Here is a 57,671-nt window from a genome sequence, read left to right as displayed (position 1 = left end):
GGCGCTCAAGCAGTAAGACCGTTCTCGCCCGCGAACCCGCTCACGCCCTATAAAACACGTTGTCGGCAAAGAAGTCGGTCGGCGGCTCCATGCAGGCGATCTCGCCATCAAACATCATGGAAATGTCATCGGCAACCTGCTCGGCAAAGTCCAGGTCGTGCGTCGCCATGACGACGGTGCCGCCAGCCTGCGCATGGTCGCGCAGGGCGCGGGCGATGATGCGGCGGCTGGCCAGGTCCAAACCCTTGGTGGGCTCATCGAGCAATAGCAGTTCGGGGCCGATCAACAGCAGCTTTGCCAACGCAAGCAGCTGACGCTGTCCGCCCGAAAGATCGTACGGATGGCGCCCATCCAGACCCGACAGCCCCAAGCTCGCCGCACGCTCCCGCGCCAAGTTCTCGTCATATCCGCAGGTCGAGGCCCATTCCATCAGCTCATCGCGAACCGTCTCGGCAACCAGCAATGCTTTGGGGTTCTGAGGCAGCAGCGCCGCCGAGGCCGCTCCGCGCACCATGCGACCGCGCTGCAGCTTGGCGGTCTTCGCCAGCACCGAGAGCATCGTCGACTTACCGCATCCGTTGCCGCCCACGATCGCATGCACCGCACCGGCCGAAAACGCCACGTCGAGCCCGCGCAGAACCCAACCGCCCGCGCGATCGTAGCGAAACCAGCTCCCTGCCAGGGTGGTAGCCGACCCGCCGTGCATTTTTTGGAGTATTCTGCTCCCATCCGTGCGCGGGAAGGCTTCCGAGCCGTTCTCGAGCGACGTTTGCGCCACAAATTCGGACGATTTGTCCAATTCCGAACTTTTTTTCGCGCTCGATACGTCCCCGGGCGGCTCCAGAGAGCCCAAATTGTCCTCACGCCTGCTGAATACTCCGTTTTTTGCACATCGGACGGCACCCCACCCCAACATGTCGTCGGAAAACAGCGATTCTCGACGCCCCAAAGAAGCCATATCCGCCACCTCGCGCACGCGACCGTCCTCAATCCGGTACGCACACGTCGCATACTCGAGCATTGGGCGCGGTTGATGCGTAGCCACAACAACCGTGCAGCCCAGCTCGCGATTCACACGAAACAGCGCGTGCAGAAAATTCTTCTCGGCAACGGGATCGAGCTGAGACGTGGGCTCGTCGAGTAGCAGCACACGCGGACACAGCGCCAGGACGGCGGCAAGCGACAGCAGCTGCTTGCGGCCGCCCGAAAGCGTATCGGTATCGCGATGAAGCCAGTCCTCCAGACCAAAGAAATAGCTGGTCTCAGCTACGCGACGGCGCATCTCATCACGTGCTAGCCCCAAGTTTTCCAGGCCAAACGCCATCTCGTGCCACACGGTTTCGCACACGATCTGGTTCTCGGGATCCTGGAACACATAGCTCACGCGCTCCGCCGATGCCCGCACGTCCATGTCGGCAACGTTCTCGCCCAGCACGCGCGCATCACCAGTGCGCTCGCCCGCCGGAGCGATCTCGGGCTTGAGCAGCGACAGCAGCGTCGACTTACCCGAACCGGTACCGCCAACAAGCAGCGCAAATGCACCTTGGGGAACACGCCAATCAAGCCCCTCGAGCACCGGTGCCTCGGCCCCGGGATAGGCAAAACTAAGGCCCTGCACCTCAATCGCCGGAATATCCGGGCCGCACGCCGCGCCCGACACCGGGCCCCTATCCAACCGAGCCATCAGCCAAACCTCTTCTCATCAATCGCATGAAACGCGCAAGGCAGCACCATCCAGGCAGCGTACACGACATAGCCCGGCCACGGCGCCGGCACCGAGAGCTGCGGATAAAACGAATACTGCGTCGTCGCGGTCCACGCCACCGCCACCGCGGCAGCACCAAGCAGCGCGAGCCCGACCAGCGCGGCAACGTCGCTGCACCCCAGTCGATACCGCGCATACGTCGTACGACGCGTCGCGGCACCCCACCCGCGCGAGCGCATCGCGTCCGCACGCTCCAGCGAATCTTCCATGCCCCAGCCCATCAACACGCTCGACGCCCGCAAGCGCGAGCGCACGGGGTCGGCCGGCGCGCGGCCCGGCACATCAATCGCATCCTGCACCGCCAACACCGTACGACCGCGGCGCAAAAACTGCGGGATAAGCCTCATGCACATCGAGATCATGAGCGCAATCACCGGTGCGGCATTGCCCAGCAGCGCGAGCACCTTGTCGTATTCGAGCATCGACGCCGCCGCCTCAAACCACAGCACGCTCGCCACAAACAGCCCGCCCATGCACAGGCCGTATACCATGCTCTCCAGATACACCGCGCGCATGCCAATACGGAACAGCTCCGTCGAGCCCGAGGCGCTAAACAGCGGATTGAGCACCGCGACGATCAAAATCACCGGCAGCTGCCAGCGGAGCGCGCCCAGCGTGCGGGCAGCCCCACGCGTCGCAAATCCATACGCCAGCCCGCCCGCAAGTGACAGCGCAATCAGTACCGGCTGCATCGAGAACATAGTGAGCCCCAGCGTCAGCACTATATAGAGTGCCGGCACAGCCGGATGCGACATCGAGAATGCCGCGACGGGCTCGCCGCCAAACTCCTCTCGTATGTTGTCCACGGGCACCCCCGTTCCCTCGCTCAAACAACAGCTCCGCAGCACCGCCAACGCCGCACGCACGCAGTGCAAACGCCACGCCGGCGGCGCAAGCCTCAACCGCCGCAAACCAATCGTTACGCGCTCGTCATATGCCTGCGGTATCATATTGCGCCGTGTATCGTTTCCAAACACACGTCTCTATAACGTAACAGGAGATCACATGGACGCAACCGCAATTATCCTCGCTGCCGGCGAGGGCACCCGCATGAAGTCGAACCACTGCAAGGTTTCGCACAAGATCCTGGGTAAGCCCATGGTCCAGTGGATCGTCGACGCTACCATCAAGGCCGGCTGCAGCCGCGTCGTGGTCGTCATCGGCAGCCACGCCGACGAGATGCGCGCCCTCATCGACGGCGCCTACGCCAACAGCGCCACCAAGGTCGAGTGCGTCGAGCAGACCGAGCGCCTGGGCACCGGCCACGCCGTAAAGGTCGCGCTCGAGGCCTGCGGCATCACGCAAGGCCCCGTCGTCGTGCTCAACGGCGACCTGCCGCTCATCACCGCCGACACCGTCGCCAAGTTCGCGCAAACCGTCGCCACCGGCGAGCTCGCCTGCACCGTCATGACCATGACCCCGCCCGATCCTTTCGGCTACGGCCGCATCAAGCTGGGCGCCGATGGTCAGATCGAGCGCATCATCGAGCAGAAGGACTGCACGCCCGAGCAGGCCGCCACGCTGCTGGAGTGCAACGCCGGCTGCTACGCATTTGACGGCACGCAGCTCGCCGCCCACATCAACGAGATCGGCAACGACAACGCGCAATCCGAGTACTACCTGCCCGACATGCTCGAGATCCTCAAAGGCCACGGCCAGGCTGTCTCCATCTTCCACTGCGACGACTACCGCGACGGCCTGGGCGTCAACAGCCGCATCCAGCTCGCACAGCTCACCGCCATCGCGCGCGACCGCATCAACGAGCACTGGATGGCCGAGGGCGTTACCTTCATCGACCCCACGCAGGCCTGGATCGGCCCCGATGCCGTTATCGGCCGCGATACCGTCGTGTGGCCGCAGACGCACCTGATCGGCCACGTCACCGTGGGCGAGGAGTGCCAGCTCGGTCCCAACAGCCGCCTCACCGACACCACCGTCGGCAGCGGCTGCGTCATCGACGAGACCATCGCCATCGAGGCCGTCATCGAGAACGGCGTCGATTGCGGCCCGCGCGCCTACCTGCGCCCGGGCACCCACATGCTCGACGGCTCCAAGGCCGGCACGCACGTGGAGATCAAGAAGTCCACGATCGGCGAGGGCTCAAAGGTACCGCACCTGTCCTACATCGGCGACACCACCATGGGCTCCGGCGTCAACGTGGGCGCGGGCTCCATCACCTGCAACTACGATGGCGTGCACAAGCACAAGACCGTCATCGGCAAGGACGCCTTCATTGGCTCCGACACCATGATGGTCGCGCCCGCCCAGATCGGCGACGGCGCGCTCGTGGCCGCTGGCTCCGTCATCACCGAGCCGGTCCCGGCAGACGCGCTCGGTCTGGGCCGCGCCCGTCAGGTAAATATTGAGGGCTGGGCCGCCGATTATCGCCGTCGTCTGCACGAGGACGACGAGGTATAACGTTTTACCAAGCACAAAAGGAGCTGCTCCATGGGGGCGGCTCCTTTTTCTATCGTGACCTGCGCAACCGGATGAGTGGTCGGTTCGTGTCCGTTGGCGGTAAAGACGTTATCAGGACCCGATAAACCCCGCCGCGCGGTTACAATGCAACAAGGCATCTATATGGCATTCGATGTATAAAGGAGAAGGGTAATGCCGATTAATGATCCCGAGAAGTCGGAGAATATGCGCAAGTCCATCCGCGTGTATTCCGGTTCCTCCAACCGTCCCCTCGCTCAGAAGATTGCTGAGTACCTTGGGGTCGAGCTTTCGGGCCTTACGCTAAAGCAGTTCGCCAATGGTGAGATTTACGCCCGCTACGACGAGACCGTCCGCGGCGCCGACGTCTTCCTGATTCAGTCCGTGGCCGGCGGCAACGTCAACGACATGCTCATGGAGCTGCTCATCGCCACCGACGCTGCCAAGCGCGCATCCGCCCGCTCCATCACCGCCGTTATCACCCACTACGGCTATGCCCGCCAGGACCGCAAGGCCGGCCCGCGCGAGCCCATCACCGCCCGCCTCGTCGCCAACCTGCTCGAGCGTGCCGGCGTCAACCGCATCATCACCCTCGACCTGCACCAGGGCCAGATCCAGGGCTTCTTCGATATCCCGGTTAACCACCTGTCCGCACTGCCGCTATTTGGCCAGTACTACAACGACATGCACTTCGACACCGACAACCTGGTTGTCGTCTCCCCCGACGTGGGTCGCGCCAAGGCCGCCAAGAAGCTGTCCGACATGCTCGGCTGCGACCTGGCCATCGCCCACAAGGGCCGTCCGCGCCACAACGCCGCCGAGGTCATGGGCATCATCGGTGACATCAAGGGCAAGACCTGCATCATCAACGACGACATGATCGACACTGCTGGCACCCTGTGCGCCAACGTCAAGGAGCTCAAGGCTATGGGCGCCGGCGACATCTACGTCTGCGCCACCCACGGCATCTTCTCCGGTCCGGCCATCGAGCGCCTGAACGATGCCCCCATCGTCGAGTGCGTCGTCACCGACGCCATCCCCGTCGAGGTCGGCGGCAAGATCAAGACTATCTCGGTCGCCGAGGAGTTCGCTCAGGCCATCTCCGCCGTTTACCACGAGGAGCCCGTCTCCACGCTCGTCGGCGGCGACTTCGCGCTGTAATCGCATCGTCCTTGCAACCCGGCGCATCACCGCCGGAACAGAAGAAACCCCCGCGCTCCCCCTTGCTTCGCAAAGGTCGCGCGGGGGTTTCTTCTGTTCCGGCGGCTCGCTCTGCCGCGGCCGTGCTTTTGTCTGGTGGGATTTCACTGAAACAAGGTCTCGGCTTCGGCGGGCGTGGTAGCCTTTGTCGTTGAACGAACTACTTATGTAACGAAAGGAAACCTATGGCAGCTGCACAGCCGCTTAAGATTCGCATGGTTGCCGGACTTGGCAACCCGGGTGAGGAATATGCCGAGACCCGCCACAACGCCGGCTTTAAGGCGATCGATGAGCTGGCCCGTCAGGCCGGTGTCACGTACTGGAAAAACCAGGCCGGCGCCGAGGTCGCACTCATCAACATCAACGATCCCGAGGAAGAGGGTGGCAAGCGCCAGATCGTGCTGGTCAAGCCGCAGTCGTACATGAACACCTCGGGCGGACCCATCTCCAAGCTCTGCCGCGAGTACAAGATCAAGGCCGAGGAGCTGCTCGTGATTCACGACGAGCTCGACATTCCCGCCGGCGACGTACGTGTCAAGGTGGGCGGCGGCCACGCCGGCCACAACGGCCTGCGCTCCATCATCGACAAGATGGGCAGCCGCGACTTTAGCCGTATCCGCACCGGCATCGGCAACCCTCCCGGCAAGATGGCCGTGGCAGACTATGTGCTCAAACAGCTGCGCGCCCGCGAGGCCGATGACTTCCAGGACACCTGCGCCCGCGCCGCCGACGCCGCCGGCCTGGCCATCGTGCACGGCGTGATCTATGCCCGCGACCACGTCAACGGCGCCGCCTCCGCCAACGGCAAGCACTAAAACCTACCGTTTAGGGATGTTTATTTTGGCAGGTTTTATCTACAGAAACGCCCCGGTGGCCGCATCGCAATAAACCCCGCGCTGCCATACACGCATAACACCCCAAAGGGGGCCGGCCTCATCACAACCCGAGGCCGGCCCCCTTTGCCGTTTTGCCTGATAAAACCGACCAAAATAAACCTATCCCTATTTGGTAGGTCGAAGTGGATAAACCCTTTTCCCAACCGCCGAAGACACACGTAAACAGCATGTCCATGAGGGTATAATTTGCACCGTATGTCTGCACAACGCCTGTGCGCGTACGGTTTTACTCGGGCTACCGTCCATTTCCGTGGAGGCACGGTTCGGCGGCCCTAACAAGAGAGGGGTTCTATGTATAAGATCCTGGAGAAGACGCAGTTCTCGGAGAAGGTGTTCAAGTTCCGCATCGAGGCGCCCGCAATCGCCAAACATGCGCACGCTGGACAGTTCCTCATGGTTCGCGCCAACGAGACGGGCGAGCGTGTCCCGTTTACCCTGGCCGGCTGGAACGGTGACGAGGGCTGGGTCGAGTTCATCTTCATGGTGATCGGCAAGACCACCGAGATGCTGTCCACCTACGAGGCCGGCGAGTCGCTGCGCGACGTCGTGGGCCCGTTGGGCGTTCCCACCGAGATGGCCGAGGGCCCCTGCGCCGTCATTGGCGGCGGCGTCGGCCTGGCAATTGCCTTCCCGGTCGCCAAGCACCTGGTCGAGACCGGCCACGAGGTGCACGCCATCATGGGCGCCCGCACCAAGGACCTCCTGCTCATGGAGGACCAGTTCCGCGAGCTCCTCGACGAGGACCACATCCACATCACCACCGACGACGGCTCCTACGGCGAGCAGGGCGTTGTCACCGCTCCGCTGGAGCGCCTGCTGCAGGACAAGGCCGTGAGCCAGGTCTTCTGCGTCGGCCCCGTTCCGATGATGAAGTTCTCGACCCTCACCGCCCAGAAGTACGACACCCCCATCACCGCGTCGCTCAACCCCATCATGGTTGACGGCACCGGTATGTGCGGCTGCTGCCGCGTCGAGGTGGGCGGCGTGACCAAGTTCGCTTGCGTCGACGGCCCCGACTTCGATGCCACCCTGGTCGACTGGGATGACCTTCGTGCCCGCCAGGCCGCTTACCGTTCCGAAGAGGGCGAGTCCCTCAAGGCCTATGAGGAAAAGAGCTGCGCATGCCACTAGTTAACGGTCGTTTCGTTGCCGATATGAAGTCGCCCCGCACCCCCGATAACGAGGAGCCGGCTGCCGAGCGCGCCTGCGACTTCCGCCCCGTCGACAAGGGCTTCACCGAGGAGATGGCGCTGGCTGAGGCCGAGCGCTGCCTCAACTGCAAGAAGCCGTTCTGTGTTGAGGGCTGCCCCGTCAACATCAACATCCCCCGCTTTATCGAGCAGATCCGCGAGAAGGACTTCGGCGGCGCTCTCGATACCATCCGCGAGGACTCCATGCTTCCCGCCATCTGCGGCCGCGTCTGCCCGCAGGAGAACCAGTGCGAGGGCAAGTGCATCCGTGGCAAGAAGTCCGAGCCCGTGGCCATCGGCCAGCTCGAGCGTTTCCTGGGTGATCGCCCCGAGCTCGCCTCCACGCCCAAGATGGCCCCCAAGAACGGCAAGAAGGTCGCCGTCGTCGGCTCCGGCCCGTCCGGCATCACCTGCGCCGGCGAGCTCGCCCGCAACGGCTTTGACGTCACCGTCTTTGAGGCCTTCTTCACCGGCGGCGGCGTGCTGGTCTACGGCATCCCCGAGTTCCGCCTGCCCAAGGCAGTCGTCAAGCGCGAGATCGACGGCCTGGAGGACATGGGCGTCAAGTTTGAGTACAACTCCGTCGTGGGCAACATGGCCACGGCCGAGGAGCTGTTCGAGCAGGGCTTCGACGCCATCTACGTGGCGACCGGCGCAGGCCTGCCCAAGTTCCTCAACGTCCCCGGCGAGAACCTGCCCAACGTCTTCTTCGCTAACGAGTACCTCACCCGCGTGAACCTGATGAAGGCCAACAAGTTCCCCGAGTACGACACCCCCACCAAGCACGGCAAGAACGTCGTCGTCTTTGGTGGCGGCAACGTGGCTATGGACGCCGTCCGTACCGCCAAGCGCCTGGGCGCCGAGCACGCCATTATCGCTTACCGCCGTACCGAGGATGAGATGCCTTGCCGTCGCGCCGAGCTGCACCATGCTAAGGCCGAGGGCGTCGAGGTCCTGCCACTCGTCTCCCCGCTCGAGTTTGTCGCTGGCGAGGACGGCTCCGTGTGCGCCGTCAAGGTCCAGAAGATGGAGCTCGGCGAGCCCGACGAGTCCGGCCGTCGTCGCCCGGTGCCCATCGAGGGCGCCATCGAGGAGATCCCCTGCGACGTCGCGATCTCGGCTATCGGCACCAACGCCAACCCCTTCGCAAAGAAGATCGGCGGCAAGATGGAGCTCAACAAGTGGGGCTACATCGTCGCCGACGAGGAGACCGGCCAGACCACCGATCCCCGCATCTGGGCCGGCGGCGACATCGTCACCGGTGCCGCTACGGTCATTCTGGCGATGGGCGCCGGCAAGAAGGCCGCCGCTTCCATTACCAAGAGTCTGCTGGGCGAGTAATCACCTACAGCGCTCGCCATCAAACGGCAAAGTCCCCGTCGAGCACACGTCCGGCGGGGACTTTTTCTATGCCGACCGCCCCAACCACCACAAAGGGGACAGGCACCTTTGTGGTGGTTGGGGACTTGGCCGTTCGTTTTGTCTCAATCTGTAACACGTGGAGCCCGTTGAGCCCCATAGTTGTTACAGATCAAGATATTGTGCCGGCCGCCCACGCCGCATCTCAATCTGTAACAGTTAGAGACCAAATATGCCGCCTGGTGTTACAGATCAAGACGTTGGGCTGACGGCCGAACGGTTCATCTAAATCTGTAACAGTTAGAGCCATTTTCGCTGGCTTGGTGTTACAGATCGAGACTATGCAAAAGCCGAGGATAGGCACTGCCGCCAAGGCCTTCCCCTCGGCCTAAAACAAAAACCACCACAAAGGTGCTGTCCCCTTTGTGGTGGTTTTGGTCGGCTAGCCTTCGAGCTGCGCCACTTTGTAGCGGTAGGCTGCAGCGATGACGTCTTTACAGCCCTCGCGTCCCAGCTTAGCGCGGTTGACGACGATATCCTTGCCGCTCGTCATCTTCCACTTTCCGGCGCTATAGCGCTTATAGAACGCCTCGCGCGCCTTCTGCTGCTGCTTGACCAGCTTAGCGCCCTTCTTTTTGTTAAGGCCACGCTTCTTGCGGACAATCTCGACGCGGTCCTCAAAGGGGGCGGTCACCAACACGGCAATATGGTTGGGGTTGTTACGCAGCAGGTAATCGGACAGACGGCCTTCGATAATGCAGCTCTCGGTCTCGCCCAGGTCCAAAATCACCTGGCTCATCTTTTGGAACAACTTGTCCGAGTACGAACGCGCATCGTAGCGGTCGGGCAGAAACGCCATGTTCTCCACGGCCAGACGCTCGTCGTAGGCGGCCATCTTGTCGAGCGACTCGCCCACGCGCAGCGACGCGCGCACCAGTAGCTCGTTGTCGTACAGAGGAATCCCCAACTCGTTGGCGAGGATGCGTCCGATCTCGTGGCCCTCGGCACCAAAGTCGCGCGCGATGGTAATGACCACAGGACTCTTCTTGTTCTCCAGATCGCTCATCGCGATTCCTTTCTCTATGTGACAAAGGGGCTGTCCCTTTGCCACATTCTACGCTGCCACCATTCGCCTCTGATATGCGCGAACCAGCAGCGAGATACCAAAGTTGAGCACAAAGTACATCGCAAACACCAGGCCGTAGAGCATAAGCACCTGCGACAGGTCGATCGCATGGGCCATCACGACGTTTGCCGTGTACATGAGCTCGGCCACGTTAATACCCGAAAGATACGAGCTGTCCTTGATGACGGTCGTGCACTGGCTAAACAGCGCCGGAATGATCGTCTTAAACGTCTGCGGCAGAATGATGTAGCGCATGGTGGCAAAGAAGCCAAAACCCTGGCTCTGCGCTGCCTCAAACTGGCCGCGCGGAATCGAGTTGAGACCGCCGCGCACAATCTCGGCCATAACGGCGCTGGTAAACAGCGTAAAGGCGATGGTCGAAATCACAATGTCCAAACCCTGCACCGTAAAGTAGATAAACAGAATCCACAGCAGGTTCGGCGTGCAACGGAACAGCTCGATATAGGCGCTCACCAAAATACGGAACGGGCGGGGCGCATAGCTTTTAACAAGCGCCAGCACCGTGCCAAAGATGAGCGAGAAAAAGATCGACAGCGCCGAGATCTCGATTGTCTTAACAAAGCCGCCCCAAATGTAGAGCAGGTTGGTCGCGTTGAAGATTTCCATGCGCTAGGCCTCCTCTACGTTGTCGAGCCCCAGCTCGGCCAGGCTCACGCCACGCGGACGCTCCTTGGAGCGGCGCTCGAGCCACTGCACCAGCATGGCGAGCGGAAAGCAGATGATGAAGTACATAAGGCAGCAGACGATGTATCCCTGCAGGTAACCGTACAGACTCACAAAGTTGTCGGAACGGTACATAAGGTCGCCGCCGGCCACAAGCGCCAGCACCGACGTGTTCTTGACCAAGTTGAGCGCCTGGTTACATAGCGGCGGCAAAATGATCTTGAACGTCTGGGGCAGCACGATGTACCAGTACGCCTGCGCACGGGTGAAGCCCTGGCTCTGGGCCGCCTCCATCTGACCGCGTGGAACCGCCTCGATACCAGTGCGGATAACCTCCGAGATGTAGGCCGCGTGGTACAGGCCCACGCCCAAAAAGCCCAGCACAAACGGCGCAATGCGCACCGGCTGATCGGCGCCGGTTATGGCCTGCAAAAACTGCGGGCCGGCCATGTACATAAAGAGTACCTGCACGGGCAGCGGAGTGTTCTGGTAAAACTCCACGTACACGCGGCTGATGGCGCGCAGCACGCGCGAGCGGGTGGTAGAGAACACGCCCAGCAGCGTGCCCAGCACCAGCGACAGCAGCAGGCCGGCAACGACCACCTGTAGCGTCACGCCAAAGCCCTCCCAGAAGGGCCCCATGTTTTGAAATGTCGTCGACCAACGGTCGGCGTCAAATAATCCTTCGAGCATTTGATTCCTTCCTTGGACGATGCGCCTATACAAGACCCCAGGTCTTGACCTCTTGGTCGAGCCAGCCGTCGGCCAGGCGATCGCAAATCACCTGATCGACCACGGCCGAAAGGTCGCAGCCCTTCTTGGTCGCCACGCCGTAGCCCTGCTCACCAAACTTGACCTCGGGCTGCAGCAGCTCAACGGTCTCGTTCATGTAACCGGCCAGCGTGGAGCGGTCCATGGCAAAGACGTCGATATTGCCGGCATCGAGCGAACTCTTGATGATGGGGTAGCCGCTAAAGGCCCTAAACTCGGGCTCGCAGCTAAAGCCGTTGTCCTTGATCATCTGCTCGATCAGGCCCTGCGTGGTGGCACCCTGGCTCACGCCGATGACTTTGCCGTCCAGGTCCTCAATCGAGGTAAAGCCCGAACGTTTCTTGACCATGAGGCCCACGTAGTCGGTGCGATACGGCGTCGAGAAATCCCAGCTCTTCTTGCGCTCGTCGGTGATGGTGTAGGTCGCCGCGACCACGTCGAGTTGGCCGTTATCGATCAGCGGGCCGCGCGTCTTGGGCGTTACGTCGGTAAACTCGACAAGCTCCTGGGCGCGGGCCTCCTTGTAGCTCACGCCAAAGACGGCAGCGGCGATCTGGTAGCACAAATCGACTTCCATGCCCTCAAAGCGGCCCTTGGCGGTGTCGTAATAGCCATAGCCGGGAACGTCCTTCTTGACGCCGGCATTCAGATGACCACGCGACTTAATGGCCGCAAGCTTGGACCCCTTGTCGGAGCCCTCGCCGCTGGTAGAGTTACCGCAACCGGTAAGCGTGGTCCCCGTCAGCGCAAGCATGCCGGCGCCCGCCAGCTGCAAAAAGTGACGGCGCGACACGGCCGCCCTCGTCATATCCGTCATGTCCATCACCGCGCCTAGTGCAGAATCTTGGACAGGAACTCGCGGCAGCGCGGGTTCTCGGGGTTATCGAAGAAGTGCTCGGGCGTGCCCTCCTCCAGAATGCGGCCGTCCTCCATAAAGATGACGCGGTCGGCCACCTGGCGCGCAAAGCCCATCTCATGCGTCACGCAGATCATGGTGATGTCCTCCTGCGCAAGCTCAATCATAACGTCCAGAACCTCCTGGACCATCTCGGGGTCGAGCGCCGAGGTCGGCTCGTCAAACAGGATGATGGGCTGCTTGGTACACAGGGCACGGGCGATGGCGATGCGCTGCTGCTGACCACCCGAGAGATTCTGCGGATACTCGCCGGCCTTATGCGCCATGCCGACGCGCTTGAGCGCGGCGATGGCGATCTCGGTCGCCTCCTCCTTGCTCTTCTTTTGCAGCTTGATGGGCGCGAGCGTCAGGTTGCCGAGCACCGTCATGTTGGGATACAGGTTGAACTGCTGAAACACCATGGAACTATACTTGCGAGCCATCTCCAGGTGGTTCTTTTTGGTGAGCGGCGTACCGTCGATGATGACCTCGCCCGACGTGGGCTCCTCAAGATAATCGACACAGCGGATGAGCGTCGACTTACCCGAGCCGGAAGGCCCGATCATTACGAGCTTCTCGCCGCGCTTGACGGTGAGGTTGATATCTTTGAGCACATGCAGGTCGCCAAAGTACTTGTTGAGATGCTTGATCTCGATCATGTCTGCCATGAATGTCCCTTCCCTGCGTTTACACGAGTTGAACTATTGTACGGAAAGAACCACGTTTCCGCAGCCCACACTACATTCCCGTAAAGAACCCGCAATCTTCCACCCACTCATTTAAGTCTGTCCCCAATGAGCACCGAAAATAATACAACCGCCCTTGTTGAGCATAAGTCAGCGAAAACCCGTACACGCGAGCAAGGTGACGTGAAATGAAAGGGCGCAGACCTTATGGTCGCGCCCTTGAAATTGAACGTCAGATTGCCGTGTGTACGGGTTTGCAGCGTCGAGCCGTTACGCGGTTTGGTAAAACCGCGTAACAAATTACGCGAGTTTGGCGCCGACGATCTTTGCCGCGGCCGGCTTGTCGAAGTTGCCGCCGGTGGCCTTGCCGAGTGCGCCCATAACCTGGCCCATCTGCTTCTTGGACGTGGCACCCAGCTCGGCGATAACCTGCTCGATCAGGGCCTCGAGCTCCTCGCCCGAAACCTGCGCGGGCAGCAGGCTCTCCAGAATCTTGACCTGCTCGGTCAGGTTGTCGGTACGCTCCTGGTCGGTGCCGGCCTTGATGGACATCTCCAGCGTCTCGCTCGTCTGCTTAATCAGACGCTTGATCATGCTGTTGACGTCTTCCTCGGTCACATCGCGACGCTCGTTGACCTCGATGTTCTTCACTTCGGCCTTAACCTGGCGAATGATAGACAGGCGAACCTTGTCCTTAGCCTTCATGGCTGCGATCATTTCCTTCTGCAGCTCTTCGTTGGTCATCTGCAAATCCTCCTCAATAGTGCGGGCGGCACTCACACGAGCGCCGCCCCATGATTACTCAGTCGTCGACGAATTGTCGGTCGAACTCTTGGTGACGCCCTTCAGGCTGACGTTGTACGGCACGTCCTTGGGCATGGGGTTAACGGTGATGTCGGCGTCCTTCTTGTACTGCTCCAGCCACTCGCTGTACGCAGTGCTCTCTGCCTGCGTCTTCACCACGTTGGAGACATACTTCTTGATGTCCTTGGGCACCTGTTTAATGTCATCGACCTGGCTATCGACATGGAAGTAGTCGGTGCACTTGATGATGTGGTAACCATACGTCGACTCGACGACGTCGCTCACGTCGCCCTTGTTAAGGCCTTCGAGCGCCGCCTGATAGCTGTCGACGAAGGTGGTGAGCTTGTCCCAGCCCACGTCGCCCTTCTTCTCCTTGGAACCGGTGTCGTCGGAATACTGCTTCACGGCGTCTTCAAAGCTCAGCTCGCCGGAGTTAATCTTGTCCAGGCACTCCTGCGCCTTGGCCTTGGCGGCAGCCTTGTCCTCGTCGGATGCGTCGGAATCGACCTTGATCAGGATGTTCGACGAGCGGCGGGCATCGTTGTACTTCGACAGGTTCTCGTTGATGTAATCGACGATCTCGCTGTCCTTGGGCTTGCTGGTGGGCGCCACGGCTTCCTTGAGCTTTTGCTGCGCCAGGCTCTCCTTGAGCGAGCTCTTATAGGTGTCCTCGGTGTAGCCGTAAGTCTTAAGGGTCTTCTTAAAGGTCTTGGCGCCGCCCGCGCTCTTGCACGCGTCCTTCCAAGCCTTCTCGACTTCCTCATCCGACACCGTCACGCCGTTTTCCTTCTGCGCCTGCTGAAGCAGAATCTGCTGCGTGTAGGAGTCGATGAGCTGCTTGCGGTACTTCTTGGGCGTGAGGTCGTTGTCGACCAGGTACTGTGCCCAGTCCTTGTCCTTGGTGTAGCCATAGGACGTGCGCATGCTCATGATCTGCTTGGTCACGGTGTCCTCGGTGAGGTTGGTGCCATTGATGGTAGCAGCCACGCCGCCGGTCAGCTTGTAGCCCGAGGTGTCCTCGGCCTGCGACATAAGGCCGGAGCACGCCATCGCCGAGACGGAAAGCAGCATCGCCAGCACGCCGATGACCACCAGGACGATCTTGACGGTCTTGGACACGTACGTCTTGCGCTGCTTCTTGCGAGAGCTGGAGGCAGCGTGGGCCTGCTGCTCGGGCGTCGGCGCGGCCTCGGAGTTCTTTTTCTTATTTGCCATAGTTGGCCTTTCGCATAACGAATCGAACAAACGCCATTGTGTCACAACGCAGCCCCCGCGGCACGCTTGGTGCATTGGGGACAGGTTAATCTGCACCATTTTGGTGCAAAGGGGACAGATGTGGCACTTGGCAGTTGGGGACGTTCTTTATGTGCCGGCACACGGGGACTGTCCCTAACTGCCGGCAGAAAAGGAACGTCCCCAAGTGCCGACTCAGCCCCACCTTAGAAGTGACGGCGGATGGCGTCGACCATGCCCTGGGGCGTGGTCTGGCCGAGCACATCGGCCGCGACATCCGCGTCCATAAAGATATTCATAAGTGCTTGCAGGGCCTCGACCTGGCCGCCCGGCTCGGCGATGCCCAGATTGATGACGATCTGCGCCGGCACCGGAGCGCCCATGCCAGCCATAGCGTTAAATGTCACGGGCGCGGCGGGCTTCACCACCGCGATATAGGGCTTGGCCACAAACCCCGGATCGGTATGCGGAATGGCAATGTTTGCCGCCGGCATGGCAAGACCCGTGGGATAGGCATCCTCGCGCGTGCGAACGGCGTCGAGCCAACCGTCGGCAATGTAGCCGCGCGGAGCGAGCTCGTCCTCGAGCTGCGCAAACACCTCATCCGGCGTCGCACACTCCCAATCAAAAAACACCAGCTCAGGCGAGAAAAGCGCCTCGGCGTTATCCGCCATACCGTCCTCCAAAGTTGCATGGGGTTCACATTGCCCCATATGATAGCGAAACCAGACAGACAAGGTTAGTCGAGGATCCCAATCATCTCGAGTGCACGCGCGGGCGTCAGGCAAACCTCGGGCATCGCCTCCAACATGCGCCGGTCGCTCGTGACCACGTAGTCAACATCTGCCGTCTCGCCCGAAGCAATGATGAGGTTGTCTTCAAGATCCGGCATACGCTTGCCAAGCATGCGTGCCATCTCGCACTCTGCCAACGAAAGTGGAGAGGCCGTTGCTACCTGCATCATATGCTCGATGCAGGCCCATGACGCCGAGGCAAACGACACGCTAATCCCGTTCGCATTCCGCCGGGCTAGACGCCGAGGCAAAATGTAGAACACATCCTTTGCCGTCGTGGGCGCATAAAGAAGGTCGACCTTTCCCGCCTCGGCCAGTTCAACCAATCTCTTCGCTTCATCGAATGCCCCCTCTTGCAGGTAATAATCGAGCCAAACGTTCGTATCTACAAGCAGGCGTTTTGCCTCGATCATCGGCAATTCGCCTCGATGTCGGCAATCATCGCGTCATACATATCATCTCGTACGGCATCCCAGTCTTCCGCAGATGATCCACCTGGCGCAAAATCCGAAGCGCTTAGCCCCAACGAGGAAAAAGCTAGGCCACACCCCTGCTCGGCCAGGCTCTCCGCACGGGGCGCCTCGCGCTTATCCGCTACCATAAATCCCGGCAACGTTTGATGCTCGACAAGATAGACCCAAAGCGCACGAATAGCATCGCTCGCCCCCAATCCATTGCGAGTTAGGACCGCGTCGCCACCAGCCTTGAGCATAGGATCGATTCGCGTGTTGAGCTGCACCGTTGCTGTACCCATAGCGGCTCCTCTCTATCTGCTAGCAGTATAGCAAACATGAAAGGCCACGCAAAAGGGCCCCGCCCGCACACGGACGAGGCCCTATCAGATTTCTTGGTTCTGATGAAGCTTTCACATCTCAAGGAAACCAAGGAGACCCTTTTTCAAGCGACTAGCGCGCCGGGTCAACTGCCACCTTGCCGTTCTCCAGCACGTGGATGCGACCGTCGGCGAGCATTTGCACGACCTCGGGATACAGCACATGCTCAATCGCGTGGATGTGCTCCTCGAGCGTGTCGACATCCCAGCCCTCCTCAACAGCCAGCGCACGCTGGGCGATGATGGGACCGTTGTCGTAGATCTCGTTGGCAAAATGCACGGTCACGCCAGTTACCTTGACGCCGCGCGCAAAGGCATCGTCAATCGCATGCGCACCGGTAAAGCTCGGCAGCAGCGCCGGATGCAGATTGACCACGCGGTTGGGAAACGCCGCCAGCAAAGGCGTGTGCACCATGCGCATGTAGCCGGCCATGACCACATACTCGCAGCCGCGCTCGAGAAGCTCGTGCGCGATGATCTCGTCAGCGGCGATGGGGTCGGCGTAGACATCCTTGGACAGCGTGAGCGTCTGGATGCCCGCGCGCTCAGCGCGCTGCAGACCCTTAGCCGAGGGACGGCTCGACACCACAAGCTCAATCGAAGCGTTGAGCTTGCCGGCGGCGATCAGGTCGATCAGCGCCTGCAAGTTGGTACCCGAACCGCTGATGAGTACACCGATCTTGAGCGGCTCTGCCGTATCGGTGCCGGTCGGACGGGTATAGGGCACAAAGCCCAGGCCCTCGGCGGCAGCCATCTGCTCGTTAGCGCTCATCGGAGTACACGACCTTACCGGAACCCTCGACGCACTCGCCCACGCGGAACGGCTTCTCGCCCAGCGCGACCAGGGCCTCGGTAACCGTGGCCTCGTCCTCGGGGGCGACGATCAGGCACAGGCCAACGCCCATGTTGAAGGTCTTGCATGCCTCGTTGGGCGCGAGCTCGGCCTGGCGCGACACGTAGGTGATGACGGGCGGAACGTCCCAGCCCATCTCGGCACCGTTGCGGGTGACCACAGCGTCGACGTCGTCGGCGAGCGCGCGGTTGAGGTTCTCAGTAATACCGCCGCCAGTGATGTGGGCAATAGCGTGCACGTTGGCGCCGCCGCGCAGCAGCTCCAGAATCGGCTTGACGTAGATGCGCGTGGGAGCCAGCAGAGCGTCGGCCAGCGAAGCACCGCCGAGCTCCTCGAGCGGACGGCTCAGCTCCTCGGCCTTAGCGGCGGCCTCGGGCGTGCCCGGTTTGATGCCGTCGACGCCGATGACCTTGCGCACGAGCGAGTAGCCGTTGGAGTGCACGCCGGTGGAGGGCAGGCCCAGGACCACATCGCCGGGGCGAACGTTCGCGGGGTCGAGCATCTTGGGACGATCGACAACACCCACGGTAAAGCCGGCGAGGTCGTAGTCGGCCGGAGCCATAACGCCCGGGTGCTCGGCCATCTCGCCGCCCACGAGCGCGCAGCCCGCGAGCTTGCAGCCGTCGGCCACGCCCTTGATGATCTTTGCCATGTGCTCGGCCTCAATGTGACCGATGGCAACGTAATCCAGGAAGAACAGCGGCTCGGCGCCCGAAGCCAAAATGTCATTGACGCACATGGCGACCAGGTCCTGGCCCACCGTCTCGTGACGGTCCATGATCTGGGCGAGCACGAGCTTGGTGCCCACGCCGTCGGTGCCGCTGATCAAGATCGGGTCTTCCATATCCTTAAGCGCGGCGGCCGAGAACAGGCCACCAAAGCCACCGATGCCGCCGATGACCTCGGGGCGGTTGGTGTCCTTGACCATCTGCTTAATAGCGTCGACGGCGCGGCCGCCCTCGGCGGTATCGACGCCGGCGTCCTCGTACGTCACATGCTTGCTGTCGCTCATCAGAGCCTTCCTCTCCCACTACCGTGGCGCCGCGCGGGCGCCAAACGGTGCTCATATTTGCGTTCATTTCGGCGCGCACCATAACAGCACGCGCCGTCATATCAACAAAACGGCAGATAAAACCTGCCAAAATAAACCTGTCCCTAAATGGCAGGTTTTAGGCCTCGCCGTGCTTCTCTTCCCAGGTGCGGTCGACATATTTCTCGACCACGGCGTCGTCGTCAAAGTACAGCGGCTTGTCCAGGTTGCGGGGCTTAAAGCCCTCCATGAACTTGTCACGGCCAAAGCTCTCGGGAATCGCCACGGGATAGCGGCCGGTAAAGCACGCGTCGCAGTAGCCGCCCTTGGGCATGACCTTCAGCAGGCCCTCGACCGAAAGGAAGGCCAGCGAATCGGCGCCGATATACTCGCAAATCTCGTCGACCGTCTTGTTGGCGCTGATAAGCTGCGACTGCACGTCGGTATCGATACCGTAGAAGCACGGCCAGATGACCTCGGGCGAGTTGATGCGGATATGAATCTCCTTGGCGCCGGCGTTGCGCAGCATCTTGACGAGCTGCACCATGGTGGTGCCGCGCACGATGGAGTCGTCGATGACGACCAGGCGCTTGCCCTCGATGTTGTCGCGCAGCGGGTTGAGTTTCATACGCACGCCCATGGCGCGCAACTCCTGCGTAGGCTCGATAAACGTACGGCCCACGTAGCGGTTCTTGATAAGGCCCTCGCCAAAGGGAATGCCGCTCTCGTGCGAATACCCCTCCGCAGGCGGCAGGCCGGAGTCGGGCACGCCGATGACCAGGTCGGCCTCGACAGGCTCCTCATGTGCCAGCTGACGACCCATGTCGTAACGGCAGGCATAGACGCTCTTGCCGTTCATGATGGAGTCGGGGCGGGCAAAGTAGACCTGCTCAAAGATGCAGTTGGCGGGCTCTTCGGCTGCAGGCACGCCCTGCTCGGATACCAGGCCCTCGGCGCTGATGCGCAAGATCTCGCCGGGACGGACGTCACGGACGTACTCGGCACCCACGATGTCGAGTGCGCAGGTCTCGGAAGCAACGACCCAGCCGCCGGCGCGCGTGACACGGACGGCGGAGTCGACCGTCGCGGCGCCGTCCTGCGACGGCAGCTGCGAAACGGCTGCGGCATCGGCCTGGTCCAGACCCTCGTCCACCAGCTTGCCCAGCACGAGCGGGCGAATGCCGTGTGGATCGCGAAATGCGTAGAGCGCCTGCTCGTTGATGAGCGTCATGGCGTAGCCGCCGCGCACGAGCTCCATGGTCTTGCGAATACCCTCGCGCAGGTGGCCCGTACGCTGGGTAAAGTAGCCGATAAGCTTGGTCGCGACCTCGGAATCCGAATTGGAGAGGAACGGCACGCCCAGCTCGATCAGCTGACGGCGCAGCTCGTCGGTGTTGACGAGGGTGCCGTTGTGCGCGAGCGCGATAATGACGCTATTGATGGTAGAGAGGTGCGGCTGAGAGGCTTCCCAGCTCTTGGCGCCGGCAGTGCCGTAGCGCACATGACCCACGGCCAGCTGGCCGGAGAGCGTCGACAGGTCGGCGTTGGAGAACACGCGGTCGAGCAGGCCCAGATCTTTGCGGACCATAACCGTGCCGCCGTCACCCACGGCGATTCCAGCCGATTCCTGGCCACGGTGCTGCAGCGCACGCAGGCCAAAGTACGTCAGTCGAGCCACGTCGCGATCGGGCGCCCATACGCCGAAAATGCCACATTCCTCATGCAGCTGGTCGGAGTCCGGATCATACGTCGACATGGTGTTCACCTGTCCCGCGGCACGCTCGGCCGCGCGGATGGTTTCTTGAGACATGGTATCCCCTCAGAGCCTCGTATTTTTGGCGTTACCCGCCTTATTATACGCACGGCGCGACGTGCTCCCCAGCGCATGAGCAGCGCTTTTTAAAAGCCCACCGAGCTAATAATCAGTTTTGTTGCCAAACATTTTATCGGTCTGTCCAGTGCAAGCGCCCGCGCCCCCCAGATGGCCGCCGCGTCCACCGTTGGGGATTACAAAGTTGCAATTGGGACGTTCGTCCTGTCTTTTGGCAGGTCGGCGGCGTATCCTTATAACCTACAACAAAGCGAGAAAGGTTCTGTATGGATCGAAACGAACTCGACCCCAGCGTCCCCAGCGCCACAGAGGTCAAGAAGATTCCCCTCATCATTAAGGTGTACGCCGTCCTGTGCATCCTTTCCGGCGTGGGCACGCTCCCGTCGGTCGCTGCCTTTATGTGGCAGGTCATCACGGCACTTGTTAACGGCAACGCCACCGAAAAGCTCGGCGACAACACGCTCGTCGCAGTCGGCCTTATCGTCGCCGGCATCATGCTCTCTGCGGCAAGTGCCGTCATCCTAATCATCTTTGGCCTGGACCTTATCAAAAACCAGCGCCGCAACGCCGCCCGCCTGTCCTACATCCTTATTGCATTCACCGTCGTCGAGCTTTTGGTCGACGTGATGCTCCAGGGCATCGGGCCCTTCCTGCTGCGTCCCGCGATCCAGCTCGGCATCCTTGTTGCACTTTCGGCAACCGTCGACCCCACGCTGCGTCAGGAGCGCGAACTGCAGCGCCGCCTGCAGGAGATGCTCGACCGCGACGCCGCCGCCGAGGGCATGCTCGGCCGCGATGAAACCGGCGAGGGCTACATCAAGCTCAACTACTTCAACCTGTTCTGGGTGTTCTTTGTCTGCTGCATACTCGGCCTGATCGCCGAGGACATCTGGCACATGACGGTCGACGACCCGGGCGTCTATCAGAACCGCGCCGGCATGCTGTTTGGCCCCTTCAGCCCCATCTACGGATTTGGCGCCGTGCTCATGACCATGGTGCTTAACCGCTTCTACAAAAAGAACCCCATCATCATTTTCCTGGTGAGCGCCCTGCTCGGCGCCAGCTTTGAGGTGTTCGTGGGCTGGTTTATGCAGACCGCGTTTGGCGTGGTCTCGTGGAGCTACTCGCACATAACGCTGTTCGGTTTGCCCGATCCGCTCGTGGTCCTCACGGGCGGACGCACCTGCACGGGCTTCGCCTGCCTGTGGGGCCTGGGCGGCCTCATCTGGATCAAGCTGCTGCTGCCGAGGCTGCTTAAGCTTATCAACAAGATCCCCTGGAAGAGCCGCTACTCGGCCACCGTCATCTTTACCGTTATCATGCTGGTCGACGGCGTCATGACGCTGCAGTCGCTCGACTACTGGTACCAGCGCGTTAACGGCACGGAGCCGGACATTCCCGTCGCACAGTTCTACGGAGAGCACTTCGATAACGAGTACATGGAAAACCGCTTCCAGAGCATGACCATGAGCCCCAAGGATGCGACGCGCGTGTAGCGCCCACCGCGCCCAAAACGCAAAATGCCCGCCGGTATCACACGTACCGGTGGGCATTTTTATAAACGATCCTTCTATCGACGCAAGCCTCTACGCCTCGCGCTCGACCTCACTCACGCATTCGTTCTTAATGGTGCCAACGAGCGCCTGCAGCGCATCGACCACGTGCGGGCGAATGTCCCCGCCGATGAGCACGAGCATGATGTCGTCACCTACGGCAAGCTCGCCGCTTGCCAGCCACACACGCACATAGCCGATACCCGGCATCGCACGCGTCGCCTCGATAGCAGCCTGCACCTTCTGAGCATCGAAGCCGAACACCATGCCGCCCACCTTATGCCCAGGCGCCACGCCATCGGTCTCGACTCCGCGCACCTCAGCCTTGGGCGTCGCGCGCACCACACCGTTATGCGTCAGATACATCCCACAGCCTGCCGCCGAAGCATCGGCCTTGGCCTCGCGCAGCCAAGCATCAATCGAAGGCATCAATTTGCCACTCTCGAGCATCATTTCTCCCTTACCGTCGTCGAGTAGCCAATTTGGGACGGGGCCTTTTTAGCTACTCTCGAACAACTTATTCCTCGACCGGCGTGAGCACCATGACGGCGCGTGTGTTGCTCAGCGACAGCGAACGACAGGTCACAAGCGTTACAACCTTAGTTGCCGAAGCGGCACGATCGGTGGCATCACTCGCCACGGCAGAAGCGCCGTCGAGCATCTCGGACAGGTAGTTCTTGAGCCCGTCGTCGCCCTCAAAATTGGGTGTGCGCGCCTTGGCATACGTATCCTCGACGACCTTGGTCGCCAGCGGTCGCAGCTTATACGTTGCATCGCGCGTGATGTAATACACGTACTCGATGCTATCGAATGTCGCTTGGTCGGTGGTGTCCGAAATCACGTTGAACATCGACCCGTCATTCATGTGGTGGCCGTAGATCGTGGTCTGCTGGTCAACCATTCCCGGCGCGGTGTCATCGCTATCCAGGAAAATGGCCCCGGACGCATTGGCCGTACCGTCGAACAGCGTGTTGAGGTATTTGGAGTTGTTGTTGGTCTGCACCACGGGATAGTTGATGTTGGTTCCCGGCACGTAAATCCAACCCACAATCTCGGGGTTTGTCTGAGCAAGCGCATCGAAGTCGATAATCGGCACGCCGCTGGCGTCCTTATCGCTTACATATTGCTTCTCGATTTTCTGGTACGAATCGCTCGCCTGCTTATAGCCAATCTGAGCATTGATAAAGATGGCGGCGGCGGCGACAATCAGACCGATGCCCACGATGATGAGCAGAATGGGGATGATGGAGCGGCGCTTCTTACGCGGCGGCTCGGTGTAGCTGGACGGAGCGCCGCTCGGTTGCCTCGTCGTCCGGGTCCGCTTCTTTGCCGTGCCATATGACGAGGGGCGATACGCAGCCGGCGTATCCTGACGGCGATGGGACGTCGGCGTTACGGGGCGCGGCGCACGAGCCTGTTGAGAAGAGGATGCCCGACCCTGCTGCATGGAGCGGGCCGATCCCGACTTGGATGGATCGGGGGTCTGAGAAGCCGAGAAACGTTTTCCCTGATAGTCGGACATGACTCTCCCTATGATTACAGCGGAATGGCAAGCCGCTTAGGCGTCGGCCATCTCCTGCTTCATTTTCTCGATAACTTTGCGGTACTCGGGGTCGCAAGCACCCAGAATCTGCGTGGCATAGATGGCGGCGTTCTTGGCGCCGTTGATGGCAACGCAGGCCACGGGCACGCCCGAAGGCATCTGCACCATCGACAGCAGCGAGTCCATACCACCCAGATCGCTCGTCTTCATAGGCACGCCGATGACCGGCAGCGGCGTAAAGGCCGCCACGACACCGCCCAGGTGAGCAGCCTTGCCGGCAGCAGCGATAATCACCTTGATGCCGCGGTCAGCAGCAGTCGAGGCCCACTCATGGACCTTCGCCGGCGTACGGTGCGCGCTTGCAATCACGAGCTCATAGGGCACGCCTAGCGCCTCGAGCTCGGCGGTGCAACCTTCCATAACGCCCAGATCGGACTTGGAGCCCATGATGATCCCGACAACCGGCTTCTGATCTGCCATAAACAAAGACCTCCTGTTGAGAGCGGTGACGCGGCGAATCCGCGACCCTTAACTGCAAATAATTCAAGTATAGCCGCCGATGCTGATGTGTTCGGCGGGAGACGGAACGCTTTGCGAGATTAAGGCCGAAGGGTCGGAGCTTTCCGCCTACATTCAAAAAGCGTGCCCACCGTCCTTGGGTGGGACGGCGGGCACGCTTGCTTAGCTGTTGCTGGGGCTACTTAGCCTTGCTGCGACGATGGAAGAAAGCGCCGATCGCGGCGATGATGGCGCCAAGACCACCGACGGTCGCGACGGTCGCCGCCGTCTGGTCTCCGGTATTGGGAATCGCCGAACCGTTCTTCTTGCTGCCCTGGGCCTTGTCGCCTGCGGGCTTGCCCGCCTGGTTGCCGCCGTTCGAGCCATTGCCGGAACCCTGGTTGCCCGAGCCGCCCTGATTGCCGGAATCGGCATCCTTGAGGCTCTCAATAGCCAGCTTGAGCTGGTCATAGGCCGCCTGGAGCTGGGTGTCGGGAGCATTCTCATCACCCAAGACGTCCTCGGCGTAGGTAATGGCATCCGTCAGGGCCTTGACAGACTCGGCCGTCTTGCCCCTGGTGTCAGTCTCCTTCGCCTGCTTGACCAGGGCCTTGAGCTGCTTCTTAGTCGGATTCTCGACCGGGGCCACCGGGGTCTTCTCGAGCGCGCCGCGGGCGCTCTTGAGCGCCCTGAGCGCCTGGTCGACCTCGTCCTGTGTGGCGTTCTCGTCGCTCAAGATGGCGCGGGCGCTCGCCAGGGCGTTCTCGAGCGCCGTCCAGGAGGCCTCGGTGTAGTCACCGGCCTTGAGGTCGCCGGCATCAACCTCGGCATCAACCTTTTCGATCGCGGTAGCGAGATCATCCTTCGACACCGGATCGGGAACGGCCGTACCGTAGAACTTGAGCTCCGCCACGCTGCAGTAGGCATCGACGTCGCCACCGCCGGCGTGAATCACCTTGACGGTCACGTAGCGACCGCGCGCGGCGCCAAAGCTCATCTGTTTCCAGTCGCCACGGTCGGTGAGTACGTGGCCGTCGTTGTCGAAGGCAAACGTACCCATCGACACGGCGGTGCCCGTCTCATAACCGTCGGCAGTGTCGGAGACCAGTATCTCGGCCTCGAAGATATCGCCGTTAGTGCCGCCGTCCTGGCGCGGCAGGAATGTAACGTCGGTGAGATCGTAGTCGCGGCCCAGGTCGACACTCAGATACTGGGGCATACCGGTCTCATAGGCCCAGTCGCTGTGCCATAGCGTCCGCTCGTCGCCGTCGAGAGCGTTGACAGCGTTGCTGCCCTCGTAGTTGGCCTCACTCGAGAAGCCGGCCACCGTGACGTTCTTGCGGTTCTCGGGCGTGTTGATAAGAATCTTCTCATCGACAGGGCGCATCTTGAGGCCGTCGATTGCCTTCTCGATCTTGGCTGTGGCGTCTGCGACATCCTTCTTGCTATAGCTGCCTTGGCCGCCGTCGAGGAGCTTCTGAGCCGCCTCGACCGCAGTGGCGAGAGCTGCATAGGAATCCTTAGTGTAGACGGACTCGCTGTAGCCCGCGGCCTTGGAAAGCGCTGCCACGAGCGCAGAGGTATCGACACCAGCCTTGACCTCGACCTCATAGGATGCGGTCTTGGAGGGGTCGAGTACCGACGCCACCGTGATCTTTGCCTTGCCGGCCTTGTTGGCACGCAGGTAGTAGCTCACGCTATTGCCAGCCTGAACAGCGGAGACGCTTACCACAGAGGGGTCGGAGCTCTTGACCGTCACATAGGGGTAGCCGGCGCTCTCAGGCGTGGCCTTGGCGTCGACGAGCGTAACGTCGCCTTCAAAGAACTCGGTCTGGTTCTTGCCTAGCTCGACACCCTCGATGGCCTCGACACCCTGCGTGTAGTTGAAGTTGACCTCACGCAGTGTGAGCATCTGTTCACCCGATGCCTCAAGCGGCGTGACCTCGACCTTGGTCGCCTTCTTGCCCTTGTTCTCGGCAGAGAGGCCAAAGGCGTAGCGAGCCCGGAAGGAATCGTACTCCCCGCCCGCGAACTCTTGGGTTGAGCCATCCTCGAACGTCACGACAGCCTTGATCTTCTGCACGGTTCCGTTGCCACCGTTGCGGTTAACGACCTCGACACTATCGAGTTTCGACGGCGTCTTAAATGCGAATGTCATCGTGGTGGGAAGCTTCACGTAACTCGGAAACTTACCCTCGCTGTCATAGTTGGGCTCCCAGTTCCATAGGAACTCAAAGCCGTTGTCGCCCTCGTTATTATCGAACAGCGCGTTATAGCTCTTCTGCTGGATAAGTTTCTCGACGTTGGTCCCGTCGTCGGTCGTGAGCTCATCGTTGGTCATCGTGATGTTGAAGGCATCCTGACCGTACTCGGCGACCGTTGGCTGAGGAACATCCGGCATCGTCACTGTGCCGTCGCTCGCAAACTCAAGTGCGTCGCATGCCGGACCGATGAGCCAAGATGTCGAGGGCAGTTCGACCTTGCCGGCGGTCTTGGCCTTGAGCTTGAAACTCGCCACCGCGCCGGTACCGTTGTAGAGCTTGCCATCGCCGCGGTTGGCAAAGGCGAGATTGATAGTCTGCGTTCTGTCCGCGAACTGGACCTTCTCGCGAGACAGGTTCTCCATGCCGGCAGTCGAGCCGTCCTGCGCGATGCTCTCGGACACAAACTCGAACTGGTCGCTCTTGAAGTTGACGAGAGCGCCCAGGGCGTTGACGTTCTTGGCGTCGGCCGCATAGACATCAACGGTGATCTCATCACCGGCCTCGACCTCGGTCTTGCTCGGAATCACCGCGAGCGAACCTGCGACCTTGCCCTTTTGTTTAGTGCCGCCGTCAAGACCCGCCATGGTGAACGAGTAATCGTAGACGTCGTAAACGCCGTTATCGTTGAGGTCGGCGAAGTGGTCGCGGATCTGCGAACCGAACGTCGGGGTATCGGGCTCGCGATTCTCGAGGCCCAGATAGTTCTTCATGTTGGAGTAGTCTCCGTCGGAGATCGTGGCCTTGTTGAGGTTGGAGCCCACGGCGAAGCCATCCGTGCCGTCGGTCTTGTAGATGGCAATCTCGGACGCGGAGAAGAAATTGCCGACCGAGGCGAGCGGTGTCATGCGCACGTAACGGGCGGCCACGGTGCCGTCAAACGCTACCGTCTTACAATCAGCGGAACGTGCCCAATCGACCTCCTGGCTCGTCCAGTGGACGCCATCGAGACTCGTCTCAACACGCATCTTGGTCACGGTGCCGTTGCCGGCGTCATCGCGCGGATAGTACTCGAGCTTATCGAGCTTGTAAGCGCGTCCATAGTCAACGGTAAGCGCCTTGCCCAGATCGTTGCCACCGGAGTGGAAACCGCCGTCGCCCGACTGGAACTCATGGTCGAAGGCGAGCTCGGCCTTATGGCTGCCGTAAAGTGAGCCCTCCCAGGTGATTTCCTCGGCGTCGGGGACGTTCCGCCACGGATCGAGTGCGGAGTTCGCCTCGAGCACATCGCTCCAGGCGGAGTAACCTTCGGCGTTGCGCGAACGAATCTGGTAGGTGTGCTTGCTATTGTAGGCGAGGTCGGTGTGCGTGAACTCGGCCGCATCACCCACGGCAAACACAGTGCCGTCGACCTTAAGGTCGTAGGAGGTAGCACCATCGACCTTTCCCCAGGTGAGCTTGATGCTCGTTGGGGTCGTGGCGTCCTCGGGGGCAGCAAGGTTCGTGGGTGCGGAGAGGTTCTCGTTGAGGCGATCGGCTGTGAGCGTGGCGTCGGCGTTCACGAAACCGCCCAGCTCAAGCGTCTGCGCCGCTGCAGCAACATCGGTCTTCGCGAACTTGACGTAGACCTTGGGGTTCGTGGTGATCTTGGTGTTGTTGAAGCTCTCGCCCTGCTCGGCCTCGGTGCCGTCCGCATCGCTGCCGTAGTGGTTGAGGTTGGGGGTCTCGCTGTAGAAGTAGACCGCCTGGCCGGCCTCGGGGGTCGCGGCGTCAAAGGTCTCCTGCGAGTCGACCTCAACCACGTTGAGTGCGGATCCGCCGTTCTTGGCGACAACGCTCGTGGGCTTGGCGGACACATTGGCCACGAAGGTCGTGGTGCGGTTGGAGTCGTAGCCGTTGTAGCCGCCCTGCGAGGCCTCGGCGGTAAAGGTCGCGGTGCCGCCTGCGGCCTTGGAGCTGTAGACGGTGCTCACATGCTCACCGTAGGAGATATTGTCGATCGTGCCGTAGGAATCGTCCTCAGTCGTGTTGTTCTCGATGGAGGAGCCGTCGTCCTCGTACTGCGTAAAGGTGCCGTCGCCCTCGGTGGCGAAGAACTCGACGATACGCTGGCTGCGGTCGGTACCCTTGGTGTTGGTGTCGCTCACGGCCTCGGGGTTGTTGTTCTCGGCGTACATCGGCACGATAGCGTTGGCCTTCACAAACAGCGGCAGCTTCCAAAGCGGAGCCTCGTAGTTGTTGAGAACCTGGCCGCCGCGATACTGCTTACCCGAGAAGTAATCGATCCAGATGGTGGGATTCTCGTCGGTGCCGTAGTTGGGGAGGTAAATCCCATTGCGAATGTCGTTGCCGTTCTCGTCTGCCTGGGTATCCTGATACACCGGTGCCACTAGGAAGTTCTCACCGAACATATACTGGTACTGCGTCGAAGTGCTTGCGGCGTACTCGGAGTTGTCGGAAAGCAGCATGGCGCGGATCATGGGCAGGCCGGCATCGCCGTTACCCGTGTCGATGTTGGCCGCCGAGGCCGCGCTCGTGTAGATATAGGGCATGAGCTGCGCCTTGAGCTTGAGGTAGAAGCGCGAGATGCCTGTGTAGGGATCGCCGTGCGTCATGGGCGATTTACGGTAGGTGCCCCAACCGTCCATGTCAAGCATAGAGGGCGTGAACGTCTTCCACTGGTAGTCACGCGCAGAGATGATGGGGTCGCCGCCAAAGATGCCATCCATGTCGGAGCCGATGTTGGGGTTGCCCGAAAGACTCTGACCGATATACGTGGGGATATGGAAGCGAATGTACTCCCAGTTACCGCCATACTGGTCGCCGGTCCAAATGCCACCAAAGCGCTGCGTGCCGGCCCAACCATCGAGCGTGATGATGTTGGGGCGCTTGTTAGCGCCGGTCGTCACCGTGTCATAAGCTGTCTTGATGCCATTAAGACCAAAGGAGTAGCCAGATCCAACCCAGGCAACGTCGGTCTTAAGGGTAGTGATGCCTCCCGTCTTGACCTCGGCGTCGAAGTCGCGAAGCAGATGCCACGGGGTCTCAGGGTTGCTGTCGGGCTCAAGGTTGGACTGGGTCCACAAGCCCGTGCTCACACCCTTGGAGTTGGCATACTCGGTGAACTTCTTAAGGTTGTCGACATTGGCACGCACAGCGTTAAGACGGTCGGCCGAGCTCGCTCCGTCGGAGTTGACGCCGCCGGTCTTGTAGTAACCGTTCTGGCCATAGCCGGCGCCGTAACCGTCGTTCGGCAGGAACCAGCCGAGCGGCATGTCGTTGTCCTCGTAGTCATCGATAACCTGCCGAGCAGAGAACTGGCGGTCGAAATCGGTCGCTTTCATGTTCTCGGTATCAACCGTAGGGCCCTCACCGTTGAGCGTCTCGGCCGCAAGTGTGCCGTCGAGCTTGTAGCCCGTCGACATGCCAGACTCGTACTTAACGTCGCCCTTCTCGCTCGAGGACTTGCTGCCCTTGGTCTCCCACTTCTTTTGACCCGTGGTCGTTGACCAGCCATCACGGTTGTAGGCATTAAGATGACCAAGGTAGAACCCGTACTCGGGCAGCAGTACCGGGTTACCGGTCACCTTATAGTAGTCCTGCAGCATCTCGGTTGCCACGTTCGAAGCGCCCTCGTTGGTCGCCACGAAGTAGTAGGCATCAAACTCATTCTCGCTGTGCAAAGTCGTGACCGTCGATGAGTCCGTGGAACCGAAGTCGTAGGAGCCCTCTGCAAACGTGTTTCGGAGTACGCCGTAGCCGTCACTCGTCCAATAAAACGGGTTGGGCGAGGCAACGCCGCCATCAGTCCAGTTGTTCGTGTTGGAGATGGCGATGGTCTGGTTGGTGTGCAGGAAGCGTCCGTTCTGGGTGCCGCCGCCAAAGAAGTTCTCGGACTTCTCCTTGGCGAGCGTCTGGACGGTACCCTTCTTATCAAGGTCGAGGGACGCGGACTCGGAAACCACGACACGGTCGCCTGACTTGATACTCATCTTGCCAGTCGCCTTGTCCAGGATCACGGTCGCCTTTCCGCCGGTGATCTCGATAGTGTCGCCCTTGTCGGCAACCGTCGCACTCGGCTTGCTGTAGGTGTCCGAGGTATCGGGCTGAGCCTGGATTTTAGCCGTGTGGGACTTACTGCGCGGTGTGGCGTAATCGGAAAACTCACCCTTGGGGTCAACGTTATAACGGAAAATACCGTCCTCGAGGAACGTAATACGGCCCTTGATGCCATCAGCGAAATCGATGTCGACGACATTCGAGGCAGACTGGGACACGGTCGCTGAGTCGACGCCCTTGAGTGGCGTGGCAATCGCCTGCTGGGGATTGGCAAACACGAGCGTCGCTGCAGTGGCAACGAGAACCGCGCTTCCCTTCACCCACCGTTTCGTAAAAATGGAATTCCTGCGCACCTGGTCTCCTTTCTTCCGAGATGCTGAGGTGCCGAGGACGCCCCCCCGGCAGCATGGGAAAACGTATCAAACGGGGATGTTCGGTACATTCCGCACAATGGGGCCACCCGTTACCAAGGGGCCAACTGGTAGTAACCAGATAGCCACCTACTAGGTCATATCAATATATGGGAGCACTTGCGCAACCAAGTTCGGAAGTCCACCAGCGGCAGTAAAATGAGCGTCAACGGCAAGGTGGGCTTAATAAGCCATACCAATTGGTTCTTCAGTCAAATACCAATCTAGCAAAAATGTACTGTTTATCTGGTATTACACAGACCATACCTTTCCCTCGGGAACTGGGCTTCGCGAAGTTTCCCGAGAGAAAAGCTCGACCGCCGCCCTGCGACCTACCGGAGATTGCTATGCCGTACGTTGGCTGATTTGGTTTGGAATGAGATGCTGACGGTAGTCAATGGGCACAACTGTCCCGGGTGCATTTCAAGATGCACCTAAATGTCTGTCTTTATCCTTATAGATTGTCCAGGTAGTCGTCGGCATCATAGGTAAGGCTGTAGGCTTTATTCAGGATGCGCACGAGCTCCTGAGCATCGTGTTCGCCGAGCGCTGAGAGCTGCTTCGAGAGCGATGCCACACTCTCGGCATTTTTTTTCGCCGCGAAATCACGGCCTTCCTCGGTAATGCTCACCAGCACACGCCGACGATCGTTTGGATCGGTCCTGCGCTGAACGTAACCCTTGCTCTCGAGTGAATCCAAGATATGCGACATGCGCGCACGGGAGAATTTCAGCTTCTTGGCAATCTCGGAGGGAATAACATCACCGTCAATACCCGATAGATACTGTAAAACCGGTGCCTCGCCCACACTGGCGCCGCCGGCAGCACTCAAGGATCCCTTGGCAAGGGAACGTGAGTACACAATCAGTTTTCGAGCGACGTCATCGTAATCCACTGGGGATATTGTCCTTTGCAACTCTAGAAGGGCCATAAACCGTCATTTGCCGTACATTAGTTAACATTCGCAACAATTATTTATGATACCCCAACGCGGAAGTCTATTGCTCGTCCTTCTTGCGTCGCATAAGCTCCTCAACGTCGATACCCGCGGCCTCGAGCATACGCTCAACATTCTTTTTGGCGTTGGTCGTGCCAACCTTAAGCACAATCGAAAGCGGAGTGCCCACCACCAAGCATACGATGCCCGCGGGGACGCCCCAGCCGGGGCCGCCCTGCATACCCCACATCCCCACCAAAAAGCCAATAGCCACGAGCGAATAGCCCAGGCGCAGCCAAACGTTGAGCCGCTGAATAGCATCGGTCTGCATCTTTGCCTCGCGGATCAAGTCGTCGCGCGAAAGGTCGTGTCCGTGTTTCTCGTGCATATGGTCCTCCTCGTGCAAAGTGTGCATCATGCGCAAGTGCATCGTTTATCGAATACGTCATCTTTCAAGAGCAATATAGCGGGTGTCGTGTAGGCGATGGAGGTCGCTGGCCATATTGCCCTTGAAGGGCGGCGTAAAATCAGAAGGCCGTGCGGTTGAGGCCGCACGGCCTTGCAGGGGGTCAAAGGATGATGACTAGTAGCTCAGCGCCGGATCGAAGAAGCCAACGAGAACGCCCACAAATGCGATCACAACGAGGATCAGCATCATGACGATGGGGTTGACCTTCTTCTTGGTCATCATGTACCAGCAGAAGATGATGAAGATCATGGGCAGCAGGTGCGGATAGATTCCGTCGAGCGTGTCCTGGAACTTGCCGCCACCGGGCAGCACCAGGTTGGGGCTGCAGGTGATGGAGACCCAGGTAGCACCGACTGCACCGATGACCATGGTACCGACCATCACGATGGAATCGCGAAGAGCCTTTGCCTTGGGGCCGACCAGTGCCTCGACCGCCTTGCCGCCGAGCTCATAGCCCTGGTTGTAGGCAAAGCGCATGCCAAGGAACATGAGCAGGTTCCACACGACAATATAGAAGATGGCACCGAGCGGAGAGCCGCCGGTCGAGAGACCGAGGGCGATACCGAGCAGGATCGGGATCAGGGTACCGACGATCAGCGAGTCGCCAAGGCCGGCGAGCGGGCCCATGAGGCCGGCGCGGATGCCGTTGATGGCGTCGTCGTCGATGGCCTCGCCGTTTGCGCGAGCCTCCTCGAGGCCGGCGGTGACGCCGACAATCATGGTGCCGATCTGCGGCTCGGTGTTGAAGAACGCGGAGTAGGTCTGGAGGGCCTGCTTCTGCTCCTCGGGCGTGTCGTAGAGCTCCTCGACGATCGGAAGCATGGCGCACAGGTAACCGAAGGTCTGCATGTGCTCCTGCGAGAAGCAAGTCAGGTTGCCATAGGACCAGTTGCGGAACGACTTGGCAAGCGTTTTCTTAGAGAGTTTCTTCTTCTCTGCCATTAGATGTCCTCCTCTTCCTCATCATCGGAGCCCGAGGCGATAGCTGCCTTGGGAGCGTTTGCGAGGTCGATCTTGAGCGAAGCGATCTCATAGTTGATCAGGGCGAAGAAGCAGCCGATGCCGGCGGCGGCAATCAGGTTGCATCCCATGACAGCGGACAGGGTGAAGCCGAAGAAGAACGTGAGGAAGTCCGTCGGCTTGGAGATGACCTGCTTGAGCAGGATGGCGATACCGACGGTAGGCAGCAGCGAGCCGACGGTGAACAGCGTCTTCATCGCGATGCCGTCCATGGGCATGTAGGTCTTCATGAGGTCGACCATGGCGGTGCCGCCCATGGTGATGATGAACGTCGGGAGGAATGAGCAGACGATGTGACCAATCCAAGGCAGAACGTTGTTGACCAGGTAGAGCTTGTGGAGATCGCCCTTCTCGAGCCACTTCCACCCCATGCCCTGCCACACCAGGTTGATGGTGGCGGTGCCATAGAAGAGCACAGTGCCGAGCGTGCCGACGGCGGCACCGAGGGATGCGGCCATGCCGGCAGCCTCAGCGGAGGCGGGATCGATGCCCGAGTTCTTGATGGCGAGGATCGCCAGCGGGATACCGATATAGGACACGGCGCGGACGTCGGCGGAGACGGTTCCGCCAGGGGTCACGAGAGCGATGTAGACAACCTGGATGGCAGCACCGACGAGGATGCCCGTCTGCATATCGCCCATGATGATGCCGACGATGAGGCCGGCGACCAGAGGACGACCCAGAGTGTAGTTGCCGATCGTCGTGCCACCCATGCCAGGCAGTGATGCCAGGCAGGCGAACAGGCCGAACAGCGCGGCTTGGAATGCATTGATTGCCATGCTTTCCCCTTTCTTTATTCCTCAGCCCCTTTCCCCCAGGGCTGTAGGTACCAAAATGCGGCTGGCGCCTAACTAGAAGCCAAACTGACCGCGGAACTTTGGCCACTCACCAATGGATTTCTCCTTGATAAGGGCGAACTCGACCGTGTAGCCGGCGTTGGTGAGATCCTCGAGCGCCTGGGCCTCTTCCTGCGTGATCGACTGGTTGTTGCCGAGCTTGGTGGTGCCGGGACGATCGTTGCAGGGACCGACGATGATGCGGTCCATGCCGGGCTTAAAGCCAAAATCGACGAGAAGTTCCTTCATGTCGAGCGGGTTCTTGGTGATCAGGAAGTACTTGGTGTCGGACTTGAGAACCTTCTCGGAGACCTCCTTGAAGTGCTCCTTGGTCCACACGAACGTCTTCTTGCCCGAGGCACTCTTGTAGGCCTCCTTGAGCACGGGGTTGGACGCTGCAGCGTCGTTGACGGCGATAAGACCGTCGCAGGGATACTCGAGGGCCCAACGGGTAACGGTCTGCCCATGGATCATACGGTCGTCAATACGGATGAACGAAATCATGCGTTCTCCCTTTCTTTATCACCGGGGGTCTTTCCTCTTAACCCCCGCTCCATCACGAAAATTTGGGCGGATGCGCTGCCTAGATGTCGTCGTCCTCGTCGTCGGCGTCATCGGTCGGGACAACGAGCTCGGACATACCGTTCTTGCCCTCCTGCAGCATCATCTGCTTGAGGGAATCCAGGTCCATGGTGGCAAGCCCCATCATGGCGGTCATAGCCATGGGCAGATTCATACCGCCGAAGGCAATGGTGTGGGCGAGCAGGCCCTTCTCGGCCAGCGTGTTCATGGCATTGGTGAGCGGCGATCCGCCCAGGATGTCACCAAGCAGGACAACCTCGTCATCGGCGGCAACGGGAGCGAGCATCGCCTTGACGTTCTCGACATACTCGTCAGCGCCCATGCCGTCCACGAGACTCGTCGACAAGATGTTCGGGGCGTCATTGCCGAGCATCTTGAGGACACTGTGCAGTCCGGGAGCGAGCGTTCCGTGACTGACCATTACCAGATACCGCATGCGGTCTCCTCTCGACCTGCCGTGTGTCGCACGGCTTTGCTTTTTGCTGAGATTATTGTTGCGCCGGGGCCTGTTCGGTACAAGAAAATAGTTGCGAACGGCAACTATTCATCGGTTAACGGTAGCAACTATTTTTGTGCCTAAATTATTTTTTCTTCTAATTATTTTTAAAATAGCAGGTAGATTGTCTGATAAATGTTTTATGTTCCTTATGCACCATACATACCAGCAAGAATCGGGCCTGGCATCTCCGGTTTGCTCCGCAGTGTCAGACCATGTCACGTACGCCCACGACATGGAGGTACCCCATGGATATGATCTCGTTTCTCGCCTCCGAACCCTTCGACCGCAGCGGTGATACGCCGCTCTATGTCCAACTTAAACATCGAATCGCCCTGCTTATCGCCAGCCAGGCGTTCGACACCAAGACGCCGCTGCCACGCGAGCTCGAAATCTGTGAGCGGCTAGAGTTATCGCGCGCGACCGTGCGCCGTTGCTTCCAAGATCTCGTCATCGAGGGGCGCGTGGTGCGCAAACGTGGGCAGGGAACGTTCATCAAACCCCAAACCTCAGCACCCGGCATCGACCTGGCCCTGAATTTCAGCGCGCGGATGCGCGAAGCGGGACGGGTTCCGAGCTCGCAGATTCTCGCCTTTTCAAGCATACCGGCCGTCCGCGGCATCGCCTCTGGGCTCAAAGTGCCCGAGGGGACACCCGTCTGGGAGATTCGCCGCCTGCGTCTCGCCAACGACAAACCCATGGAGCTCAACTACGTCTATATCCCCGTGTCACTTTGCCCCGAGCTCACACGCAAAGACGTGGATGGCTCGCTCTACGCCTATATCGCGGAAAAGACCGGCATCCTGCCCGCAAGCGTCGATGCCGTCTACGAGACGGTCAACCTCGACAAGCATGAGGCGCGCCTTTTGGGACAGAACACCGGTAAGGCGGCGATGCGCATCGTGCGTTCGACCTACGACAAGACGGGAACCCCGTTCGAGGTAGGCGTGCTCATCAGCTGCGACGGTCAGGCAAAGCTGCACGTGCACATCGCCGCCGACAAAACAACCTTCACCGCCACAGCCCAATAAATCCAAAACGTGGGCGCCGTCGTTCAAACGAACGACGGCGCCCACACTCATTTTCTATTCAGCCCTAGTCATCGCGCAAAGCCCCTTCGGCAGCACACGGTGCAGCCGAGTCACCGCAGGCCGGGGCGGAGGGGGCCGAGTTTCCCACTGAGCGACTCTGCTTGCAGCCGGAGCGAAGGGGGAAACTCGGCCCCCTCCGCCCCGGCCGGACAGGTCAATCTACACCGTGTGCTGCGGCAGGTCCTGCAGGGCGATGACGTCCATGCCCATGTCGTTGGCGCTGCCGTGACCCTGCTGGTCCTCGCGCACCGCCTCGATGGCACTCACGTACGTGTTGGCGGCAGACATCGCGGTCACGCAGGTCACACCGCGGCGCACCGCCTCGGTGCGCAACAGATAGCCGTCGCCACGCGAGCCCGGACCGTACGGCGTGTTGATGATCACCGCAATCTTGCCATCGGCGATGAGATCGCCGATGTTGGGGCGCTCGCCGTCGTGCGGGCCGCTGATCTTTTCCACGATCTCGCACGTCACGTTGCCTCCACGCAGCACGCGCGCCGTACCCTCGGTAGAGCAGATGTCAAAGCCCAGGTAGCGCAGGATGCGGGCGACCGAAAGGATGTGGCGCTTGTCGCGGTCGCACACGCTGATGAATACCTTGCCGGCGCTCGGGTCGGGCAGCTTGTAGTCGATCGCCAGCTGCGTCTTGGCGTATGCCTCGGGATAGCTCTTGGCGATGCCCATGACCTCGCCCGTCGACTTCATCTCGGGCCCCAGGATGACGTCGGCGCCCGGGAAACGTCCCCAGGGCATGACGGCTTCCTTCATGCAGAACCAGTCCAGCTGACGTTCGTCGCTCGGCAGGCCCAAGCTCGCGATGGAATCGCCTGCCATGATGCGCGCCGCGCACTTGGCCAGCGGCACGCCGGTGGCCTTGGAGATAAACGGCACGGTGCGGCTCGCGCGCGGGTTTGCCTCGATCACGTAGACGGTCTCGCCCTTGATGGCATACTGCACATTGACCAGGCCGCGTACGCCCAGCGCCATCGCGATGCGGCGCGTGGTCTCGCGGAGCTTTGCCTGCAGGCTCTCGCTAAAGCTGAACGGCGGGATGCAGGTCGCAGAGTCGCCGGAGTGAATACCGGCCTCCTCGATATGCTCCAGAATGCCGCCGATGTAGACCTCTTCGCCATCGCACAGGGCGTCGACATCGGACTCGATCGCACCCTCCAGGAAGCGATCCAGATACACCGGGTAGTCGGGGCTAATGCGCGCAGCCTCGGCCATGTAATCGCGCAGATGCTCGGCATCGTAGGCGATCATCATGCCGCGGCCGCCCAGCACGTAGCTCGGACGCACCAGCAGCGGGTAGCCAATATGCGCGGCCACGGCCTCGGCCTCCTCAAACGAGGTTGCCTGGCCCGCCGGCGGATACATAATGCCCAGCTTGTCGAGCAGGGCGGCAAAGCGCTCGCGGTCCTCGGCAAAGTCGATGGCATCGGGCTTGGTGCCCATGATGTTCACGCCGCTCTCCTCGAGCATGCGCGCCAGCTTAAGCGGAGTCTGGCCGCCGAGCGTCACCACGACGCCGTCGGGGCGCTCAACATCGATAACGTCCATGACGTCCTCGTAGGTGAGCGGCTCAAAGTACAGGCGGTCGGACGTGTCATAGTCGGTCGAGACGGTCTCGGGATTGCAGTTGACCATGATGGTCTCGAAGCCGCGGGCCGCCAGCGCGTAGCTCGCGTGCACGCAACAGTAATCGAACTCGATACCCTGGCCAATGCGGTTGGGACCGGCGCCCAGGATCATCGCCTTGGGCTTGTCCGCCGGCGTGGTCTCGTCGGGAGCCACGCACTTCTTGGCATCCGGGCTCGTGCGGTAGATGTTCTCGTACGTCTTGTAATGGTACTCCGTGGCGCTCGAGAACTCGGCGGCGCAGGTATCGACCGTCTTCATGCTGGGAACCACGCCCAGGCCCTTGCGATAAGCGCGAACAAAGCGCTCGTCCGAGCCGGTCAGCGCGGCGATCTCGGCGTCGCTCGTGCCGTACTGCTTGAGCAGGCGCATCGCGTCGGCGTCGATATCCTCCACACGCAGGCCGCGGATGCTCTCCTGGACCTGCACCATATCGTTGATGCGATTGAGATACCACGGATCGATACCGCAAATGGCGTGGATGCGCGCAACATCCCAGCCGCGGCGCAGGGCCTCGACCACAAAGAAGATGCGGTGCTCGGTCGGGGTACCCACGGCCTGGGCGAGTTCATCGTCGCTCAGTTTATCGGCACCCTCCTTGCCGCCAGCGCAAATGCCCTGGTGTCCATCCTCCAGCGAGCGCATAGCCTTGCCAAAGGCCTCCTCAAAGGTGCGGCCGATCGCCATAATCTCGCCCACGGCCTTCATGCGCGTGGTGAGCGTGGGGTCGGTGCCCTTGAACTTCTCAAAGGCAAAGCGCGGCACCTTGACCACGCAGTAGTCGATCGTGGGCTCAAAGCAGGCGGGCGTGGCCTTGGTGATGTCGTTGACGATCTCGTCGAGCGTGTAGCCCACGGCCAGGCGAGCGGCGGCCTTGGCGATGGGGAAACCCGTGGCCTTGGAGGCCAGCGCGGACGAACGGCTCACGCGCGGGTTCATCTCGATGACGATCAGGCGGCCGGTCTGGGGGTTCACGGCAAACTGCACGTTGGAGCCGCCGGTCTCGACGCCGATCTTCTCCAAGATGGCGAGCGAGGCGACACGCATGCGCTGATACTCCAGGTCGGAGAGGGTCTGCGCCGGCGCCACGGTGATGGAGTCGCCGGTGTGCACGCCCATGGGGTCGAGATTCTCGATGGAGCACACGATGATGCCGTTGCCGGCGTGGTCACGCATGACCTCCATCTCATACTCTTTCCAGCCCTCGATGGACTCCTCGACCAGCACCTCGTGGGCAGGCGAGAGCTCCAGGCCCTGGCTCACGATGGAGACAAGCTCCTCGTGGGTGTGAGCGATGCCGCCGCCGGCGCCGCCGAGGGTAAAGCTCGGGCGCAGTACACAGGGATAGCCCACGCGCTCGGCGATAGCCTCGGCGTCGGCCACGCTGTAGGCATAGCCCGAGCGCGCGACCTCCAGGCCGATCTCGGCCATGGCCTCGTTAAAGAGCTTGCGGTCCTCGCCGCGCTCGATAGCGGCCAGGTCGCAGCCGATCATCTCGACGCCGTACTTGTCCAGCGTGCCGTCTTTCGCCAGCTCGACGGCGGCGTTCAGACCGGTCTGGCCGCCCAGCGTGGGCAGCAGCGCGTCCGGGCGCTCTTTCTTGATCACGCGCTCGATAAACTCGGCGGTGATGGGCTCGACATAGGTGCGGTCGGCCAAGCCCGGGTCGGTCATGATGGTCGCCGGGTTGGAGTTGACCAGGATGACCTCAAAGCCATCCTCCTTGAGCACCTTGCAGGCCTGGGCGCCGGAGTAGTCGAACTCGCAGGCCTGGCCAATAACGATGGGGCCCGAACCAATAACGAGGATGCGCTTGATGTCAGTACGTTTAGGCATGTTAGTTCTCCTCGGTCGCAGCGTTCTCGGACTCGGCGAAATTCCAGCCGGCGAGACGGTCCTTCGCGGTGTCGATGTCCAGGTAGTTCTCCTCGCCGTCCATGAGTCGCGTAAAGGCGGTAAAGAGATAGTGGGCATCGGTGGGGCCGGGCGAGGCCTCGGGGTGGTACTGGACCGAGAAACACGGGGCGTCGAGCAGCTGGATGCCCTCGGCGGTGCCGTCGTTGAGGTTCACATGTGTCAGGCGAATGCGGCCGAAGCGCTCGTTCATCACAACCGGCGCGATGCCGCGGCGCACCCAGACGCGCAGGTCACCGTCGGCCGCATGCTCGGTTTCGCCGCCGGAAAGCTCCGGAATCAGTTTGCCCAGACTGGGGAACAGCAGGCCAAAGCCGTGGTTTTGCGCGGTGATCTCCACGCGACGGCTCACCAGATTCATAACCGGCTGGTTACCGCCACGGTGACCGAATTTAAGCTTTTCCATTTGGGCGCCGCAGGCCAGGCTGATCATCTGGTGACCAAGACAAATACCAAAGACCGGCACCTTGCCGATCAGCTGCTGCACCTGCTCGTAGGTCTCCACCACGGCATCGGGGTCGCCGGGGCCGTTGGACAAAAAGACGCCGTCGGGATTCATGTCGAGCACCTCACTCGCGGGCGTATCCCACGGCACGACGGTAAGGTCGCAGCCGGCGCGGACCAGCCCCTCCAGAATGCCGCGCTTCACACCGCAGTCGTAGGCGACCACTTTGTGACGGGCAGGAGCGGCAGGAGCCAGCGCAAAGTCATGCGTGGCAGGCAGGTCGGCGGCCACAAACTCGTGAGGCGCGGGGCAACTTACGGTCTTGACCAGGTTCTCGCCTACCAGCGTGGGCGCTGCGGCCAGACGCTCGGCAAGCTCGTCGACGTCGAAGATCTCTGTCGAGATAATGCCCATCTTGGAACCATTGTCGCGCAGATGGCGCACCAGAGCGCGGGTGTCGACACCCTCGATAGCGACGATGCCGTGAGCGCGCAGGTACTCCGGCACGCTGACGGCCGAGCGCCAGTTAGAAGGCGTGGCGCACATGTCGCGAACGATCATGCCGCGCATAGCCGGAGCGCTCGCAGGGCGCGCGGCGTCGCCGGGGAAGGCCGACTGGACATCGGTCTCGTCGATACCGTAATTGCCGATCTGCGGATAGGTCATGGTTACAATTTGGCCGGCATAACTCGGGTCGGTCATGACCTCAAAGTAGCCCTCGAGCGAAGTGTTGAAGCAGACTTCGCCGGTCGCGGTGCCCTCGGCGCCGCATGCACGTCCATAAAAAATGGTCCCATCCTCAAGATACAGGATACAGGGACCGCAGGTGCCCTTGCTGGTTTTGGCCAGCATACGCTGGCAAAGCTCGCTGGGCGCGAAGGTGCGGGCGGCAGCGCCCGCGGTATGGTTGTTCGCCATAATTCTCCTTCCCGGTCTCACAGGACCGGCTTAAAGGTGTGTAGTTAGGCCTCGCGGTATTGTAACCGCAAGCATGCCTCATGGCGTTAATTTCATCGAAATGTTTACGAAATGATAATTATGACTTTCTATGCATAATGATTTTTCTGGGACGGGGATTAAAAATCATCCCGCGGGGCTTGTGGCTCACGCGGGATGATGGCGTCTTACTTTTTCTTGTCCTGTTCCAGCAGATCGGACGGTGAGCGATCGGGCTTGCCGCCGCGGAAAATCTCGCGGCCATGCAGACGATGCTCCAGGTCACGTTCGGCCTTTTCCTCGTCAATCTTGGTCTGGCTCACCACCGGGTCCTCGATCAGCGACGAAACCGAGTTCACCTGTTTTTGAATGCGCTCGGCAATGGTGTCGTCCATGCTTACGATGCGCATCTTCCAGTCGATACTCGTGGCGTTGGATGAGCTCTTGGTCCACACAAACGTCAAAATGGCGCTCTGATGACCCCGCGCGGGGAACATGCCAAAAAAGGAATCGTGCTGAATGTTGCTATCCTCGTCGATATAGGCGTGAACGTTATACACCACGCGGTCAATCTTGTCGTTGAGCAGGGCGTTGGTCGCAAGCGCCGCGGCCTGGATCTGCCCGTTGGACAGCAGCTCGAGCTCATTGGCAGACGACGTGTCCAACACCGTCACCTCAACCGTGCCCGTGCGCTCATCGGCCTCGTCGACAGAAAAATCGAGCGGGAACTGCGTAAAGCCGTTGCCCCATTCGAGTCCACCCTTGAGCGCGGTCGAGACGGTATCCACCGAAACGCTCTCGGACAGGTTGGCGGTATTCAGACGGCGCATCACGCCGTAGCCGATCTGCATGCCCACGATCAGCACCAGAATACCGATGACCACGGCCATCGCGGTCTTCGTAATGGTATGGCTCACCTGCGAGCCCGAAGGATCGTCCTCGGACAGCGGGTCGATATGTTTTGCCTGGCTCGCGCGGTCCTCGCTGCGCAGCTGCGCTAGCGCCGCTTTGTCACCGCGCTTGGCCGCAGCCTCCTTCTCACGCATGCGCTCGGTTCGCTTTTTGGCAAGCGTGGGATCCAAGACGCCGGATGCATCGATTTCGGAGAATAACTCCGTCACTTCTTCCGGAGTCAAAGGGTTCTTGTCAGCCATAAACTTCCTGTCATATCAATCAGTCGAGCTCGTGCGCACGCGCACCTTCGAACTGCATTCGATAGTAACGGGCATAGGTGCCGCCACGGGCGAGAAGCTCCTCGTGCGTGCCACGCTCCACAACGCGACCATGCTCAACGGTCGCAATCTCATCGGCATGCTTAATGGTCGAAAGACGATGGGCGATGATAATCGTGGTGCGGCCGCGTGCCAGCTCTTCGAGTGACTCCTGCACCGCCTCCTCGCTCTCGTTATCCAAAGCACTCGTCGCCTCGTCCAAAATCAGGATCTTGGGGTTCTTGAGAAACACGCGCGCGATGGCAACGCGCTGTTTCTGTCCGCCCGAAAGACGGCTGCCGCGCTCGCCCACGACCGTGTCATAGCCCTGTGGAAGCGACTCGATAAAGGCATCGATGTTGGCGCGACGGGCGGCCTCGGCGATCTCTTCTGCCGTAGCGCCCGGCTTGCCGTAGGCGATGTTCTCGCCGATTGTTCCGTCAAACAGGTAGACATCCTGCTGCACCAGGCCGATGGCGCGGCGCAGGCTCTGCTGCGTCACATCGCGCACGTCCTGGCCGTCGATGCTAATGGATCCGGCAGCCACGTCATAAAAGCGCGGCAGCAGCGAACAGGTCGTGGACTTGCCACCGCCCGAAGGGCCAACCAAAGCGATGGTCTGCCCGGGCTTGATGGACAGATTCATATGGTCGATAACGGGACGCTCTTCGGCATCGCCCTCGCCCAGCTCAACATCCTCGTAGTTAAAGCACACGTCGTGATAATCCACGGCGCCGGCGGTCACCTGCAGATCCGTGGCGCCCGGCTTGTCCTGGATATCCGGCGCGGTCGAGAGCACCTCGTCCATACGCTTAAAGCCGGCGATAGCCTTCTGATACGTTTCGGCCGAATTGACGAGTGTCTCGAGCGGCGTGCAGAACAGCGAAATATAGAGTGCAAAGGTCGCCATATCGACCGCCTGCAGCTGCCCCTGGGCGACCAGCCAGCCGCCCAGCAGCACCACGATCACATAGAGCACACCCGAAAGCAGGCCATACGTCGCGGTATAGACGCCCATGGCGTGATACATGTTCTCCTTGGACGAAAGATAGCGATTGTTTGAGGCGCGGAACTTGAAGCGTTCGGTCTCCTCATTGGCAAAGCTCTTGACCACGCGCATGCCCGCCAGCGAATCCTGCAGCTGCGCATTGATGCCGCTGATCTTTTTGCGGTTGTCGCTAAAGACCTCGCGCATGCGCATGTTCTGCCAAAACATGATGGCCGAAAACGCCGCCGTCACCACGGCCATGGCGAGCGCCAGCACCGGGGCGATGGTAAAGAGGATCACAAACGAGCCGATAATCTCGATGCCGCAGATGATGATCCACTCGGGCACGTGATGCGCCGCCTCGCAGATATCGAACAGGTCGTTGACCACGCGGCTCATCATGTCGCCCGAGCTGTTGCGGTCGAAGTACGCAAAGCTGAAGCGCTCATACTGGTCGAACAGGTCCTCGCGCATCTTGGACTCCATGCGCGCGCCCATCACGTGACCCCAATAGCTCACAAAGTAGCGGCAGGCGCAGCGGACGGCATACATCAACACCAAGCCCACCGCGATCATGCCGAGCGCCTGCATAATGGCAGCCTGACCCTGAGTAAATAGCCCACCGGTCAAATTGCGCAGGATAATGGGGAACGCCAGGTCAATGGCGGCAAGCACCAGAGCGCAAACAGTATCAGCAACAAAAAGCCCCATCTGGGGCTCGTAGTAAGAAAGAAACCTCTTAAACATAGTCACCTTACGCGGTTTTACCAAACCGCGTTTCGTCTCGACGCTGCAAGTGCTCCATTTGGACAATCTGGCCTTCAATCGTCGGTCGCGTATATCCATACGCTTCCCTCCTCTTTTAGGCCACCTTGTCTCAATTGGAGCACTTTCGCTGACTTACACAAACCTGCGGGATCATCCCCGCTCGTTAAAGATCGGCCCCACCCAAGCGGTGCGCGATGCTGTCGCAGGCAAGCGCGCCTACGACGGTCTTGGCGTCTTCGATCTTGCCGTCGAGCACGGCGTCGATCAGCTCGTGCAGCGGCACCAGGTCCACGTTGACAAACTCGTCATCATCGGGGTTGGGCGCATCAAACTCGAGCTTGGTAGCCAAGTAGATGCGGATGATCTCATCGCAAAAACCGCAGGACGTGACAATCGACGTCAAAAAGCGAATACGACCAGCCCTAAAGCCCGTCTCCTCATGCAGTTCGCGCTTGGCGCAATCGAGCGGATCCTCGCCTGGATCGAGCTTGCCGGCGGGAATCTCGACCGTCACGCGGTCGATGGCGGTGCGGTACTGACGCACCAGTACGATCTTGCCGCTCTCGGTCAGCGCCACGACGGCCGCCGCACCCGGATGGCGAACGATATCGCGGGCGCTGCGGCGACCGTTGGGCAGCTCAACCTCAAGACGGTGGACGTCGAGGATCTTGCCCTTCCAGGCGCACTCCTCCGAAAGAATCTTCTCGTGCAGCTCGGCATCGTGCGGGTCGTCGTCGCCCAGCACCAGCGCCGGCTCGTCAGCGACCTCGCCACCAGGCTCGCCCTCGGCGTGCCCATACATGCGGCTGTCCTCTTCGACGATCTGCGCGTCCACGAGCTCTTCGTTCTTCTCGTCCATCCGTCTCATTCCTCTCGGATTTTAGGCATCCCAGGCGTCGCGGCCGCGCAGCGCGCGCAGGCCGATGTCGTGACGCAGGGTCTTGCCCTCAAAATCAATCTTCTCGCAAGCCTCGTAGGCAAGGTTGCGAGCGTTCTCAAACGTGTCGCCCAGAGCGGTCACGGCAAGCACGCGGCCACCATTGGTCACGAGCTGGCCGTCCACCACGGCAGTACCCGCGTGGTAAACGGTCACGTTCTCCATGGCCTCGGCATCCTCAATGCCAGTGATGACCTTGCCCTTCTCGTAGCTGCCGGGATAGCCCGCGCTCGTCAGGACAACGGCCACGGCCCACTCGTCACGCCAGTCGAGCTCAATCTGATCGAGCTCGCAGTTGGCGCAGGCGAGCATGACCTCGACCAGGTCGTTCTTAAGGCGCGGCAGCACAACCTGAGTCTCGGGATCACCAAAGCGGGCGTTGAACTCCAGCACCTTGGGGCCGGCGGGGGTGAGCATAAAGCCGCCATACAGGCAGCCGCGGTAGTCGATGCCCTCGGCAGCAAGCTCGGCCACGGTCTGCTCCATGACCGCCACCATCGTGGCGTGCTCTTCATCGGTCACGATGGGCACCGGGCTGTAGACGCCCATGCCACCGGTGTTGGGGCCCTTGTCGCCCTCGAGCGCGCGCTTGTGGTCCTGCGAAGTGGCCATGGGGCGCACGGTCTTGCCGTCGGTAAAGGCCAGCAGCGAGCACTCGGGACCGGTCAGCATCTCCTCGATGACCACGGTGCTGCCGGCATCGCCAAAGGTGCCGCCAAAGCACTCGCGCACGGCCTCCTCGGCCTGCTCAAGTTCGGTCGCCACGATAACGCCCTTGCCCGCGGCAAGGCCGTCGGCCTTGACGACCAGCGGGGCGCCCTGCTCGCGCACGTAGGCGAGAGCCGAAGCCTCGTCGGTAAACGAACCATAGGCTGCCGTCGGAATGCCCGCACGCTCCATGAGCTGCTTGGAGAACAGCTTGGAGCCCTCCATCTGGGCGCCCTCGGCACCCGGGCCAAAGCAGGGAATACCCGCCGCGCGCACGGCGTCGGCCACGCCCGCCACGAGCGGAGCCTCGGGGCCAATTACCACGAGTCCGCATCCGTGGCTCTGAGCAAACGCCGCCACGGCCGCGGGATCGCAGTCTTCGAGAACAACGTTCTCGCCGCAGCTCGCGGTGCCGCCGTTACCCGGCGCAATGTAGAGCTTGCCGGCGCGCGGTGATGCTGCGAGCTTTGCTGCCAAAGCATGCTCGCGGCCGCCGCTGCCCAACAACAGGATGTCGATGGTTTGAGTGTCCGCCTTCAAGGGTGCCTCCTCTATGGATGAATGGCCCGCTCCGCGCGAGCCCTTTGCAAGCAAATATACCCCTCGGCCGCCCACTTGGGCTGCAAAGGGGTATATCGCAATAACCAAATAGTCCCGATTACTTCCAGAATCGGTTGATGATCTGCTCGCGACCAGCGCCAACGCCAATAAACGTCACGCGGGTGTGTGCCAGATCCTCGATAAACGCCACGTAGTCCTGAGCCTCTTGCGGCAGCTCATCAAAGCTGCGGCAACCGGTGATGTCGCACTTCCAGCCGGGGAGCTCCTCGTAGATGGGCTTGGCATGCTCAAAGCGCACCTGATGCTCGGGCACGCTGGTGTAGCGCTCGCCATCGACGTCGTATGCCACGCACACCTTGATGGTGTCGAAAGCCGAAAGCACGTCAAGCTTGGTCACGGCGATGTCGGTGAGGCCGTTGACGCGCGAGGCATAGTTGGCGATAGGGCCGTCAAACCAGCCGCAACGACGACGGCGACCGGTGGTCACGCCGTACTCATAGCCCTCCTCGGTCAGCGTGTGGCCGGCCTCGGACTCATAGGAAAGCTCGGTGGGCATGGGGCCCGAACCGACGCGGGTGATGTAGGCCTTCATGACGCCCAGCACGCGGTCGACGTTCTTCATGCCCACGCCGGAACCGGTGATGGCGCCGCCGGCGGTGCAGTTAGAAGACGTCACGTACGGATAGGTGCCGTGGTCGATGTCGAGCAGCGTCGCCTGGGCGCCCTCAAACAGCAGGTCCTTGCCCTCATCGATCATGTTGTTGAGCAGCAGGCTCGTCTCGGTGATGTAGGGGCGCAGGCGCTCGGCCATCGGCAGGTACTCGTCGCAAATCTGGTCCACGGTGTAGGTGGGCAGGTTGTAGATGAGCTCGAGCTCAGGGTTCACGCGGGCGAGAGCGGTCTCCAGCTTGTCGCGGAACAGTGCCTCGTCCAGCATGTCCTGCATGCGCAGGCCGATGCGGGCCATCTTGTCCTGATAGCACGGACCGATACCGCGCTTGGTGGTACCGATGTTCTTCTTGCCGAGCTTCTGCTCAAAGGCGCCATCCAGATCGATGTGGTACGGCATGATGACATGCGCGTTGCCGCTAATCTTGAGGTTCTTGGTGGTGATGCCGTCGGCCTCGAACATGTCGATCTCCTCAAGGACAACCTTGGGGTTGACGACGCAGCCGTTACCGATCACCGACACGTGGTCGGAATACATGATGCCGGAGGGCACCTGGTGCAGGCCGTACTTCTTGCCGTTGACGACGATGGTGTGACCGGCGTTGTTGCCGCCCGAGTAGCGCACGACGGCATCGAAGTCGCCGGCGACCAGGTCGCAAATCTTACCCTTGCCCTCATCGCCCCACTGGGCACCGACCAAAACGGTTGACGGCATGTTTACTCCTTACATTCATGGACTGTCTACGCGCCACGCCGGCACGCAGAAGCACAAAACATTCCCAGTATACCCGTGCAACGGGTGCCTGTCCTACTCCTCGGCATGTGCCCCATCAAGCTCATAGAACTTCGTGGATGCCGGCAGGAACATCAGGTCGACGTCGCCGATCGGGCCCGAACGGTTCTTGGCCACGACAATACGCGTAACGCCCTCGTCGGGTCGATCGTCGCGCGAGGCTTCGGCCTCGTCGGCGGAGCGGTCCAAGAACATAACGATATCGGCGTCCTGCTCGATGGAGCCCGATTCACGAAGGTCGGAAAGCTGCGGGCGCTTGCCGGTACGGGATTCGACCTGACGCGAGAGCTGCGACAGCGCGATGAGCGGGATCTTGAGCTCCTTGGCCATGATCTTCAGACCACGCGACATCTCGGAGACCTCGACGGTACGGCTCTCGGAGCGGCGTCCCGGCGGAGGACTCACCAGCTGCAGGTAGTCCAGGATGATGATAGCTTTCTCCTTGTTGTGGAGCATGCGGCGGCTCTTGGCGCGAATCTCGGTCACTGTGGTGCCGGGCGTATCGTCAATCAGAATATCGAGCTTGGACAAGGTCTGCGTGGCCTCGTTGATATTTGCCCACTGCTCGGGGCTAATGCGGCCCATGCGGAAGTCACTGATCGAGATCATGGCGTAGGCGCAAATCAGACGCTGGGCAATTTCCTTGCCCGACATCTCCAGCGAGAAGAAGCCGACGGTATAACCGGCAGCGGCAGCGTTGAGCGCCAGATTCAGGGCGAACGACGTCTTACCCACAGCAGGGCGGGCGCCGATGATGATGAGCTGGCCCTCGCGAAAACCCATGAGCATGCGGTCGAGCGACGGGAAGCCCGTGGGCACGCCCGCAGCCTGGCCGCCTGCCTGGCACACTTCCTCGGCCTCGTTATAGGCCTCGACCATAAACTCGGTCAGCGTCTTGTAGCTCGACTTGACCTCGCGCGCCGTGACCTTGAGCAACTTGCTCTCGGCCAGCTCCACGACCTCTTTGGTATCGGTGGGAGCGTTATAGGCCAGCGCGTTGATCTCGTTGGTGGCGCCGATCAGCTCACGCAGCATCGAATCGCGGCGAACGATAGCGGCATGGTGCTGCCAGTTGACGAGCGACAGGGTCTGACCCATCAACTCCAAAATGTAGGCCTCGCCGCCCACGGCATCAAGCTTGTTGATGCTTCGCAGGTAATCGATCAGCGAGATGGAGTCGATGGGAATGCGGCTGTTGTACATATCGACCATCGCGGTATAGATGGTCTTATGAATGGGCCGGTAGAAGTCATCGGGCTGCAGCTCGACCTGGGCCTCTTCGACCACCTCGGGCGATAGCAGCATAGCGGCCAGTACATTGGCCTCTGCATCTTGGTTTTGGGGAAGACCCAACTTGGAGCCGCGGTCCTCAACCGTCAGCCCGGTCTCCCTATCGTCATATGCCATGAGCATCCTCATTCATATCGCTTGCGAGCATCCATAGTATCAGCCACGGTCCCAAAACGCGCCGCGCGCCGCCAATCATCACCGAACCAAACGGATGAACGGTCCTGTATATAGGACTTCGACGCAACGTTCACCATGAAACTCACTCAGCGCAAAAAACAAAAGGGCGCCCTGGTTTCCCAGAGCGCCCTTCTTAGAACAAGATTGTTGCGTTGCAGCAAATGCTACTCGGCAGCAGCCTCAGTCTCGACCTCGGCGGTCTCGGCCTCGGCGACCTCAGCGGCCTCCTCGACCTCAGCCTCGGCAGCGAGCTCCTCGGCGGTAACGCCGACGAGAACGACAACCTCGGCCTTGATCTCGCGGTACAGCGAGATGGCAACGGTGTGGGCACCGGCAACCTTGATGGGCTTACCGAGCTCGACGCGCTTGCGGTCGATGTCCATACCGAGCTGAGCCTTGATGGCGTCAGCGATCATAGCGGCGGTAACGGAGCCAAAGAGGATGCCCTCGTCGCCGACCTTGACGTCAACGGTGACCGTCTTGCCCTCGAAGGCAGCCTTGGTCTCGTTGGCGGTAGCCAGACGGACGGCCTCGCGCTTGGCGATGTTGTTGCGACGCTCGTCAAGCTGCTTGAGGTTGCCCTTGGTGGCGGCAACAGCGAGCTTCTTGGGGAACAGGAAGTTCTCAGCGTAACCCTGAGCGACCTCTACGACGTCACCCTCGCCGCCCTTGCCCTTGATCTCATCGAGAAGAATAACCTTCATGATGCGTCTCCCTTCTTAGCCGCGGTCGCGGTTGCCACGAGAGGAAACCACGGGGACGGTGTACGGCAGGAGTGCCATCTCGCGGGCGCGCTTGATGGCATTGGCGATGTCATGCTGATGCTGCGTGCAAGCGCCAGTGACGCGACGGGGCTTGATCTTGCCACGGTCGGTCATGTACTTACGGAGAAGCTGAGTGTCCTTATAGTCGATGAACTCAGTGTTCTCCTTGCAGAACTGGCAGTACTTACGACGCGGCTGACGTGCAGAAAAATCATTAGCCATGTCAAAATACCTTTCATTTGGCAACTTCGGCGAACCGAAGCCGCCTCTCACTCAAAAATAGGTGAACAACCCTTAGAACGGGATGTCCTCATCGTAGACGTCGACCGCGGGCGGCGTAGCCACCGGTGCGGCAGGACGTGCTGCGGGCGCGGGAGCTGCGGGGGCGTAACCACCCTGATCGTAGCCACCCTGGCCACCACGGGAGCTCATAAACTCGATCTCATCGACGATGACCTCAAGCTTGCTCCGGCGCTGGCCGTCGCGCTCCCAAGAGCTGTAGCGCAGCTTGCCCTCGATCGCGACCTTGTTTCCCTTTGCCAGGAAACGGCTCACGGCCTCGGCGCGGGTGCCGAACATGGTGCAGTCGACAAAGTTGGGATAGTCCTCCCACTCGCCAGTCTGCGCGTTGCGGCGACGATCGTTCACGGCGACGCCAAAGGACAGAACCTGGGTTCCGCCGGCGGTGGCGCGCAGCTCGGGATCGCGGGTGAGGTTACCGGTGATGTTCACTCGATTGATGCTCATAACTCACTACTTCCTCTTGGGGCACAAGCCCAGTCCAAAACGACAGTCTTACTCCTGGTCGTCACGACGGACGATCATGTGGCGGACCACAGCGTCGGTGATGCGCAGGACGCGATCAAGCTCGGCGATCTGGGTAGGATCTGCGTGGAAGTTGATGAGGGTGTAGTCACCATCGGTGAGGTCGTTGATCTCGTAGGCGAGCTTGCGCTTGCCCCACTCGTCAACGGAGTCGACCTTGCCAGCGCCCTCAGCGATCGTGGTATCGATACGCTTCATAACAGCGAGACGAGTCTCGGGGTCGAGCGACGGGTCAACAAAGAACAGCAGTTCATAAGCCTTCATATTGTCACCTCCTCTGGGCAAATGTGGCTTCAGGTCGTGAAGGTGCGCCTGAAGCAGGAAAAGACTTGGTAATAATATCTTTCAACCTCCTAGGCTGCAAGAATATGCAGCTACAACCTCATGACCTCCACATATGCCCATACTCACACGACGTTTCATGCGCATTCCAACCAAATGCTGACCAAAAGCTTGACGGATCTGTTGACAAGATACGGTGCCGTGGGGACAAGCTGAGCCAAGCCGCAGGTCAACGGGCACAAGGCTCTGGTCGCAAAATGCATACCAGTGGCCCACAGCACCACCCAAAGATTTTTAAATTCATTGCCAAGTCGCTTATGAATACCCTTTTTTGAACAATTGAGTTGATCAACCACGCTGGTCGGAAGCCGTTTTTTGGCACCTTAAACCCCACTGCAACGTCAAGCGCGGCAAGGCGTTTTAAAAAATGCCAACTTTTCTGTTTGCACTTTGCGATTCCTCGTGTATACTGACTTTCGCATTTAACGGAGAGTTGTCCGAGTGGCCGAAGGAGCACGATTGGAAATCGTGTAGGCGTCAAAAGCGTCTCCAGGGTTCAAATCCCTGACTCTCCGCCAGTTAATTCCAAAGCAGGCCTTCGAGCCTGCTTTGTTTTTACCCCACGCGGAGGGGTGGCAGAGTGGTTGAATGCGGCGGTCTCGAAAACCGTTTGGCCTGTATAAGGTCACGAGGGTTCGAATCCCTCCTCCTCCGCCATTTTGGTTGAGAAAGCTCCCGAAAACGGGGGCTTTTTTTGTTTAGAGTCCCTTACAAGCAAATACGGCGGAGGAGGAGGGATTCGAACCCGCCCTTCCCTCAAAAACATGTACGTCAGCCTCCAAAACCGACATTTTTCGACATCTTTGAAGGCTGACGTACACGTTTGGATTGAGCTCACGGGAGTGGCACTATTCGGAAGGCGCCTCTTCGTCTCGCATACCTTTCCAGTTGCGGATAAGAGCCTTGCGTAGTTCGTTTTGCTCTCGCTGGTGCCCGGTGTCGGTACAGCGAGGCATGCCGAGTGCTTCGCGAATGTTGTTCATGGCGCGGTGAAAGGCGAGTTGGCTGCCGAACTGAGCCGAAGTGAGCGTAACGATTCGATATCCCATTTGGGAGAGAACGGCCTCTCGCTCCGCATCTGCTCCTTTGCGCTCGAACTCATCGTGAAAACCGCCCTTATATTCGATACCGAGCTCCCTGCGCTTGTAGGTAACGAGCGCATCGATTTTAAGTGTTCGAGCTTTGGCGCAATGCCAGAGACGTTGAGGGATCTCGAGTGGTTTGTTGAGTTCGATACCTCGGATGCCAACGCCGCCTTCGCTTGTTGGGAGTGAGAGGGCGATTGCCGAAGCGGTCTCCATAGGCGAGGCCGAGCGATCGTAGATATGCCTGAGCGCGAGCCGTGCACGTGTGGCACCGGGTTTGCCGGGATGCCGATCGAGCAGTTCGATTATTTCATCCTTGGAGGTGGTGGCTGGTTGCTCGGTATAAGGGTCGGCGGGATTGAGCCTCATGCGATAATCGCCGCAAACTTCATAGCCATATTCGAGATATTCGATCCTATCCATCCACTCGGCAGCGAGCACGAAGGTGAAGGCTTCGTCGGTGATGAAGATTCCGGGCGTCAACTCGTTAATATGCTCGTAGGGAAGATTTTGTCCAAGAATGTGGCAAATGACGCCTTTGGTGCGAATTCGCTCGAATTCGAATACAACCGAGATATCGATAGTCTTGAGCATATCGGACGGAATGCCGCAGTCGATAAGTGCCTGTCGTATGCGCGCAACGCGTTGTTGGGTGGAGATGCCTTGTGCGCCTATCTGGTAGTCGTGCCGCGCAAGAGACTGAACCAAATTCTGGGGTGCATGATGGACAAGCCATGCGGTTTTATGCGAAATGAGAACAGGGGTATCCATTGAGGGCCTCTCGCTCTGAGCCGGTATCCAACTCTTATGTCCGTTGAAGTGGGGAAATATACCGGATGTGAGTAAATCAACTCACTCATGCTGTGAACCCAATCCAAACATGTACGTCAGCCTCCAAAGATGTCGAAAAATGTCGTTTTTGGAGGCTGATGTACATGTTTTGGACCCCTGGCATTCCAGTAACGCCACGCCCGCACCCAACCCCTACCGTTTGCCGAGCAATAGGGTCGCAATCGCCGCCAACCATGTACTATGTACGGGCATTGTCCAAACCTGCAACTCAAAGGATTCCATCTTGCCCGCTGTCGCCGCTATGACCGTTACTTCACACGCCTCGGATGCCATGGTCGCTATCCCATTTTGGCTCGAAATGTTCGCCGTCGTCGCGGCTTCAATCTCGGGCGTGTTGGTCGCGCGCGAGCACAAGCTCGATCTGGTGGGCGCGGTCGCGCTTGCCGTGGTCTGCGGTCTGGGCGGCGGTCTTTTGCGCGATATGACGCTCCAGGTCGGCAACGTCTACATCCTCAACCAGCCCATGGCACTACCGCTCTCCATCGCCACAGCCGCCATCATCTATATTTTCCCGGCAATCGTCGACAAGCCCGAAAAACTCATTCCCCTGCTCGACATCATCTCGGTCGGCATCTACGCCGCCACTGGAGCAGACAAGGCGCTGGTCTACGGCTTTGCACCGGCGGTGTGCATCATGATGGGCTTTTTCACCGCGGTGGGCGGCGGCATGTTGCGCGACGGCTTTATGGGCGTGGTTCCGGGCATTTTCCAACGTACTAACTTTTATGCCATCGCCGCCATCGCCGGATCGACAAGCTATGTGTGTCTCGTTATGAGCGGCATTATGAGCAATGTCGCCGCGCTGGTCGTATGCGTTGTCGTGACCATGGGTCTGCGCTGGCTCTCGCTGCGCTTTGACATCAAAAGCCCCACCGAAGAAGATATCGCGCGCTTCTTGCACCGTAAAAAGTAAACAGCACGGCACGACCCTTCGAAATGCAACCGAGAGGTTCTTTTAGAGCGCCCACGCGTTGGGTACCCTGTTAGGTGTATGTCGAGCATCTGACGAAGGATTCACTATGCCCTGTAATCAATTCCCGTCGACCCAGCGCCGTAAAGCGTGGGTCCGCATCACGATCCTATTCGCGCTCGTCGCCCTAGCGGTCACCGCACTTCCCACGGCGTCGTTCGCCGGCACAGACACCGCAGGCAACGTACTTGCGACCGACAATGACGCCAATTCGTCCGGCGTCGAAGGTGACCTGTACTGGGCAGGTCAGGCCCTCAACTTGGACGATGCGTCCATCGGCCGCGACATAATTGCAGCAGGCGAGAGCCTCTCCATCCGCGACTGCACGGTGGGCGGCGCCGTCCGCTTGGCGGCGCGCACCATCGACATTGCCAAGACTACGGTTGATGGCAGCGTGACCGTTGCCGGCCAGCATGTCGTGCTCAATTCCGACAGCACCACCAACTGTTTCTATGCGATAGGCGAGACGGTTGCCCTGCGCGGCTCTACCAAGTCGGCAGTGCTTGCGGGCGATACGGTGACTATCGATGGCACCGTCGAGGGCGATGTCGAGGTTTGGGCCGATAAGCTCATCCTGGGCAAGAACGCCCACATCACCGGCACCGTGAACGCGCACGTCTCCGAGGACCCCGAGCGCGCCGCGGGAGCCGAGGTCGGCGCGCTCAAGATCGACCGCACCGAGAGCGAGGATACTTCCACCGTTAACGATGTCATCGGCGGTATCGTCGCCGCGGCACTCTCGGCCTGCTTTGTCGCCCTACTGCTCGAACTCGTCTTTCCGCGCGCAACCGACAGCGCCGCCGGCATGCTCCACCAGCGCCCCATGCCCCTGTGGGTGAGCGGTCTTCTGGGCACGATTGCTATCGTCCCCGCCGTCCTACTGCTAATTATCTCTATCGCTGGTCTGTCGCTTGCCGGAGCCCTCATGTGCGGTGTTATTGGCATCGCGCTGGTGTCGAGTGCCTTTGCAGGGTGCGCGATCGCGCGCATGGTCGGACACGGCCAGAACCGCTACGCCATGGCGGCCGCCGGCGGCGTGATCGCAGGTGCACTTACGGCAATCCCCCTCGTAGGCGATTTCATCAGCGGCGTGGCCTTTGTCTTCACGCTCGGCTATGTTATCCAGATCATCTGGCGCAACGCTCACCTCAAGTCGCAACAGCCGGCTAATACGCCGGAACTCCCCACCGCCTAGCTGCCAACCACCACAAAGGGGACAGGCACCTTTGTGGTGGCGTAGGCCGCCTCAATCCCCATGCACCAAAAAGGGCGCCGACCATTGCGGTCGACGCCCTTTCTCATTAAAGCTATAAATCCCGGCGCTTATTTGTTGACCTGACCGGCACGGACGGCGGCCTTCTTGCGGTCGGTGGCATTGAGCAGACGCTTGCGCAGGCGAATATTCTTGGGAGTGATCTCCACCAGCTCGTCATCGGCGATGTACTCCAGCGCCTCCTCCAGCGAGAAGGTGCGGGGCGGCACCAGCTGCACGGAAATATCGGAGGTCGAGGAACGCTGGTTGCCCAGGTTCTTGGTACGGGCGATGTTGACGACCATGTCGCCGGCCTTGCTGCGCTCGCCCACGATCATGCCCTCGTAGCACTCGGTGCCCGGCTCAACAAACAGCTGGCCGCGCTCCTGCAGCGTGCCCAGGGCATAGGCAACGGCCTTCTCGGTGGTCATGGAGATCATGGCACCGTTCTGACGGTTGCCGATCTCGCCGGCGTAGGGACCGTACTCCAGGAAGGTGTGGTAGAACACGCCCTCGCCGTGGGTGACGTTCATGATGCGGTTCTTAAGGCCCATGATGCCACGCGTCGGGATCTTAAACTCAAGGTGCGTCACGATGCCCGAGGTATCCATGCTCGTCATGATGCCACCGGAGGTGCCGAAGACCTCAACGACCTTGCCCGAGTACTCGTCCGGGCACTCGACGACGGCCTGCTCGACAGGCTCCATCTTGTTGCCGTTCTCGTCCTTCTTAAACAGAACGCGGGGACGGCCGACCTGGAACTCAAAGCCCTCACGACGCATGGACTCCATCAGAACGGACAGGTGCAGGATGCCGCGACCCGAGACCTCGACGCCGCTCTTGTCCTCGAGCTCCTCGATCTTCATGGTCACGTTGTTCTCGGCCTCGTTGAACAGGCGCTCCTTGAGCTGACGGGCGCCCACGATGTCGCCATCGCGGCCGACGAGCGGAGAGGTCGAAGCCTCAAAGACGATAGACAGGGTCGGCGGGTCGATCTCGATGGGCTCGAGCTCGACGGGGTTCTCGGGGTCGGTGTAGACATCGCCGATATCGGTGCGGTCAATACCGACAACGGCGGCGATGTCGCCGGCGCCGACTTCCTGGCACTCGGTACGGCCCAGGTAGTCGAAGGTAAAGAGCTGTTTGACGGTAGCGGTGGCGCTGGAGCCGTCGTTCTTGACAACCAGGATCTGGTCGCCCTGGTGAATGGCACCAGAGTACACGCGGCCGATACCGATGCGGCCGACAAAGTTAGAGTGGTCGATGGTCACGCACTGCATGGCCAGCGGAGCGGTCTCGTCAACCTCGGGTGCGGGCATGTCGTCGATGATCATGTCGAGCAGCGGGTACATGTCCATGTTGCCGTCCTCGGGATCATGACGGGCAAAGCCGTTGACGCCGCTGGCGTAGATGACATGCTCCATGGCAAACTCAAGCTGGTCGTCGGTAGCACCCAGGTCGGCCATAAGGTCCAGGCAGTCGTTGTAGGCCTTCTCGGGGTTGGCACCCGGACGGTCGATCTTGTTGATGACGATCATGATCTTAAGGCCGGTGTCGATAGCGTGACGCAGCACGAAGCGGGTCTGGGGCATGGGACCCTCAAAAGCGTCGACCAGCAGCAGGGCGCCGTCGGCCATACGCAGCACGCGCTCGACCTCGCCGCCGAAGTCGGCGTGGCCCGGGGTGTCGATGACGTTGATCTTGACGTCCTTGTACTCGATAGAGATGTTCTTGGCGAGAATCGTAATGCCGCGCTCGCGCTCCTGGTCGTTAGAGTCCAGGACGCGGTCCTCGACCTGCTGGTTGGCACGGAAGGCGTCCGTGGCACGCAGGAGCTTGTCGACCATCGTCGTCTTGCCGTGGTCGACGTGGGCGATGATGGCGATGTTCCTCAGATTGTCTACGCGCATGTAGTTCCCCTATCTTCTATCCATATACAAACGGCACGCGTATGCGGCCCACCCAGCGATACAACGCTCAGCGGGAATATTGAGCCTTTTACCGAAAACTCGTTTATTTTAGCGATTTTAGATGAGAGGGGTTTCCTCACCTGCAGGTTCAGGGTCGCTCCACATAAAACCATCGCCGGCGCCCATGCCCTCATACAGCACATATGCCGAAAAACCGCTCTCGAGCGTAGTCTCAAAGAAGCTCACGAGCAGAGCGTCGTGGTAGCCTCCGTCAATCTCGACGCAGCCGGTATAGCCGATGGCATAGCGGGCGATACGGCCCAGGCCCTCGTCCTTAAGACCCATCTTGTGCTCGGAGATAAAGTTGGTGGCCGCCTCGAGGCACGCCTCTTCGCCATCCTCATCGAGCGCCGCCAGATAACGGTTGGAAGCAGCGTCCTCAATTGCCACGACCACGCCAGGGTTTTCACCGGCGGCAAGGTCATCCAAGAACGCGCCGATCAGGTCACACACCATGGCGTCGAGCTCGGCGGAGACGTTACCGGCGTCCTGCATA

50 protein-coding genes and 2 tRNA genes (2 of these 52 only partly in view) are annotated in these 57,671 nt (G+C 60.5%); 12 read left to right on the top strand and 40 right to left on the bottom strand.

Annotated features, from left to right (window positions below):
• A protein-coding gene (locus DXB86_RS01225) for a helix-turn-helix transcriptional regulator (RefSeq protein ID WP_117735860.1) crosses the window boundary here: on the top strand, positions 1-16 show its 3' end. Its footprint begins 767 nt before the window's first position; only the last 16 of its 783 coding nucleotides appear in the window; its start codon lies off the left edge, out of view; its stop codon occupies positions 14-16.
• Positions 17-40: 24 nt separating this feature from the next.
• On the opposite strand, the gene DXB86_RS01220 is transcribed toward DXB86_RS01225, so the two are convergent.
• Both DXB86_RS01220 and DXB86_RS01215 read right to left on the bottom strand, forming a co-directional pair.
• Positions 41-1,684, bottom strand: a complete 1,644-nt coding sequence (locus tag DXB86_RS01220) for an ABC transporter ATP-binding protein (protein ID WP_117735859.1) — start codon at positions 1,682-1,684, stop codon at positions 41-43.
• Positions 1,684-2,571, bottom strand: a complete 888-nt coding sequence (locus DXB86_RS01215) for an energy-coupling factor transporter transmembrane component T (RefSeq protein ID WP_233504103.1) — start codon at positions 2,569-2,571, stop codon at positions 1,684-1,686. The genes DXB86_RS01220 and DXB86_RS01215 overlap by 1 nt, the downstream gene beginning before the upstream one ends.
• 199 nt (positions 2,572-2,770) lie before the next feature.
• On the opposite strand from DXB86_RS01215, the gene glmU reads away from it, so the two are divergent.
• The 5 genes from glmU to gltA all read left to right on the top strand — a co-directional run bounded on the left by glmU (position 2,771) and on the right by gltA (position 8,828).
• Positions 2,771-4,183, top strand: a complete 1,413-nt coding sequence (gene glmU / locus DXB86_RS01210; RefSeq protein ID WP_117735858.1) for a bifunctional UDP-N-acetylglucosamine diphosphorylase/glucosamine-1-phosphate N-acetyltransferase GlmU — start codon at positions 2,771-2,773, stop codon at positions 4,181-4,183.
• 192 nt (positions 4,184-4,375) lie between these two features.
• Positions 4,376-5,362 carry a ribose-phosphate pyrophosphokinase gene (locus DXB86_RS01205; protein WP_089573682.1) on the top strand — a complete coding sequence of 329 codons (987 nt, stop codon included), beginning with the start codon at positions 4,376-4,378 and terminating at the stop codon, positions 5,360-5,362.
• Positions 5,363-5,586: 224 nt separating this feature from the next.
• Positions 5,587-6,216 carry an aminoacyl-tRNA hydrolase gene (pth, locus tag DXB86_RS01200; protein WP_187364989.1) on the top strand — a complete coding sequence of 210 codons (630 nt, stop codon included), beginning with the start codon at positions 5,587-5,589 and terminating at the stop codon, positions 6,214-6,216.
• Between the two features lie 372 nt (positions 6,217-6,588).
• Positions 6,589-7,428 carry a sulfide/dihydroorotate dehydrogenase-like FAD/NAD-binding protein gene (locus DXB86_RS01195; protein ID WP_006235793.1) on the top strand — a complete coding sequence of 280 codons (840 nt, stop codon included), beginning with the start codon at positions 6,589-6,591 and terminating at the stop codon, positions 7,426-7,428.
• Entirely contained in the window at positions 7,419-8,828 is a 1,410-nt protein-coding gene (gltA, locus tag DXB86_RS01190; protein WP_006235794.1) for an NADPH-dependent glutamate synthase, read from the top strand. Before DXB86_RS01195 ends, gltA begins: the two co-directional genes overlap by 10 nt.
• Positions 8,829-9,288: 460 nt before the next feature.
• Here the strand turns inward: gltA and DXB86_RS01185 are convergent, their stop codons facing one another.
• The 13 genes from DXB86_RS01185 to purF all read right to left on the bottom strand — a co-directional run bounded on the left by DXB86_RS01185 (position 9,289) and on the right by purF (position 20,364).
• On the bottom strand, positions 9,289-9,912 hold the full coding sequence (locus tag DXB86_RS01185) for an AAA family ATPase (protein WP_117735857.1): 624 nt from the start codon (positions 9,910-9,912) through the stop codon (positions 9,289-9,291).
• A gap of 48 nt (positions 9,913-9,960) precedes the next feature.
• The gene (locus tag DXB86_RS01180) at positions 9,961-10,599 is read right to left on the bottom strand and encodes an amino acid ABC transporter permease (RefSeq protein WP_006235796.1); all 639 of its coding nucleotides are present in this window, start codon (positions 10,597-10,599) and stop codon (positions 9,961-9,963) included.
• A gap of 3 nt (positions 10,600-10,602) precedes the next feature.
• Positions 10,603-11,349, bottom strand: a complete 747-nt coding sequence (locus tag DXB86_RS01175) for an amino acid ABC transporter permease (RefSeq protein WP_035136546.1) — start codon at positions 11,347-11,349, stop codon at positions 10,603-10,605.
• Positions 11,350-11,374: 25 nt separating this feature from the next.
• Entirely contained in the window at positions 11,375-12,250 is an 876-nt protein-coding gene (locus DXB86_RS01170) for a transporter substrate-binding domain-containing protein (protein ID WP_117735856.1), read from the bottom strand.
• 8 nt (positions 12,251-12,258) lie between these two features.
• Positions 12,259-12,990, bottom strand: coding sequence for an amino acid ABC transporter ATP-binding protein (locus DXB86_RS01165; protein WP_055251548.1), 732 nt, complete (start codon positions 12,988-12,990; stop codon positions 12,259-12,261).
• Between the two features lie 318 nt (positions 12,991-13,308).
• A complete protein-coding gene (locus DXB86_RS01160; protein WP_006235801.1) occupies positions 13,309-13,752 on the bottom strand; it encodes a GatB/YqeY domain-containing protein in 444 nt (147 codons plus the stop codon).
• 54 nt (positions 13,753-13,806) lie between these two features.
• On the bottom strand, positions 13,807-15,027 hold the full coding sequence (locus DXB86_RS01155; protein WP_117735855.1) for a peptidylprolyl isomerase: 1,221 nt from the start codon (positions 15,025-15,027) through the stop codon (positions 13,807-13,809).
• A gap of 224 nt (positions 15,028-15,251) precedes the next feature.
• Positions 15,252-15,719 carry a PTS sugar transporter subunit IIA gene (locus DXB86_RS01150; RefSeq protein WP_117735854.1) on the bottom strand — a complete coding sequence of 156 codons (468 nt, stop codon included), beginning with the start codon at positions 15,717-15,719 and terminating at the stop codon, positions 15,252-15,254.
• A gap of 65 nt (positions 15,720-15,784) precedes the next feature.
• Positions 15,785-16,252, bottom strand: a complete 468-nt coding sequence (locus DXB86_RS01145) for a PIN domain-containing protein (RefSeq protein ID WP_199577687.1) — start codon at positions 16,250-16,252, stop codon at positions 15,785-15,787.
• Complete coding sequence (locus tag DXB86_RS01140) at positions 16,249-16,593, bottom strand: type II toxin-antitoxin system RelB/DinJ family antitoxin (RefSeq protein WP_117629795.1); 345 nt, start codon at positions 16,591-16,593, stop codon at positions 16,249-16,251. The genes DXB86_RS01145 and DXB86_RS01140 overlap by 4 nt, the downstream gene beginning before the upstream one ends.
• Before the next feature lie 151 nt (positions 16,594-16,744).
• Complete coding sequence (gene purN, locus DXB86_RS01135) at positions 16,745-17,443, bottom strand: phosphoribosylglycinamide formyltransferase (protein ID WP_117735852.1); 699 nt, start codon at positions 17,441-17,443, stop codon at positions 16,745-16,747.
• Positions 17,433-18,536, bottom strand: a complete 1,104-nt coding sequence (purM, locus tag DXB86_RS01130; protein ID WP_117735851.1) for a phosphoribosylformylglycinamidine cyclo-ligase — start codon at positions 18,534-18,536, stop codon at positions 17,433-17,435. Before purM ends, purN begins: the two co-directional genes overlap by 11 nt.
• Before the next feature lie 157 nt (positions 18,537-18,693).
• Positions 18,694-20,364, bottom strand: a complete 1,671-nt coding sequence (gene purF / locus DXB86_RS01125; protein WP_117735850.1) for an amidophosphoribosyltransferase — start codon at positions 20,362-20,364, stop codon at positions 18,694-18,696.
• 287 nt (positions 20,365-20,651) lie between these two features.
• Here purF and DXB86_RS01120 point away from each other — a divergent pair, with 287 nt between their 5' ends.
• Positions 20,652-21,881 (top strand): putative ABC transporter permease, encoded by a 1,230-nt coding sequence (locus DXB86_RS01120; protein WP_117564037.1) that lies wholly within the window; start codon positions 20,652-20,654, stop codon positions 21,879-21,881.
• Between the two features lie 90 nt (positions 21,882-21,971).
• On the opposite strand, the gene DXB86_RS01115 is transcribed toward DXB86_RS01120, so the two are convergent.
• The 10 genes from DXB86_RS01115 to DXB86_RS01070 all read right to left on the bottom strand — a co-directional run bounded on the left by DXB86_RS01115 (position 21,972) and on the right by DXB86_RS01070 (position 34,929).
• Positions 21,972-22,391: a molybdenum cofactor biosynthesis protein MoaE gene (locus DXB86_RS01115; RefSeq protein WP_233504102.1), complete on the bottom strand. Its 420-nt coding sequence runs from the start codon at positions 22,389-22,391 to the stop codon at positions 21,972-21,974.
• A 64-nt stretch (positions 22,392-22,455) separates the two neighbouring features.
• On the bottom strand, positions 22,456-23,460 hold the full coding sequence (locus DXB86_RS01110) for a class B sortase (protein WP_117735849.1): 1,005 nt from the start codon (positions 23,458-23,460) through the stop codon (positions 22,456-22,458).
• 36 nt (positions 23,461-23,496) lie between these two features.
• Entirely contained in the window at positions 23,497-23,961 is a 465-nt protein-coding gene (purE, locus tag DXB86_RS01105) for a 5-(carboxyamino)imidazole ribonucleotide mutase (RefSeq protein WP_006235810.1), read from the bottom strand.
• 217 nt (positions 23,962-24,178) lie between these two features.
• Positions 24,179-30,559 (bottom strand): discoidin domain-containing protein, encoded by a 6,381-nt coding sequence (locus DXB86_RS01100; RefSeq protein ID WP_158555248.1) that lies wholly within the window; start codon positions 30,557-30,559, stop codon positions 24,179-24,181.
• A 544-nt stretch (positions 30,560-31,103) separates the two neighbouring features.
• The gene (locus DXB86_RS01095) at positions 31,104-31,544 is read right to left on the bottom strand and encodes a MarR family winged helix-turn-helix transcriptional regulator (RefSeq protein WP_158550938.1); all 441 of its coding nucleotides are present in this window, start codon (positions 31,542-31,544) and stop codon (positions 31,104-31,106) included.
• 103 nt (positions 31,545-31,647) lie between these two features.
• The gene (locus DXB86_RS01090) at positions 31,648-31,974 is read right to left on the bottom strand and encodes a DUF202 domain-containing protein (RefSeq protein ID WP_117584044.1); all 327 of its coding nucleotides are present in this window, start codon (positions 31,972-31,974) and stop codon (positions 31,648-31,650) included.
• A gap of 195 nt (positions 31,975-32,169) precedes the next feature.
• Entirely contained in the window at positions 32,170-32,997 is an 828-nt protein-coding gene (locus DXB86_RS01085; RefSeq protein WP_117735847.1) for a PTS system mannose/fructose/sorbose family transporter subunit IID, read from the bottom strand.
• Positions 32,997-33,854: a PTS sugar transporter subunit IIC gene (locus tag DXB86_RS01080; RefSeq protein WP_089572605.1), complete on the bottom strand. Its 858-nt coding sequence runs from the start codon at positions 33,852-33,854 to the stop codon at positions 32,997-32,999. The genes DXB86_RS01085 and DXB86_RS01080 overlap by 1 nt, the downstream gene beginning before the upstream one ends.
• Positions 33,855-33,926: 72 nt before the next feature.
• Positions 33,927-34,415, bottom strand: a complete 489-nt coding sequence (locus DXB86_RS01075; RefSeq protein WP_089572604.1) for a PTS sugar transporter subunit IIB — start codon at positions 34,413-34,415, stop codon at positions 33,927-33,929.
• A 79-nt stretch (positions 34,416-34,494) separates the two neighbouring features.
• Positions 34,495-34,929, bottom strand: a complete 435-nt coding sequence (locus tag DXB86_RS01070) for a PTS sugar transporter subunit IIA (protein ID WP_117735846.1) — start codon at positions 34,927-34,929, stop codon at positions 34,495-34,497.
• Positions 34,930-35,237: 308 nt separating this feature from the next.
• Here DXB86_RS01070 and DXB86_RS01065 point away from each other — a divergent pair, with 308 nt between their 5' ends.
• Positions 35,238-36,020: a GntR family transcriptional regulator gene (locus DXB86_RS01065; protein ID WP_158551165.1), complete on the top strand. Its 783-nt coding sequence runs from the start codon at positions 35,238-35,240 to the stop codon at positions 36,018-36,020.
• 219 nt (positions 36,021-36,239) lie between these two features.
• Here the strand turns inward: DXB86_RS01065 and carB are convergent, their stop codons facing one another.
• The 12 genes from carB to rpsF all read right to left on the bottom strand — a co-directional run bounded on the left by carB (position 36,240) and on the right by rpsF (position 50,968).
• Positions 36,240-39,554, bottom strand: a complete 3,315-nt coding sequence (carB, locus tag DXB86_RS01060) for a carbamoyl-phosphate synthase large subunit (RefSeq protein WP_117735845.1) — start codon at positions 39,552-39,554, stop codon at positions 36,240-36,242.
• A gap of 1 nt (position 39,555) precedes the next feature.
• Positions 39,556-40,995 carry a glutamine-hydrolyzing carbamoyl-phosphate synthase small subunit gene (gene carA, locus DXB86_RS01055; RefSeq protein ID WP_117735844.1) on the bottom strand — a complete coding sequence of 480 codons (1,440 nt, stop codon included), beginning with the start codon at positions 40,993-40,995 and terminating at the stop codon, positions 39,556-39,558.
• A 206-nt stretch (positions 40,996-41,201) separates the two neighbouring features.
• A complete protein-coding gene (locus DXB86_RS01050; protein ID WP_055251358.1) occupies positions 41,202-42,167 on the bottom strand; it encodes a hypothetical protein in 966 nt (321 codons plus the stop codon).
• Positions 42,168-42,186: 19 nt separating this feature from the next.
• Entirely contained in the window at positions 42,187-43,959 is a 1,773-nt protein-coding gene (locus DXB86_RS01045; protein WP_117735843.1) for an ABC transporter ATP-binding protein, read from the bottom strand.
• 184 nt (positions 43,960-44,143) lie between these two features.
• The gene (locus tag DXB86_RS01040; RefSeq protein WP_199408739.1) at positions 44,144-44,839 is read right to left on the bottom strand and encodes an NUDIX domain-containing protein; all 696 of its coding nucleotides are present in this window, start codon (positions 44,837-44,839) and stop codon (positions 44,144-44,146) included.
• A gap of 21 nt (positions 44,840-44,860) precedes the next feature.
• The gene (gene purD / locus DXB86_RS01035) at positions 44,861-46,165 is read right to left on the bottom strand and encodes a phosphoribosylamine--glycine ligase (protein ID WP_117735842.1); all 1,305 of its coding nucleotides are present in this window, start codon (positions 46,163-46,165) and stop codon (positions 44,861-44,863) included.
• Positions 46,166-46,283: 118 nt separating this feature from the next.
• On the bottom strand, positions 46,284-47,570 hold the full coding sequence (locus tag DXB86_RS01030) for an adenylosuccinate synthase (RefSeq protein WP_022094075.1): 1,287 nt from the start codon (positions 47,568-47,570) through the stop codon (positions 46,284-46,286).
• 93 nt (positions 47,571-47,663) lie between these two features.
• Positions 47,664-49,061, bottom strand: coding sequence for a replicative DNA helicase (dnaB, locus tag DXB86_RS01025; RefSeq protein ID WP_006235827.1), 1,398 nt, complete (start codon positions 49,059-49,061; stop codon positions 47,664-47,666).
• A 218-nt stretch (positions 49,062-49,279) separates the two neighbouring features.
• Positions 49,280-49,819, bottom strand: a complete 540-nt coding sequence (gene rplI / locus DXB86_RS01020; RefSeq protein WP_022094073.1) for a 50S ribosomal protein L9 — start codon at positions 49,817-49,819, stop codon at positions 49,280-49,282.
• Positions 49,820-49,834: 15 nt separating this feature from the next.
• Positions 49,835-50,101 (bottom strand): 30S ribosomal protein S18, encoded by a 267-nt coding sequence (gene rpsR / locus DXB86_RS01015; RefSeq protein ID WP_006235829.1) that lies wholly within the window; start codon positions 50,099-50,101, stop codon positions 49,835-49,837.
• Positions 50,102-50,173: 72 nt separating this feature from the next.
• Positions 50,174-50,626 (bottom strand): single-stranded DNA-binding protein, encoded by a 453-nt coding sequence (locus DXB86_RS01010; protein ID WP_006235830.1) that lies wholly within the window; start codon positions 50,624-50,626, stop codon positions 50,174-50,176.
• Between the two features lie 48 nt (positions 50,627-50,674).
• Entirely contained in the window at positions 50,675-50,968 is a 294-nt protein-coding gene (rpsF, locus tag DXB86_RS01005; RefSeq protein WP_006235831.1) for a 30S ribosomal protein S6, read from the bottom strand.
• Between the two features lie 505 nt (positions 50,969-51,473).
• On the opposite strand from rpsF, the gene DXB86_RS01000 reads away from it, so the two are divergent.
• Together DXB86_RS01000 and DXB86_RS00995 are read left to right on the top strand one after the other, a co-directional pair.
• Positions 51,474-51,564 (top strand) — tRNA-Ser (locus DXB86_RS01000).
• Between the two features lie 48 nt (positions 51,565-51,612).
• Positions 51,613-51,703, top strand: a tRNA-Ser gene (locus tag DXB86_RS00995).
• A gap of 191 nt (positions 51,704-51,894) precedes the next feature.
• Here DXB86_RS00995 and DXB86_RS09870 read toward each other — a convergent pair.
• On the bottom strand, positions 51,895-52,902 hold the full coding sequence (locus DXB86_RS09870; protein ID WP_147330806.1) for a hypothetical protein: 1,008 nt from the start codon (positions 52,900-52,902) through the stop codon (positions 51,895-51,897).
• 304 nt (positions 52,903-53,206) lie between these two features.
• Here DXB86_RS09870 and DXB86_RS00975 point away from each other — a divergent pair, with 304 nt between their 5' ends.
• Both DXB86_RS00975 and DXB86_RS00970 read left to right on the top strand, forming a co-directional pair.
• Complete coding sequence (locus DXB86_RS00975) at positions 53,207-53,896, top strand: trimeric intracellular cation channel family protein (protein ID WP_233504101.1); 690 nt, start codon at positions 53,207-53,209, stop codon at positions 53,894-53,896.
• 106 nt (positions 53,897-54,002) lie between these two features.
• On the top strand, positions 54,003-55,148 hold the full coding sequence (locus DXB86_RS00970; RefSeq protein ID WP_117735837.1) for a polymer-forming cytoskeletal protein: 1,146 nt from the start codon (positions 54,003-54,005) through the stop codon (positions 55,146-55,148).
• A gap of 128 nt (positions 55,149-55,276) precedes the next feature.
• On the opposite strand, the gene typA is transcribed toward DXB86_RS00970, so the two are convergent.
• On the bottom strand, positions 55,277-57,115 hold the full coding sequence (gene typA, locus DXB86_RS00965; protein ID WP_117735836.1) for a translational GTPase TypA: 1,839 nt from the start codon (positions 57,113-57,115) through the stop codon (positions 55,277-55,279).
• Between the two features lie 117 nt (positions 57,116-57,232).
• Positions 57,233-57,671: the 3' portion of a hypothetical protein gene (locus tag DXB86_RS00960; protein ID WP_089572580.1), read on the bottom strand. The gene runs 11 nt beyond the window's last position; the window shows 439 of its 450 coding nt (coding positions 12-450); the start codon falls outside the window, past its right edge; it ends in the stop codon at positions 57,233-57,235.

It is taken from the genome of Collinsella sp. OM06-18AC (genome assembly GCF_003438785.1).
Lineage (GTDB): Bacteria > Actinomycetota > Coriobacteriia > Coriobacteriales > Coriobacteriaceae > Collinsella.
The sequence above is the reverse complement of the archived record's forward strand: the minus strand, read 5'-3'. Positions and strand labels throughout refer to the sequence as shown.

Coding starts and splice junctions, on each gene's coding strand:
- DXB86_RS01220 (WP_117735859.1), bottom strand. CDS start 1,684: ATGGCTCGGTTGGATAGGGGCCCGGTGTCGGGCGCGGCGTGCGGCCCG.
- glmU (WP_117735858.1), top strand. CDS start 2,771: ATGGACGCAACCGCAATTATCCTCGCTGCCGGCGAGGGCACCCGCATG.
- DXB86_RS01205 (WP_089573682.1), top strand. CDS start 4,376: ATGCCGATTAATGATCCCGAGAAGTCGGAGAATATGCGCAAGTCCATC.
- pth (WP_187364989.1), top strand. CDS start 5,587: ATGGCAGCTGCACAGCCGCTTAAGATTCGCATGGTTGCCGGACTTGGC.
- DXB86_RS01195 (WP_006235793.1), top strand. CDS start 6,589: ATGTATAAGATCCTGGAGAAGACGCAGTTCTCGGAGAAGGTGTTCAAG.
- gltA (WP_006235794.1), top strand. CDS start 7,419: ATGCCACTAGTTAACGGTCGTTTCGTTGCCGATATGAAGTCGCCCCGC.
- DXB86_RS01185 (WP_117735857.1), bottom strand. CDS start 9,912: ATGAGCGATCTGGAGAACAAGAAGAGTCCTGTGGTCATTACCATCGCG.
- DXB86_RS01180 (WP_006235796.1), bottom strand. CDS start 10,599: ATGGAAATCTTCAACGCGACCAACCTGCTCTACATTTGGGGCGGCTTT.
- DXB86_RS01175 (WP_035136546.1), bottom strand. CDS start 11,349: ATGCTCGAAGGATTATTTGACGCCGACCGTTGGTCGACGACATTTCAA.
- DXB86_RS01170 (WP_117735856.1), bottom strand. CDS start 12,250: ATGGACATGACGGATATGACGAGGGCGGCCGTGTCGCGCCGTCACTTT.
- DXB86_RS01165 (WP_055251548.1), bottom strand. CDS start 12,990: ATGGCAGACATGATCGAGATCAAGCATCTCAACAAGTACTTTGGCGAC.
- DXB86_RS01160 (WP_006235801.1), bottom strand. CDS start 13,752: ATGACCAACGAAGAGCTGCAGAAGGAAATGATCGCAGCCATGAAGGCT.
- DXB86_RS01155 (WP_117735855.1), bottom strand. CDS start 15,027: ATGGCAAATAAGAAAAAGAACTCCGAGGCCGCGCCGACGCCCGAGCAG.
- DXB86_RS01150 (WP_117735854.1), bottom strand. CDS start 15,719: ATGGCGGATAACGCCGAGGCGCTTTTCTCGCCTGAGCTGGTGTTTTTT.
- DXB86_RS01145 (WP_199577687.1), bottom strand. CDS start 16,252: ATGATCGAGGCAAAACGCCTGCTTGTAGATACGAACGTTTGGCTCGAT.
- DXB86_RS01140 (WP_117629795.1), bottom strand. CDS start 16,593: ATGGGTACAGCAACGGTGCAGCTCAACACGCGAATCGATCCTATGCTC.
- purN (WP_117735852.1), bottom strand. CDS start 17,443: ATGAGCGCTAACGAGCAGATGGCTGCCGCCGAGGGCCTGGGCTTTGTG.
- purM (WP_117735851.1), bottom strand. CDS start 18,536: ATGAGCGACAGCAAGCATGTGACGTACGAGGACGCCGGCGTCGATACC.
- purF (WP_117735850.1), bottom strand. CDS start 20,364: ATGTCTCAAGAAACCATCCGCGCGGCCGAGCGTGCCGCGGGACAGGTG.
- DXB86_RS01120 (WP_117564037.1), top strand. CDS start 20,652: ATGGATCGAAACGAACTCGACCCCAGCGTCCCCAGCGCCACAGAGGTC.
- DXB86_RS01115 (WP_233504102.1), bottom strand. CDS start 22,391: ATGATGCTCGAGAGTGGCAAATTGATGCCTTCGATTGATGCTTGGCTG.
- DXB86_RS01110 (WP_117735849.1), bottom strand. CDS start 23,460: ATGTCCGACTATCAGGGAAAACGTTTCTCGGCTTCTCAGACCCCCGAT.
- purE (WP_006235810.1), bottom strand. CDS start 23,961: ATGGCAGATCAGAAGCCGGTTGTCGGGATCATCATGGGCTCCAAGTCC.
- DXB86_RS01090 (WP_117584044.1), bottom strand. CDS start 31,974: ATGCACGAGAAACACGGACACGACCTTTCGCGCGACGACTTGATCCGC.
- DXB86_RS01085 (WP_117735847.1), bottom strand. CDS start 32,997: ATGGCAGAGAAGAAGAAACTCTCTAAGAAAACGCTTGCCAAGTCGTTC.
- DXB86_RS01080 (WP_089572605.1), bottom strand. CDS start 33,854: ATGGCAATCAATGCATTCCAAGCCGCGCTGTTCGGCCTGTTCGCCTGC.
- DXB86_RS01075 (WP_089572604.1), bottom strand. CDS start 34,415: ATGATTTCGTTCATCCGTATTGACGACCGTATGATCCATGGGCAGACC.
- DXB86_RS01070 (WP_117735846.1), bottom strand. CDS start 34,929: ATGCGGTATCTGGTAATGGTCAGTCACGGAACGCTCGCTCCCGGACTG.
- DXB86_RS01065 (WP_158551165.1), top strand. CDS start 35,238: ATGGATATGATCTCGTTTCTCGCCTCCGAACCCTTCGACCGCAGCGGT.
- carB (WP_117735845.1), bottom strand. CDS start 39,554: ATGCCTAAACGTACTGACATCAAGCGCATCCTCGTTATTGGTTCGGGC.
- carA (WP_117735844.1), bottom strand. CDS start 40,995: ATGGCGAACAACCATACCGCGGGCGCTGCCGCCCGCACCTTCGCGCCC.
- DXB86_RS01050 (WP_055251358.1), bottom strand. CDS start 42,167: ATGGCTGACAAGAACCCTTTGACTCCGGAAGAAGTGACGGAGTTATTC.
- DXB86_RS01045 (WP_117735843.1), bottom strand. CDS start 43,959: ATGTTTAAGAGGTTTCTTTCTTACTACGAGCCCCAGATGGGGCTTTTT.
- DXB86_RS01040 (WP_199408739.1), bottom strand. CDS start 44,839: ATGGACGAGAAGAACGAAGAGCTCGTGGACGCGCAGATCGTCGAAGAG.
- DXB86_RS01030 (WP_022094075.1), bottom strand. CDS start 47,570: ATGCCGTCAACCGTTTTGGTCGGTGCCCAGTGGGGCGATGAGGGCAAG.
- dnaB (WP_006235827.1), bottom strand. CDS start 49,061: ATGCTCATGGCATATGACGATAGGGAGACCGGGCTGACGGTTGAGGAC.
- rplI (WP_022094073.1), bottom strand. CDS start 49,819: ATGAAGGTTATTCTTCTCGATGAGATCAAGGGCAAGGGCGGCGAGGGT.
- rpsR (WP_006235829.1), bottom strand. CDS start 50,101: ATGGCTAATGATTTTTCTGCACGTCAGCCGCGTCGTAAGTACTGCCAG.
- DXB86_RS01010 (WP_006235830.1), bottom strand. CDS start 50,626: ATGAGCATCAATCGAGTGAACATCACCGGTAACCTCACCCGCGATCCC.
- rpsF (WP_006235831.1), bottom strand. CDS start 50,968: ATGAAGGCTTATGAACTGCTGTTCTTTGTTGACCCGTCGCTCGACCCC.
- DXB86_RS09870 (WP_147330806.1), bottom strand. CDS start 52,902: ATGGATACCCCTGTTCTCATTTCGCATAAAACCGCATGGCTTGTCCAT.
- DXB86_RS00970 (WP_117735837.1), top strand. CDS start 54,003: ATGCCCTGTAATCAATTCCCGTCGACCCAGCGCCGTAAAGCGTGGGTC.
- typA (WP_117735836.1), bottom strand. CDS start 57,115: ATGCGCGTAGACAATCTGAGGAACATCGCCATCATCGCCCACGTCGAC.